The organism is Propioniciclava sp. LT294 (assembly GCF_059516005.1).
On record NZ_JCAKNG010000004.1, the window covers coordinates 170,313 to 226,323 of the forward strand.

Annotated in this window: 52 protein-coding genes and 1 pseudogene (2 of these 53 only partly in view); 28 read left to right on the top strand and 25 right to left on the bottom strand. The window is 70.5% G+C overall.

Features of this window, described 5'->3' with window-relative positions; all coding sequences use genetic code 11:
* Positions 1-827, bottom strand: partial view of a HEAT repeat domain-containing protein gene (locus AC5YDA_RS07205; protein ID WP_496189712.1) — the 5' portion only. It extends 259 nt beyond the left edge of the window; the window shows 827 of its 1,086 coding nt (coding positions 1-827); the start codon lies at positions 825-827; its stop codon lies beyond the left edge, outside the window.
* A gap of 83 nt (positions 828-910) precedes the next feature.
* On the opposite strand from AC5YDA_RS07205, the gene trxA reads away from it, so the two are divergent.
* Positions 911-1,228 carry a thioredoxin gene (trxA, locus tag AC5YDA_RS07210; RefSeq protein ID WP_496189711.1) on the top strand — a complete coding sequence of 106 codons (318 nt, stop codon included), beginning with the start codon at positions 911-913 and terminating at the stop codon, positions 1,226-1,228.
* 12 nt (positions 1,229-1,240) lie between these two features.
* On the opposite strand, the gene AC5YDA_RS07215 is transcribed toward trxA, so the two are convergent.
* Both AC5YDA_RS07215 and AC5YDA_RS07220 read right to left on the bottom strand, forming a co-directional pair.
* Complete coding sequence (locus tag AC5YDA_RS07215; protein WP_496189710.1) at positions 1,241-1,705, bottom strand: hypothetical protein; 465 nt, start codon at positions 1,703-1,705, stop codon at positions 1,241-1,243.
* Positions 1,706-2,008: 303 nt separating this feature from the next.
* On the bottom strand, positions 2,009-3,703 hold the full coding sequence (locus tag AC5YDA_RS07220; protein ID WP_496189709.1) for a fumarate hydratase: 1,695 nt from the start codon (positions 3,701-3,703) through the stop codon (positions 2,009-2,011).
* A 194-nt stretch (positions 3,704-3,897) separates the two neighbouring features.
* On the opposite strand from AC5YDA_RS07220, the gene AC5YDA_RS07225 reads away from it, so the two are divergent.
* Genes AC5YDA_RS07225 through AC5YDA_RS07235 form a run of 3 tightly spaced genes read left to right on the top strand, consistent with a single transcriptional unit; the run spans position 3,898 to position 5,082 of the window.
* Positions 3,898-4,749: a glycerophosphodiester phosphodiesterase family protein gene (locus AC5YDA_RS07225; protein WP_496189708.1), complete on the top strand. Its 852-nt coding sequence runs from the start codon at positions 3,898-3,900 to the stop codon at positions 4,747-4,749.
* Between the two features lie 35 nt (positions 4,750-4,784).
* Complete coding sequence (locus AC5YDA_RS07230) at positions 4,785-4,919, top strand: hypothetical protein (RefSeq protein WP_496189707.1); 135 nt, start codon at positions 4,785-4,787, stop codon at positions 4,917-4,919.
* 1 nt (position 4,920) lies between these two features.
* Positions 4,921-5,082, top strand: coding sequence for a hypothetical protein (locus AC5YDA_RS07235; RefSeq protein WP_496189706.1), 162 nt, complete (start codon positions 4,921-4,923; stop codon positions 5,080-5,082).
* 21 nt (positions 5,083-5,103) lie between these two features.
* Here the strand turns inward: AC5YDA_RS07235 and AC5YDA_RS07240 are convergent, their stop codons facing one another.
* From AC5YDA_RS07240 to AC5YDA_RS07280, 9 genes are read right to left on the bottom strand one after another with little or no spacing between them, the layout of a single operon-like run.
* Positions 5,104-7,872, bottom strand: coding sequence for an AfsR/SARP family transcriptional regulator (locus tag AC5YDA_RS07240; protein ID WP_496189705.1), 2,769 nt, complete (start codon positions 7,870-7,872; stop codon positions 5,104-5,106).
* Complete coding sequence (locus AC5YDA_RS07245; protein WP_496189704.1) at positions 7,872-8,306, bottom strand: TadE/TadG family type IV pilus assembly protein; 435 nt, start codon at positions 8,304-8,306, stop codon at positions 7,872-7,874. Before AC5YDA_RS07245 ends, AC5YDA_RS07240 begins: the two co-directional genes overlap by 1 nt.
* Positions 8,303-8,689, bottom strand: a complete 387-nt coding sequence (locus tag AC5YDA_RS07250; RefSeq protein WP_496189703.1) for a TadE/TadG family type IV pilus assembly protein — start codon at positions 8,687-8,689, stop codon at positions 8,303-8,305. Before AC5YDA_RS07250 ends, AC5YDA_RS07245 begins: the two co-directional genes overlap by 4 nt.
* Positions 8,689-8,913 carry a hypothetical protein gene (locus tag AC5YDA_RS07255; RefSeq protein WP_496189702.1) on the bottom strand — a complete coding sequence of 75 codons (225 nt, stop codon included), beginning with the start codon at positions 8,911-8,913 and terminating at the stop codon, positions 8,689-8,691. The genes AC5YDA_RS07250 and AC5YDA_RS07255 overlap by 1 nt, the downstream gene beginning before the upstream one ends.
* Before the next feature lie 33 nt (positions 8,914-8,946).
* The gene (locus tag AC5YDA_RS07260) at positions 8,947-9,834 is read right to left on the bottom strand and encodes a type II secretion system F family protein (protein ID WP_496189701.1); all 888 of its coding nucleotides are present in this window, start codon (positions 9,832-9,834) and stop codon (positions 8,947-8,949) included.
* The gene (locus AC5YDA_RS07265) at positions 9,831-10,694 is read right to left on the bottom strand and encodes a type II secretion system F family protein (RefSeq protein ID WP_496189700.1); all 864 of its coding nucleotides are present in this window, start codon (positions 10,692-10,694) and stop codon (positions 9,831-9,833) included. The genes AC5YDA_RS07260 and AC5YDA_RS07265 overlap by 4 nt, the downstream gene beginning before the upstream one ends.
* Positions 10,691-12,109, bottom strand: a complete 1,419-nt coding sequence (locus AC5YDA_RS07270; protein ID WP_496189746.1) for a TadA family conjugal transfer-associated ATPase — start codon at positions 12,107-12,109, stop codon at positions 10,691-10,693. The genes AC5YDA_RS07265 and AC5YDA_RS07270 overlap by 4 nt, the downstream gene beginning before the upstream one ends.
* A gap of 8 nt (positions 12,110-12,117) precedes the next feature.
* Entirely contained in the window at positions 12,118-12,900 is a 783-nt protein-coding gene (locus tag AC5YDA_RS07275; protein WP_496189699.1) for a P-loop NTPase family protein, read from the bottom strand.
* Positions 12,897-13,523 carry an SAF domain-containing protein gene (locus AC5YDA_RS07280; RefSeq protein WP_496189698.1) on the bottom strand — a complete coding sequence of 209 codons (627 nt, stop codon included), beginning with the start codon at positions 13,521-13,523 and terminating at the stop codon, positions 12,897-12,899. Before AC5YDA_RS07280 ends, AC5YDA_RS07275 begins: the two co-directional genes overlap by 4 nt.
* Positions 13,524-13,920: 397 nt before the next feature.
* Between AC5YDA_RS07280 and AC5YDA_RS07285 the strand changes: the two genes are divergently transcribed.
* From AC5YDA_RS07285 to AC5YDA_RS07300, 4 genes are all read left to right on the top strand, one after another.
* A complete protein-coding gene (locus AC5YDA_RS07285; protein WP_496189697.1) occupies positions 13,921-14,967 on the top strand; it encodes a TRAP transporter substrate-binding protein in 1,047 nt (348 codons plus the stop codon).
* A 92-nt stretch (positions 14,968-15,059) separates the two neighbouring features.
* Complete coding sequence (locus AC5YDA_RS07290; RefSeq protein ID WP_496189696.1) at positions 15,060-15,689, top strand: TRAP transporter small permease; 630 nt, start codon at positions 15,060-15,062, stop codon at positions 15,687-15,689.
* A 1-nt stretch (position 15,690) separates the two neighbouring features.
* Complete coding sequence (locus tag AC5YDA_RS07295; protein ID WP_496189695.1) at positions 15,691-17,007, top strand: TRAP transporter large permease; 1,317 nt, start codon at positions 15,691-15,693, stop codon at positions 17,005-17,007.
* Between the two features lie 154 nt (positions 17,008-17,161).
* Entirely contained in the window at positions 17,162-17,824 is a 663-nt protein-coding gene (locus AC5YDA_RS07300; protein WP_496189694.1) for an NUDIX hydrolase, read from the top strand.
* A 26-nt stretch (positions 17,825-17,850) separates the two neighbouring features.
* On the opposite strand, the gene AC5YDA_RS07305 is transcribed toward AC5YDA_RS07300, so the two are convergent.
* A complete protein-coding gene (locus AC5YDA_RS07305; RefSeq protein WP_496189693.1) occupies positions 17,851-18,513 on the bottom strand; it encodes a response regulator in 663 nt (220 codons plus the stop codon).
* A gap of 45 nt (positions 18,514-18,558) precedes the next feature.
* Positions 18,559-19,815 carry a sensor histidine kinase gene (locus tag AC5YDA_RS07310; protein ID WP_496189692.1) on the bottom strand — a complete coding sequence of 419 codons (1,257 nt, stop codon included), beginning with the start codon at positions 19,813-19,815 and terminating at the stop codon, positions 18,559-18,561.
* A 186-nt stretch (positions 19,816-20,001) separates the two neighbouring features.
* Between AC5YDA_RS07310 and AC5YDA_RS07315 the strand changes: the two genes are divergently transcribed.
* Positions 20,002-20,811 carry a hypothetical protein gene (locus AC5YDA_RS07315; RefSeq protein ID WP_496189691.1) on the top strand — a complete coding sequence of 270 codons (810 nt, stop codon included), beginning with the start codon at positions 20,002-20,004 and terminating at the stop codon, positions 20,809-20,811.
* Positions 20,812-20,874: 63 nt separating this feature from the next.
* Here the strand turns inward: AC5YDA_RS07315 and AC5YDA_RS07320 are convergent, their stop codons facing one another.
* From AC5YDA_RS07320 to AC5YDA_RS07330, 3 genes are read right to left on the bottom strand one after another with little or no spacing between them, the layout of a single operon-like run.
* Positions 20,875-22,752, bottom strand: coding sequence for a DEAD/DEAH box helicase (locus AC5YDA_RS07320; RefSeq protein WP_496189690.1), 1,878 nt, complete (start codon positions 22,750-22,752; stop codon positions 20,875-20,877).
* A gap of 21 nt (positions 22,753-22,773) precedes the next feature.
* Positions 22,774-23,802, bottom strand: coding sequence for a lactonase family protein (locus AC5YDA_RS07325; RefSeq protein WP_496189689.1), 1,029 nt, complete (start codon positions 23,800-23,802; stop codon positions 22,774-22,776).
* Entirely contained in the window at positions 23,799-25,091 is a 1,293-nt protein-coding gene (locus tag AC5YDA_RS07330) for an MFS transporter (protein ID WP_496189688.1), read from the bottom strand. The genes AC5YDA_RS07325 and AC5YDA_RS07330 overlap by 4 nt, the downstream gene beginning before the upstream one ends.
* A 116-nt stretch (positions 25,092-25,207) precedes the next feature.
* Here AC5YDA_RS07330 and AC5YDA_RS07335 point away from each other — a divergent pair, with 116 nt between their 5' ends.
* From AC5YDA_RS07335 to AC5YDA_RS07350, 4 genes and pseudogenes are all read left to right on the top strand, one after another.
* A complete protein-coding gene (locus tag AC5YDA_RS07335; protein WP_496189687.1) occupies positions 25,208-25,810 on the top strand; it encodes a cytidylate kinase-like family protein in 603 nt (200 codons plus the stop codon).
* Positions 25,811-25,981: 171 nt separating this feature from the next.
* Positions 25,982-26,662 carry a YceI family protein gene (locus tag AC5YDA_RS07340; protein WP_496189686.1) on the top strand — a complete coding sequence of 227 codons (681 nt, stop codon included), beginning with the start codon at positions 25,982-25,984 and terminating at the stop codon, positions 26,660-26,662.
* Between the two features lie 160 nt (positions 26,663-26,822).
* Positions 26,823-28,190, top strand: a complete 1,368-nt coding sequence (locus AC5YDA_RS07345) for an FAD-binding oxidoreductase (RefSeq protein WP_496189685.1) — start codon at positions 26,823-26,825, stop codon at positions 28,188-28,190.
* 39 nt (positions 28,191-28,229) lie between these two features.
* Positions 28,230-29,738 (top strand): annotated as a pseudogene (locus tag AC5YDA_RS07350) (molybdopterin-dependent oxidoreductase).
* A gap of 35 nt (positions 29,739-29,773) precedes the next feature.
* Here the strand turns inward: AC5YDA_RS07350 and AC5YDA_RS07355 are convergent.
* Positions 29,774-30,481: an anti-sigma factor family protein gene (locus AC5YDA_RS07355; protein WP_496189684.1), complete on the bottom strand. Its 708-nt coding sequence runs from the start codon at positions 30,479-30,481 to the stop codon at positions 29,774-29,776.
* A complete protein-coding gene (locus tag AC5YDA_RS07360) occupies positions 30,478-31,092 on the bottom strand; it encodes an RNA polymerase sigma factor (protein WP_496189683.1) in 615 nt (204 codons plus the stop codon). The genes AC5YDA_RS07355 and AC5YDA_RS07360 overlap by 4 nt, the downstream gene beginning before the upstream one ends.
* 90 nt (positions 31,093-31,182) lie before the next feature.
* On the opposite strand from AC5YDA_RS07360, the gene AC5YDA_RS07365 reads away from it, so the two are divergent.
* From AC5YDA_RS07365 to AC5YDA_RS07420, 12 genes are all read left to right on the top strand, one after another.
* Positions 31,183-31,719 carry a COG4315 family predicted lipoprotein gene (locus AC5YDA_RS07365; protein ID WP_496189682.1) on the top strand — a complete coding sequence of 179 codons (537 nt, stop codon included), beginning with the start codon at positions 31,183-31,185 and terminating at the stop codon, positions 31,717-31,719.
* A 2-nt stretch (positions 31,720-31,721) separates the two neighbouring features.
* On the top strand, positions 31,722-32,165 hold the full coding sequence (locus AC5YDA_RS07370; protein ID WP_496189681.1) for a DUF2231 domain-containing protein: 444 nt from the start codon (positions 31,722-31,724) through the stop codon (positions 32,163-32,165).
* A gap of 358 nt (positions 32,166-32,523) precedes the next feature.
* Positions 32,524-33,831, top strand: coding sequence for an ABC transporter substrate-binding protein (locus AC5YDA_RS07375; protein WP_496189745.1), 1,308 nt, complete (start codon positions 32,524-32,526; stop codon positions 33,829-33,831).
* Between the two features lie 56 nt (positions 33,832-33,887).
* Positions 33,888-34,862, top strand: a complete 975-nt coding sequence (locus tag AC5YDA_RS07380) for a carbohydrate ABC transporter permease (RefSeq protein ID WP_496189680.1) — start codon at positions 33,888-33,890, stop codon at positions 34,860-34,862.
* Positions 34,859-35,806 carry a carbohydrate ABC transporter permease gene (locus AC5YDA_RS07385; RefSeq protein ID WP_496189679.1) on the top strand — a complete coding sequence of 316 codons (948 nt, stop codon included), beginning with the start codon at positions 34,859-34,861 and terminating at the stop codon, positions 35,804-35,806. Before AC5YDA_RS07380 ends, AC5YDA_RS07385 begins: the two co-directional genes overlap by 4 nt.
* A complete protein-coding gene (locus tag AC5YDA_RS07390) occupies positions 35,803-37,227 on the top strand; it encodes a glycoside hydrolase family 1 protein (protein ID WP_496189678.1) in 1,425 nt (474 codons plus the stop codon). Before AC5YDA_RS07385 ends, AC5YDA_RS07390 begins: the two co-directional genes overlap by 4 nt.
* Before the next feature lie 9 nt (positions 37,228-37,236).
* Entirely contained in the window at positions 37,237-38,250 is a 1,014-nt protein-coding gene (locus tag AC5YDA_RS07395) for a LacI family DNA-binding transcriptional regulator (RefSeq protein WP_496189677.1), read from the top strand.
* Between the two features lie 113 nt (positions 38,251-38,363).
* A complete protein-coding gene (locus tag AC5YDA_RS07400) occupies positions 38,364-38,930 on the top strand; it encodes a putative ABC transporter permease (protein WP_496189676.1) in 567 nt (188 codons plus the stop codon).
* Positions 38,931-39,042: 112 nt separating this feature from the next.
* Positions 39,043-39,417: a VOC family protein gene (locus tag AC5YDA_RS07405; protein WP_496189675.1), complete on the top strand. Its 375-nt coding sequence runs from the start codon at positions 39,043-39,045 to the stop codon at positions 39,415-39,417.
* Positions 39,418-39,589: 172 nt separating this feature from the next.
* The gene (locus AC5YDA_RS07410) at positions 39,590-39,838 is read left to right on the top strand and encodes an SCO4226 family nickel-binding protein (protein ID WP_496189674.1); all 249 of its coding nucleotides are present in this window, start codon (positions 39,590-39,592) and stop codon (positions 39,836-39,838) included.
* Positions 39,839-39,965: 127 nt separating this feature from the next.
* Positions 39,966-40,346: a hypothetical protein gene (locus tag AC5YDA_RS07415; RefSeq protein WP_496189673.1), complete on the top strand. Its 381-nt coding sequence runs from the start codon at positions 39,966-39,968 to the stop codon at positions 40,344-40,346.
* A 295-nt stretch (positions 40,347-40,641) separates the two neighbouring features.
* Positions 40,642-42,537, top strand: a complete 1,896-nt coding sequence (locus tag AC5YDA_RS07420; protein ID WP_496189672.1) for an alpha-glucosidase — start codon at positions 40,642-40,644, stop codon at positions 42,535-42,537.
* On the opposite strand, the gene AC5YDA_RS07425 is transcribed toward AC5YDA_RS07420, so the two are convergent.
* The gene (locus AC5YDA_RS07425) at positions 42,513-43,304 is read right to left on the bottom strand and encodes a nucleotidyltransferase family protein (RefSeq protein WP_496189671.1); all 792 of its coding nucleotides are present in this window, start codon (positions 43,302-43,304) and stop codon (positions 42,513-42,515) included. The two genes, AC5YDA_RS07420 and AC5YDA_RS07425, sit on opposite strands and share 25 nt — an antisense overlap.
* 67 nt (positions 43,305-43,371) lie before the next feature.
* Here AC5YDA_RS07425 and AC5YDA_RS07430 point away from each other — a divergent pair, with 67 nt between their 5' ends.
* Positions 43,372-44,655, top strand: a complete 1,284-nt coding sequence (locus AC5YDA_RS07430; RefSeq protein WP_496189670.1) for a guanine deaminase — start codon at positions 43,372-43,374, stop codon at positions 44,653-44,655.
* Positions 44,656-44,978: 323 nt separating this feature from the next.
* Complete coding sequence (locus AC5YDA_RS07435; RefSeq protein WP_496189669.1) at positions 44,979-47,312, top strand: 3-hydroxyacyl-CoA dehydrogenase/enoyl-CoA hydratase family protein; 2,334 nt, start codon at positions 44,979-44,981, stop codon at positions 47,310-47,312.
* Positions 47,313-47,367: 55 nt separating this feature from the next.
* Here the strand turns inward: AC5YDA_RS07435 and AC5YDA_RS07440 are convergent, their stop codons facing one another.
* From AC5YDA_RS07440 to AC5YDA_RS07450, 3 genes are all read right to left on the bottom strand, one after another.
* Positions 47,368-48,717, bottom strand: a complete 1,350-nt coding sequence (locus AC5YDA_RS07440) for an MFS transporter (protein WP_496189668.1) — start codon at positions 48,715-48,717, stop codon at positions 47,368-47,370.
* A gap of 142 nt (positions 48,718-48,859) precedes the next feature.
* Complete coding sequence (locus AC5YDA_RS07445; RefSeq protein WP_496189667.1) at positions 48,860-49,597, bottom strand: response regulator transcription factor; 738 nt, start codon at positions 49,595-49,597, stop codon at positions 48,860-48,862.
* A 48-nt stretch (positions 49,598-49,645) separates the two neighbouring features.
* Positions 49,646-52,438, bottom strand: a complete 2,793-nt coding sequence (locus AC5YDA_RS07450) for an ATP-binding protein (RefSeq protein ID WP_496189666.1) — start codon at positions 52,436-52,438, stop codon at positions 49,646-49,648.
* A gap of 175 nt (positions 52,439-52,613) precedes the next feature.
* On the opposite strand from AC5YDA_RS07450, the gene AC5YDA_RS07455 reads away from it, so the two are divergent.
* Positions 52,614-53,924, top strand: coding sequence for a PxKF domain-containing protein (locus AC5YDA_RS07455; protein WP_496189665.1), 1,311 nt, complete (start codon positions 52,614-52,616; stop codon positions 53,922-53,924).
* A gap of 131 nt (positions 53,925-54,055) precedes the next feature.
* Here AC5YDA_RS07455 and AC5YDA_RS07460 read toward each other — a convergent pair whose 3' ends face one another.
* Positions 54,056-55,180, bottom strand: a complete 1,125-nt coding sequence (locus AC5YDA_RS07460) for a mandelate racemase/muconate lactonizing enzyme family protein (RefSeq protein WP_496189664.1) — start codon at positions 55,178-55,180, stop codon at positions 54,056-54,058.
* On the bottom strand, positions 55,177-56,011 hold the 3' portion of the coding sequence (locus AC5YDA_RS07465) for a LysR family transcriptional regulator (protein WP_496192917.1). 107 nt of this gene lie beyond the right edge of the window; the window shows 835 of its 942 coding nt (coding positions 108-942); its start codon lies off the right edge, out of view; it ends in the stop codon at positions 55,177-55,179. The genes AC5YDA_RS07460 and AC5YDA_RS07465 overlap by 4 nt, the downstream gene beginning before the upstream one ends.

Sequence of the window (56,011 nt, forward strand, 5' to 3'; positions counted from 1 at the left end):
ACCGCCTCGGGTCCCGATTCGCCGAGGGCCGCCACGACCGCGGTGCGGACCAGCGTCGCGCCCCGACCCAGCTGTTCCGCGAGGGCCGCGACCGCCGCGCTCCCCCCGATCTGCCCCAAGGCGAAAGCGGCCTTCGCGGCCACATCCGCATCGGGGTCGGCGAGCAGGCGGCCCAGCGCCGGCACCGAGTCGGGGGCACCGATCTTGCTCAGCACGTGCGCCATCTGACGCCGAACCCCGGGAGAGGGGTCGGCCAACTCGGCCACCAGCCGGTGCAGCAACGGCGCCGGGTCATCCGCCGACTGGACCTGGCGGACAGCAGCCCACGTCGCCACCTCACGGACGCTGTCCGCGGGGTCGGCCCGCAGGAGATCCAGCAGGGTGTCGAAGGGAGCGTCGTCCGGGGCGTCCAGTGCGGCCCGGAAGCGAACCCAGGCATCCGGATGCCGCAGCCGCTCGGTGAGTGCGATGACGTCCAGCACCTCCTCCCAGCCGGCGCCCGCGGCGTCCCGCAACCTCTGGAGTCGGGCGAGCAGGTCCCGCTCGGCGGCGATGCGCCCCTCGACGAGTTCGATGTGGCGCTCCAAGGTGTCGGACGCGTCGAAGTCCGGGTCGTCGAGGGCGTGGCCGATCTGTTCCAGGCCCAGGCCCAGCGACTTCAGGTGCTGGATGGCCAGGAGCCGTTCCATGTCCTCGGGCGCATAGAGGCGGTAGTCACCGCCCGAACGGCCCGAAGGGACGAGCAGCCCCAGTTCGTCGTAGTGCCGCAGGGTGCGGTGCGTCAGGCCCGTGCGTCGGGCGACCTCGCCGATCTTCAGCCACTCCACCCCCGCAGGCTACTGGCGGAATGAACCGGCGGGGCGACGGGTTAGCATGGACGTCGTTCCTGATCCCTGCCCGAGGAGTCCCCATGGTCGCCGCCGTCACCGACGCCACGTTCACCGACGAGGTCCTGAAGTCCAGCAAGCCCGTGCTCGTCGACTACTGGGCCGACTGGTGCACCCCGTGCAAGCAGATCGCCCCGATCATCGAGGAGCTCGACCGCGAGTACGGTGACAGGATCACCTTCGTGAAGCTCGACACCAACGACAACCCGAACACGCCGATGAACTACGGGATCATGAGCATCCCGACCCTGCAGCTGTTCGTCAACGGCGAGGTCGTCCAGTCGCTGACCGGCAGCAAGGGCAAGGGCGCCATCTTGAAGGCGCTCGACTCGTACCTCTGACGCACACCCGGATCACCCACGGGGCGCCGGCATCGCTCCAGCGGTGCCGGCCTGTGCTTGCCCGGCGGCGGCGCAGACCGGGACGTGGTGCGCCAGCGCTTCGACGCGCAGGCAGAGCGCCACGTGGAGGACGACGACCACAGCCAGCCCCAACAGCACGAAGGTCGCCGAGCCCAGCAGCGCTGCCGCCACGCTGCCGGCCAGCGCCAGGACCGAGGCCGCGGCGAGAACGATGAAGGCGCCGTCGCGTGCTCGACCCGCCACCAACCGTGCCAGATGCACCGCGAAGAGCAGCCACGCGGCCACCATCATCACGACCGCGAACCACTGGATCGGGTGCAGGGCGACCAGCCAGCGCGCGGAGACCAGGCCGGACAGCGCGAAGGACGTGGCAGGGAACATGGCGAACAGCCCGAGGCCCGCCAGGGTGAGGACGAGCCACCGGGCCATCGCGTCCAGGGCTGTGGGGGTGCGCATGACCCAATCCTAAGAAACTTTCAGGTTTCTGGACAGGCTTCGTGCCCCATTGGCCCCTGCGCACCCAGAAAATCCCCCTTTCGGGGGGTCATTCAGACTTAAGTACCGCTCAGGATCCGCATCCACGCTGCTGCCTCGAAGGCGCTGGAGACCCAGAGGCGCCCATGGTGGACCGGGTGGGCGGTGGGCTGATCCGGACGGGGGCCCCGACACTCAGGCTTGCCACATCTGCACGCGTGGCGAACAAGCCCCGCTCGTGGCAATCCTGAGTGTCGGCGCCGCCTCCCCCAGACCGGGGTGACCTCAAGCGCGCTTCTGCACCTGCAGCAGCACCGGCTTGGTGACCTCGGCGAAGAAGTCGTTGCCCTTGTCGTCCACGACGATGAACGCCGGGAAGTCCTCGACCTCGATCTTCCAGACCGCCTCCATGCCGAGTTCGGGGTACTCCAGCACCTCGACCGACTTGATGCAGTCCTGGGCCAGGCGAGCCGCCGGTCCCCCGATCGAACCCAGGTAGAAGCCGCCGTGCGTGGCGCACGCGTCCGTCACGGCCTTGGAGCGGTTGCCCTTGGCCAGCATGACCTTCGAGCCCCCCGCGGCTTGGAACTGCTCGACGTAGGAGTCCATGCGCCCGGCCGTGGTCGGTCCGAACGACCCGGACGCCATACCCGCGGGCGTCTTGGCGGGACCGGCGTAGTAGACCGGGTGGTCCTTGAGGTATTGCGGCATGTCCTCGCCGGCGTCCAGGCGCTCCTTGATCTTGGCGTGCGCGATGTCGCGGGCCACGACCACGGTGCCGGTCAGCGAGACGCGGGTCTTCACCGGGTGCTTGCTGAGTTCAGCGAGGATCTCGTCCATCGGCCTGCCGAGGTCGATCTTCACCGCAGCACCCTTGCCGGTGCCCGAGACACCGGATGCCTCGGCGTCAAGGTCGGCCGGGACGACGTCCGGCATGTACTTGGCCGGCTCGGTCTCGAGCTGTTCGATGAACGCACCCTCGGGCGTGATCTTGGCCAGGGCCTGACGGTCGGCCGAGCAGGAGACGGCGATCGCGATGGGGAGGGATGCACCGTGGCGCGGCAGGCGGATCACGCGGACGTCGTGGCAGAAGTACTTCCCACCGAACTGGGCGCCGATGCCGAAGTCCTGGGTGAGCTTGAGCACCTTCTGCTCGAACTCCACGTCACGGAACCCGTGCGCGCTGATCGAACCCGAGGTCGGCAGCGTGTCGAGGTACTTCGCGGACGCGTACTTCGCGGTCTTCAACGCGAACTCCGCCGACGTGCCTCCCACGACGATGGCGAGGTGGTACGGCGGGCAGGCCGCGGTACCGAGCGCCCGGAGCTTCTCGTCGAGGAAGCGCATCATCGCGTCCTCGTTCAGGACGGCCTTGGTCTCCTGGTACAGGTAGCTCTTGTTGGCCGAACCGCCACCCTTGGCCATGAACAGGAACTTGTACTGGTTCTCGTGCCCCGGCTCGGTGTCCGCATACAGCTCAATCTGCGCGGGCAGGTTGGAGCCGGTGTTCTTCTCCTCCCACATGGTGATGGGGGCGTTCTGCGAGTAGCGCAGGTTGAGCTTGGTGTAGGCGTCGTAGACGCCCTTGCTGAGCGGCTTCTCGTCCGTGCCCTCGGTCAGGACGTGCTGGCCGCGCTTGCCCATCACGATCGCGGTACCGGTGTCCTGGCACATCGGCAGGACACCGCCCGCGGCGATGTTGGCGTTCTTCAGCAGGTCGAGCGCGACGAACTTGTCGTTGTCGGACGCCTCGGGGTCGTCCATGATCCTCCGCAGCTGGGAGAGGTGCGCCGGACGCAAGTAGTGCGCGATGTCGTGCATCGCCGTCTCGGCCAGCTTCTCGAAGACCTCCGGGGCGATCTTCAGGAATCGTCGGCCATCGGGCCCCTCGACGGTCTCGATGCCTTCCTTCGTCACCAGACGGTACGGCGTCTCGTCGGGACCGATCGGAAGCATGTCTTCGTAGAGGAACTCTGCCATTTCCACTCCTTCGTCGCAGGCAGGGTCATCTTCCCACAGGCGCGCCCACGGGACCGCCCGCCACTGCCCTGCGGGCGCCCCACCCATTCTTCGCACGGGGGCATGCGCGCCGCAGAGGCGGGTACACTCCACGTTGGCCGGTCGCTCAACGCCGAGAGGCCCCGACAAGGAGAAACACGTTGTACGGAGCCTCTGTGCACGAAGACACCAACGCGTTGTTGAATGGGCTCGTCGCCGCCCAGCGACCACTCATCGCGGCCCATGGGGGCGTCGCTGTGGGCAGCATCCCCAGCAACACGGCCCTGGCCGTCCGCGCCGCGCTCCTGTCCGGGGCGGACCTGGTGAAGATCGACGTCTCCAGCAGCGTCGACCACACCTTCTTCGCCTTTCACGACGGGTTCGAGAGCGAGTTCCTGGGCGTGGAGCGCAACATCCAGACGATGACGGCGGCCGAGATCGGAGAGCTGACGTACCGCTGGAAGGACCGGCCCGGGCACCGCGTGGGGGTGGAGCGGCTGGTGGGGCTGTTGACCCAGTTCAAGGGACGTCCGATGATGTTCGCCCTCGACCGGTCGTGGTGGCGCTGGCCGACGCTGCTCCGCGTGCTGGACGGCCTCGGCATGCCCGAGCAGCTCCTGCTCAAGGTGCCGGGGTGGGAGCACGCGGCGATCGACCGACTCCGGCAGCACCGGACGAAGTACCCCGTGCTCGCCATCTGCGCGACACTCGCGGAGGTGCAGGACCTGCCGATCCACGACGCGGACGTCAACATCGTGGGGGTGGAGTTGATCGCCCACGACGAGGACTACCCGTGGTTCCAGAGGGACGTGATCGAGCACCTGCACCGGGACCGCCTGCTCACCTGGGTCAACTCGGAGACGCTGTCGACCGGGATCCCGCTGTTCGGCGGCTACGACGACGAGAAGGCCATCGCCGAGAGCCCGTCCGCCGCTTGGTCACGGATCATGGATCTCGGCATCACCGCGGTCCAGACCGAGCTGCCCTGGTTGCTGCACCACTTGCGGGATCGGCGCGCACACACCTGACCGTGCTGGTGGGGGCGCTCGGTAGGCTGGCGAGCGTGGACGAGCAACCTACCCGGCCGGAACGCGATCGGTTCAAGGTCGTGGCCGTCATCGCGCTCGCGATCGGCGGGCTGGCGATCCTGGGCGGCCTCGTCCTGGTCGTCGCGGCGTTCCTGATCGCGGGGACGTGACATGTTGCCCCCGGAACTGCGGCCGCGACCGGGCGAGGAGCTGGACCCCACGCCTCGCCACCACCCGCTCGTCCGGCTGCTCGCGATCATCGTCGTGCTCGCCCTGGTGCTGACCACCGTCGGCGTGCTCCTGTTCACGTTCTTCCAGCCGTTGCCCATGTGACCCCTGGGGCGGTCGTCCCGCTCAGGCCAGCGCCCTGCGGCGTCCCTCGATGACCTCCTGGAGCATGTCGACGGTCTCGGGCAGCAGATCCGCTCCCAAGCGGCGTGCCGTGCGGACGACGCGGTCGACCAGCCGGGCCACCTCGTCCGACCGTCCGGCGGCGTGCTCGGTGCGAATGCGTTCACCCAGGAGCAGTTCGTCGTCGGGCGCTGCCGCGAGGGCCCGGTTCGCGGCCCAGCGGGAACCCTCGAGGTCGCCCCGCGCCCGCGCCTCACGCGCGGCGACGACCCCGATGTCGCGGATGAGGGCCGCGGCGTCCGACCGGAACTCCTCGGCCCAGCCCCACTGACCCGGCGCTGCGTCCGCCAACGGTGCCCCGCGGACCAGGTCGAGCGCTGCCATGAGCCGCTCCAACGGGGCACGGTTGACACCACCGACCACCAGGAGGGAGAGGTCGTCCCAGTCCGAGGTGACGTCGTCGTGGAGCATGATGCGCCCGGAGTAGGCGTCCGGCAGGTAGAGCGCACCGTCGGGACGCGCACCCAACCAGCTGCGCAGGCGGCTCATGTTGGAGCGGCGGGTCCCCTCCGCCACCAGGAGGGCGTTCGCCATCTGGACGGGTGAACCGCCGGGGTGCAGGTGGAGCCACGCGCAGTACTCGACGCACTGCCGCACCGCGCGCGGCGGTGGGGCACCCGCGCAGCCGACGAGTTCGACCGGCCCCAACAGGTTCAGCCGCGGCCCGCGCGGCGCGGCCGGAAGCGGCCCCGGCAAGGGGCGCAGTGCGATGATGTTCACTTCTTCCTCCCGTGTGGCCCGCCACCACGGCGCCGGCCCGGTGGTGGGGTCGCTGGCGAGTTCATAGAGGTCGGCGAGCGCGGCCCGGGCGTGGGCCGGGAACCTCGGTGGCACGAACTCGAGGTGGGTGTCGGTGCGGCGTCCAGCACCATCCCGACCGGGCTCCCGGTCGACGGATGCCCCGACCGGGGCGGGAACCGGCGCGACGGCCGCCACCCCACACGGGTGCTGGGCGATCGCCGCCTCCAAGCGGGCGAGCTGAGCGGCGTCCGGCGCGACCTCGAAGAGGACGAGCTGGGCCGACCACGCCTCGGCGAGGTCCGGATCCAGGCGGACGTGGTCCCACCCCCGGGTGCCGATGAGGCGCGAGCGTTCGCTGACGAGTCGCTCGACCGTCGCCACTCCCCTGTCGACATCGCGCTCACACGCGATGCGCCCCTCACCCATCGCCGCCGCGAAGTGGGGATCACGCGTGACCACGAGCAGGCCGAGTTCCTCCGACCAAGGGGAACAGGCCAGTTCGACGAGCATCGCCGACAACAACTCCGCGGTGCTGTCGTCTTCGGCGTCGCGGACGCCGAGCACACCCGAGCGCAGCGCGTCCACCATCACGACCTGACCGGGTTCGGACTCCCCCAACGTCACCAGGGCCGGGTAGGCGACGGGATGGTCGGGATCCTCGAGGTCCGCCAGAGCCGCCCAGCTGACGGTCAACCCACGATCGACCGTGTCGAAGTGCTCGGGAGCCGGTGGCGCCTCCGATTCGAACACGAAGGTGAGCCCGTCGGGTCCGACGAGCACTCGGGCCACCGGTGCCGCAGGACGGCCCTGCGCCCACCAGTGCTGGGAGAGGAGCCGCATGGCCCGTCCGAGCAGGCCGCTGCGATCGGGTCCGGGGGCCGCCACGTGGGTGAGGGCGACCTCGTAACGCGCCAGGTCGGAGTCCGGTTGGACGTACCGGCGTCCCAGCGGTCGCTGGTGCTCCTTGAGCCGGCGTCGCAATCCCACTCCGCCGATGACGGCGGCGGCCGACAGCGCGGTCATGCCGCCCAGCAGTCCCACCGCCGGGGCCGCCTCGGCCGCAGGCGCCAGCGCTTCGATCGCAGCGAGGTCCGTTGCCGCGGGTCCCGCGGGGGGAGTCGTCGGTGCGGGCGAGCCGGTCGGTGCGGACGAGCCGGCCGGGGCGGGAACGGTCGGGGCGGGAACGGTCGGGGCGGCAACGGTCGGGGCGGGCTGGAGGACCAAGGGCACCTTGAGGACCCAGCCCGGCCGGATCAGGTCCGGATCGGTGATGCGCCCCGCGTTGAGCGCATGGACCTCCGGCCACCGGTCCGGGTCGCCGAGGTGCTCAGCCGCGATGGCACTCAGGGTGTCGCCCTGGCGCACGGTGACCAGACCGACCGGGTCGGGGATGGACAACACCGTGCCCGGAACCAGGCGCCGCAGGGGGTCGTCGTGCAGCGTCGGATTGGCCTCGACGATGGTGCGCCAGCGGGTTCCCTCCCCGTAGTACCGCTGGGCGAGGCTCCACAGCTCATCGCCCGGCACCACCGTGTGGGTCGGGCCGGTGGTGTCGGGGGCTGGGACGGGATCCCCGGCAGCCTCGGGTCCCGACGCTGCGCCCACCTCCCCGACCGCGAGCACCGAGGCGGGGTGGGCGGGCGTGGGGGGCGCGGCATGGGCGGATGCGGCCCCGGACGCCATGATCGTGGCGACCAGGGCCGAGGCCAGCGCCCGCGGGAGGGAGAGCCCGGGCAGGCGGACGCGGATCCGTCGCCCGGGCAGGGCCGCCCACACCTCGACGACGACGGACATCATCCAGGCGCCCCAAGCCAGCCAGGCGATCGCGGTCAGGACGGCCAACAGGACCCGCACGTCCGTCGCGCTCCACAGGTGGATCGCACCCCAGTCGGTGAATCCCCACGCGGCGAGCACCACGGGCGGGCCCGCACTGAGGGCCAGCAGGGCGATCAGGGCCAGGAAGCGACGCATCAGCTTCTCCCTCGATAGCGGTCGAGTGTCGAGGACGCGTGGCCCTCCACGGTGATGGAGCCGGGCACCCCCGGCAGGAGGAGGTCGGCCAACGGGACGGCGCAGCGCACCGTGACCCGAACCGCCCCGGGTTGACCCACCGGCAGCGCGAAGGCAGAGGTGTCCACCGACAGGTGCCACCCCCCTCGGCACTGCGTGGCCGACCCTGCGGCGTCCGATGCGACGACAGCCCTGGCCCGGGACTGGGCGCTGCCGGCGTCCCGGGCGAGGGTGGCGGTACGCGAGGCCGAGTCGGCCCATTGATGGACGGAGAGCCGCGCCAGCGCGAGGCGACCCGTCCCGACGACCAGCGCGATGATGAGCACCAGGGCCGGCACCAGGATCGCCGTCTCGACCGAGGCCGAGAAACCACGCTCACCCCGGACGCTGCTCATGGTCGGGTCACCTGCTCTCGAGGTCGGGTGGCCTGCTCCCGGACCTGGGTCTGTCCCAGGTCGAGGAAGGTGGGCATGCGCCCGCGCACCGTCGCACGCGCGTCCGCGGCGTCGACCACGACGTGGACCTGCAGGTCGGTCAGGCCTCCCCCGGTGGCGATCTCCGTGCCGAGCGCCCGGGCGTCCGCCGTGGTGGCGCCCAGCAGGGCTCCCTCCTCAGCTGCGGCGATGGCCGCGTGGGAGGCGACCGTCCGTCCGTACAGCCACAGCCCGGTCTGAATGACGCCCAGCACGCACAGCAGGAGGAGGGGCACCAGGAGCGCCCACTGGACCGACCCCGACATTCCGCGCTGGTCACGCCATCGCGCCGGGTCGGCGTTCATCAGCCGCCGACCGTGAGCCCCGCGGCGCCGAGGCGGTCACGGACGAAGAGGAGGACCGCGGCGACGATGATGCCGCCGACGGCGACGGCACCCGCCACGAGGAGGGCCTGTTCGGTCGACTGCGAGAGGCCGCGCTCGTCACGCGCCTCGAGGAGGGAACGCAGGGTGTCGCGCCACGTGAGGACGGTGCCGGCGGCCCGGTGCATGAGGGTGAGGGTGGACATCGGGTTTCTCCTTGTGGGGTGGGTGGGAGTGGATCAACCGCCGGTCACGAGGTTGAGCAGCGGAGGTGTGAGGAAGAACAACCCGAACGCGAGCGTGGGGATCACCATCCACGTCGTCATCCGTTCGGACATCTCGTTGGCGGCCATCTTCATCGCGCTCAGGTGAGCGTCGCGCAGTTCGCGGACGCGGGCGCGCAGCGTGGTGGACAGGGAGGCTCCCGCCTCGTCGAGTCGCATCACGTCGGCCAGGTCCCTCAGGGCGGGAAGGTCGAGGTCCTTCCCCAACTCCTTGAGGTCGCCGTACGGCGCCCGCTGCTGCAGCCGTGCTCGTTCCAGGGCTGCGCGGATGGAGGCGAAGACCGGCACGTCGGAGAGCGCTGCGGCCGCGTGCAGCGCCTGCGTGCCGGATTGGTTGGCGAGACGTTCCAGGGTGACCAGGTCGAAGAAGGTCAGCAGCGCCTCGGTCGCATCCTCCCTGGCCTCTGCGCTCGCGCCACGCAGCAGCATGTCGGGCACGAACCAGCCGGTGACCGCCAGGACGACACCCGCGACCAGTGGCAGCGGCGACACCCCGCCCCACGCGACCCAGCTGATCAGGGCGAGGATGAACGGGGTGCTCAGGCCGACCGCCAGGAGCGAGAGTTTCTGGGTGTAGTGGGTGGTGAGGCGACGCCCGCGGAGCCGCAGGTTTCGTTCGAGCTCAGGTGGGGCCGCCACCTGACGCGCGCGCACCCACCAGGCGCCCATCCGTTCCAGGCCGCTCACCTCTGGCGTCGCCGCCTCCTGAACCTCCGGGACGTCCCGATCCAGCACGCCCAGGGCGTCCACCAGCCGCGCATGTCGCGGGCGGAACGCGGCCGCCACGAGGCCCAGGCCCAAGCCGATCAGGGCCCCCGGGAGGATCATCAGCCAGGCCGTCATGACACGCTCCGCAGGATGCGGCCGCGATCACGCGGCAAGGTCATGCGGCGCAGCATCGCCAGTGATCCCACGTAGGCGAGGATCAGTCCCGCGAGGATGACCTGCCCCAAGGGCGTGCCGTACGGAGCGAAGAATTCCCGCGCGAACATCAGGGAGACGGACAGGAGCAACGAGGTGATCGCCGTCACCTGCTTCACGACCACGCGCGGTTTCGCACGCTCGGCCTCGACCTCGCGCAGCGCCTTCAGGCGTTCCTGGATCGAGTCGGCGAGCGCCTGGAGGGTGGCCGTCGCGCCGCCCCCGCCGCGCTGGCTGGCCAGCACCAGACTGGCCAGGACCGCGTCCGCGTCCGCGGAGTCCAGATCGTCCGCCATCGCCAACAGGGCCTGCGGGGCGGGCCAACGGTCGTCGAGGCGTTTGACGAGCAGGACCAGGTGGTCCGCGAGCAGGGGCGGAGGTGTCCGGGCCGAGAGCCGCAAGGCGTCGGTGATGGACTTGCCGGTGGCCATCGTCGCCGTGATGCCCCGCACCCACCGGTCGAGGGCTTGCAGGAGTTCGATCTGGGTCTGCTTCGGCGCCCTGAGCAGGCTCGGGACGCCGTGGGCTGCCAGCGGGACGACCACGAGCATGATCGGCCACCCCGTCCACAGGGCCACGGCGACACCACCCAGGAGGCCGGTCGCCAGGGTGAGTCGGGAGCGCCCCACGGTCGTCCGCAGGTTGTCCACAGCCCTTGCCCACAGGCGTGTGGATGAGCCGGGTGACGGTGTGGACACCAGGACGCCGGCGGCCGACGCCACCAGGATGACGATGCCCCCGACGAAGAGCATCGCCGACACGACGGCCACGAGCAGCGTCATCGGTCTGCCCGCCAACTGCCGAGGAAGGGCGCCAGCGCGTCCATCATGCGCGGCTCGGGGTGGAATCGTGCGGGCTCGACGTCCGTCCCGGCCTGGAACACGACATGACTGACCGGGCGGTTGCCCTCCATCGCCCCTGTCAGCGCGATGACCTGCGAGACCTGGCGGGTGCGGACGCCGCCGCGCCACGTCTCGTCGCGCAACTGCACGTGGACGATGAGCCCGATGTGCAGGGCGATCTGGCGGTACGCCTCATCCACCGTGAGCACACCGCCCTGTGCCACCCGCGCCGCCAAGCGGTCCATCGTGGAGATCGCCGAGTGGGAGTGCGTGGTCGACAACGTCCCAGCACCGGACTGCATGGCTTCGAACATGGCGCCGGCCTCCACGCCACGCACCTCGCCGACCACCAGTCGCGCCAGGTTCTGCCGCAACGCCTCGGGGATCAACTGGGCGACGGAGAATTCACCGAGATTCCTGCCGTCCGCGACCTCGCCGAGCCCGACGCGGGCCTGCAGCGCCAGCATGTTCCGGCGGCCCGGCTGGAGGTGTGTCAGAAGTTCGTAGTCCGTCTCCAGGGTGCCGAAACGCTCATTCTCGGGAATGGCGGCGATGAGAGCGCGCAGGAGCGTGGTCTTGCCGGCGCCCTGGTCACCGGCGATCACGATCGAGGTGCGGTTGAGAACGGCGGCATGCAGCAGGCGGCCGACCTCGTCCGGCATCATGCCGCGATCGACCAGTTCCGGCAGGTCGACCGCCGTCAGGATGTGTTGCCTGATGGCGATGGAGGGCCGGTACGACAACCCGAAGCCGATGGCGTGCAGGCGGTGCCGGTCACCGAGCGCGAGCGTCATCGTCGGGTGCGCGTCGTCGAAGGGACGCGGTGGGGTGACCGACTCCCCGAGGAACCTGATCGCCTCGACGAGTTCCTCGTCCGAGTCCGCCACGGGCGGCAGTTCCTCTCGCCTGCCGTCCCCGTACTGGACGACCACGGAGTCGTGGCCGTGGATCTCGATGTTCTCGACGTCCGGAAGCTCGAACAGGGGTTGGAGCCGTCCGTGACCGAAGATCGCATCCTCGAGCGCCCTGGCGTAGGTGTGCTCGCGCTCCACGGTCCACAACTCACCCAGGTGCGTCTGCTCCTCCGCGTGGCCCCGCACGACGCGGGTGATGATCGAGCGGGCCAGCAGGCGGCGGTCGGCTTGCGGCATGGGCGTGCCCGTGCGCTCGGCGTACGCCTCGGTCTCGCGCGTCACCTCGTCGGAGACACGACGCCGCAGGACGACGACCACTCTCCACTCGACCGCCTCGATGTCCGGAACGGGCGTGGCCGTCCGGCGCAGGTCGTCCGCGGTGGCGGCGTAGGCCCCCGGTGCGGCGGCCAGGAGGGGGATGTCGGCCAGGCGCCTCATCATTGCGTTGCTCACGATGCCTCCACCAGGGCGCCGGCGTGCAGGGTCCCGGACAGAGCGGCAGCCGCGCGGGCCAGCGAGCGCGCCAACGGCGTCCGCGCCCAGCGGCGTCCGACCGGCGCACCCTCGGCCAGTTCTGTCGCCGCCGCAGGATCCCAGGCCACCTCCGCCAGGACCGGGACGCCGAACTGCTCGGCGACCTCGCGGGCACCGTACGGACGCCCGGGCCCGACGAGGACCAGGCCGACACGACCCGGCGCACCCTCGTCGACCAGGGGTGCCAGGTGCAGACGGAGGGCGGCCAGCGACACCAGGGACGAACGGCACACCAGGGCCACCAGGCCCGCGCCGCCGACGAGCGCGGGGGGAAGGCCGCGGTGTCCGGTGCGCCCGGCGTCCACCACCAGGTCGAAGGATGCCTCCCTCGCCGCACCCGTGAGTCCCGGCCAGACGCCCTCGAAGAGGTCGACCGACCCGAGGTGGGTGAACCCCGGCACGAAGCGGCGTTCGGGCAGGGCCGCCACCTCCGGCCGGCGCGGCAGGTCCGGGAGCGGCCGCCATTCCTCCCGGAGCGCCACGTCGAGCGGACGCCGTTCGCGGTGGGCCTGCAGCAGCCCCTGCATTCCGGAGCCGTGCGTGGACTGCCCGCTGAGGTAACCGGCCAGGATCGCCTGGGAGGCCGATCGGTCCGCGTCCACCAGGACGGCGTCACGCGGCCACGCCAGCACGAGCCCGAGCGCCGTGGTGGTGACGCCGGGCGCCCCGGACGCGCTGGCCAACACCACAGTGCTCATCGGCCGTTGCCCGTCTGCACCAGTGCCACGCGGTCGGCTGCCGCCAACCTCGCCACCTCTTCGGCGACGCCCTGCTGCACCGTGAGGGAGAAGAGGGACGAGCCGTCCGGTTGGTCGCTCGGCTCGGCCACGAGCGAGGCGGCGATGCTGCCGGGCAAGTCCTCCTCCGCCGCCCCCTGGGGCTGGAGCGCCACGATCAGGACCTCCGTGCCGGGCCTCAGATCCGCGGTGGGGAACCGTCCTGCCGTGAGGCGGAGCCCCACCCGAGCGCTCCCGTAGGGGACCCCGTCGGTCCCCCACGAGCCGTCGACGAGGAGGCTGCCACCGGGCAGGTCGGTCATGGCGGCTTGCCCGATGACCTCCCCGACGCGGCCATCGGCGACGGTCGGGACGTCGACACCGGTGCCGATCGACACGACGGACAGGTCCGCAGCCCGGATCACCTCGCCACGATGGATGGTCCGGTTGACCCGCAGGACGGGTTCGGCCGCCGTGAGGTGGAGGAGGACGAAGCCGGAACCGAGGCCGCCGAGACACACGGCAAGGATTCCGGCCAACAGCCACAGGGGGCTGCGACGGGTGCGAATACGCGGACGCGGCACGTCCGGAACGGGGATGTCCATGGGGGTCTGGTCCTCGTGTCCTGGGGGGGTACGTCACGCCGAGCCTATGCAGAGCACTCCCCGCGGTGCACGCGATCCCAGCATGCGGGTGTGGACAACGGGAAAGCCGCGGTGCACCCGCCCGAATCGCGCCGGGCTCCGGCACCTCCACCACCGCGGCGAGAGGTCACGAGACGGTCACAACTATGCACGGCATGGCGGCAACAGGTGGAAACTTGCCTCCGCGTGCCGTGCCCCTGTCAAGAATGAGCCATCCCGGGAGCAGGCCCCCCGCCAGCTCCCAGCCCAACACAACCGTGTAGGCAACGAAGCCAGCTCACCGATGAGCACGTCGAATTCGGTTCACGTCCGGGCCCGACGACGTGCGGAACCACCGGTACCTTGTTAGGAGAAGAACATGCGGAGCAAGTCCCGTATCGCACTCATCGCAGCCACCGCTGTCGCCGCCCTGGGCCTCAGCGCATGTGGCGGCGGCGCCGCGGCACCCGCCGGCAGCAACGCCGGTAGCAACGCCGGTAGCAGCAGCGCGGCCCCCGTCACCATGAAGCTCGCCCACAACCAGACCGAGGCCCACCCGACCCACATCGCGCTCACCGAGTTCGGCGAGAAGCTGAAGAGCGAGACGAACGGCCGTTGGAACATCCAGGTCTTCCCCAACTCGACCCTCGGCGACCAGGGCGAGTACCTCTCGTCCGTCAGCACCGGCGTCATCGACATGGCCGTCGTGTCGGCGCCCCAGCTGGAGAACCTGAACAAGGACTTCGTCATCTTCTCGCTGCCCAAGGTCTTCGAGGACATCGACAACCAGATGAAGGTCCTCTCCGACGACGCCATCGTGGGTGACGTCTACAAGTCGCTCGAGAGCAGCAACAACATCACCGTCCTCGGTGGACTGACCCAGGGCGCCCGCAGCGTCTACACCAAGGACGCCCCGGCCCAGACCCCGGCCTCCCTCGTCGGCAAGAAGATCCGCGTCCAGGAGAGCCCCGTCTTCCTGAGCATGGTCGAGGCCCTCGGCGGCTCCCCGACGCCCATGGCGTACGCGGAGGTCTACACCGGCCTGCAGTCCGGCGTCATCGACGGTGCCGAGAACAACGAGATCTCGTACTTCACCCAGAAGCACTTCGAGGTCGCCCCGTACTACTCCTACTCCCGTCACCTCGTCGGTGCCGACTTCGTGATCATCAACGCGAACACCCTCAAGAAGATGTCGGCGGACGACCGGAAGGCCTTCGATGCGGGCTGGGATGCTGCGTGGAAGCAGCACACCGACCTGTGGAAGACCAACACCACCAAGGCCGTCGAGGGTGCCACCGCCGGCGGCGCCAAGTTCGTGGAGGTGGACGAGGCCTCCTACGCCTCCGCCCTGGCCCCGCTGAAGGACAAGTTCCTGACCACGGACGCGCAGAAGGCGATGTACGACAAGATCAAGGCCAGCAAGTAAGGCCCACTCCGGACGCCGGGGGCCGCCGGTCACACCGACCGGCGGCCTCCGGCGTCCGGGACCACTCCCATCAGCCCCAGCGGAGGATTCACGTGAACACCGAACCGGACAAGGGTCCAGAGGACCTGCCCATCGAAACCGGCGAAGCTCTCGGTGGCTCGACCGCCGCGCACGCCGCGACTCCCCGGGAGCGCAGGGGCCGCGTCAAGGCCCTCGACCGCATCGACTTCCTCGTCACCAAGGTGCTGGCCGGCATCTGCCTCGTGCTCTTCATCGCCTTGGTCACCATCGTCACCTGGCAGGTCTTCACCCGCCAGGTGCTGCACAACTCGGCTCCCTGGACCGAGGAGGCCGCCCGGTACACCTTCGTCGTGCTGGCCATCTTCGCCGCCGCTTACGTCTTCTCCGAGCGCGGTCACATCGCCGTCGAGATGCTCGTCGAGAAGTTCGCCCCGCGCGGTCAGAAGGCCATGGTCGTCCTCATCGAGGCCACCGTCATCTTCTTCATGGGCTCAGTGTTCGTGCTCGGCGGCTGGCTCGTCTCCCGGAACGCTTGGAACCAGGACATCGCGACCCTTCCGTTGAGCGTCGGCCAGGTCTACGTGGTCATGCCGATCGCGGGCAGCATCATCATCTTCTACGGGCTGGCGCGCGTCTTCCGCGTCCTGGTCGATGCCGAGCAGCCCTTCCCCATCGGCGACGAGTTCGAGGAGGCGATCTGACATGGATCCCGTGATTCTCGCCAGCCTCGTGCTGGTCGGCGGCATGACCATCGGCATCGCCTTCGGCGTCCCCGTGGCCATCTCGATGGGCCTGCCGTCCATGGCCGCCATCTTCATCCTGCTCGGCAGCTTCGACGGCGCCGCCCTCACCTCCGCCCAGAAGGTCGTCGCCGGCAGCAACTCGTTCGCCCTCCTCGCCATCCCCTTCTTCGTGCTCGCGGGTGGGTTGATGAACACGGGCGGCATCGCGCAGAGGCTCATCGACCTCGCGCTCGTGATCGCCGGCCGGGCGCCGGCATCCCTGGCGCAGACCACCGTGGTCGCCAACGCCATGTTCGGCACCGTCTCCGGCGCCTCCGTCGCGTCCGCCGCAGCCGTCGGCACCGTGCTCACCCCGGCCATGCGCAAGGAGGGCTACGACCCGTCCTGGGCCGCCATGGTCAACGGCATGTCCTCACCCTCGGGCATGCTGCTCCCGCCGTCCAACACGTTCATCGTGTACTCGCTGGTGTCCGGCACCTCGATCGGTGCGCTGTTCATGGCGGGCGTGGGTCCCGGCCTCGTCTGGGTGGTCGTCTGTCTGGTCATGGTCGCCCTGTACGCACGGAAGCACCCCGAGCTCAAGTCGACGCGTCAGCCTCCGACCGTCGCTCAGGCTCTGTTGGTCTTCCTCAAGGCCGTCCCGGCCCTGATGATGATCTTCATCGTCATCGGCGGCATCCTGATCGGCTGGTTCACGGCCACCGAGTCCGCCGTCATCGCGGTGCTCTACTCGTTGCTCCTCGGCCTCGTCCAGCGGACCCTGCCGCTGAAGTCCCTCCCGGGCATCATCCTCGAGGCCGCCAAGGTGACCGGCATCATCATGCTGCTCATCGGCATGTCCGGCATCCTCGGCTGGGTGCTCGCCTTCGCGCGCGTCCCCCAACTCGTGACCGACGGACTGCTGGGCATCAGTGACAACGCGATGGTCATCCTGCTCATCATCATGGTCATCATGCTGCTCGCGGGCACGGTCATGGACCCGACCCCGGCCATCCTGATCTTCACGCCGATCTTCCTGCCGGTGGTCACCGCCCTCGGCGTCAACCCGATCCACTTCGGCACGATGATGGTCTACAACATGTGCCTCGGCAACGTCTCGCCACCCATCGGCAACAACCTGTTCGTGGCGGCACGAGTCGCGAACGTCCGCATCGAGGCGCTCATCGGAAAGCTGTGGCCCCTCTTCTGGGCGCTGTGCTTCGGGCTCCTGTTCGTGGCGTTCATCCCGGCCCTGTCCACCTGGCTCCCCACGGCGCTGGGGCTCATGAGGGGCTGATCGCACCATCCCACCGATCAGAACGGGGGCGTCCCTTGACGGACGCCCCCGTTCCGTTGGTCCGGGGGCGTCCCGGCGGAGTTGGTCCCCCACACCAAAATCTGGGTAGGGTGAGGAGCACTCAGGACAAAGACGTCTGACAAGGAAGCATCACATGGACCGGCAACCCACCTCGAACGTCTCGGTCGACGCGCTCACATTGCGCTACAACCACGACACCCGGCACGTCGAGCTCGCCGTCTCGAAGCGCATCATCGAGCCATACATCAACCAACTCGCCCTGCCGGGTGTGACCTTGTGGGAGGGCGAGCGCCTCGCCGACGCGGCCGAGCGCGCCGTCCGCACCAAGCTGGACCTCGGCGTCCGCGCCCTGGGCCAGCTGACCGTCTTCGACGAGCCGCACCGCGACCCGCGCGGCCAGACGCTGTCGGTCGCCATGTGGGCGGTCGCGGATGACCCCGAGGCGTCACCCGACTATGTGCAGTGGTTCCCCGTGGACGACGTGCCGCCCCTGGCCTTCGACCACAACGCCATGGTCGAGGACTGCCGCCCGCTGCTCGTCGACCGCCTGTGGCGCGACCTGACGTTCACCCGGGCGCTGACCGGACCGACGTTTCCGGTTGCGGCCGCCGTGGCGATCACACGATCCCTCACCGGGACCGCGCCGGACCGTGGCAACCTGAACCGTCGCCTCGCGTCCGTGCGGGGGCTCGGCATCAGCCACAAGCGGCTGGTCACCGGACGCGGACGCCCCGGAACGCTCTGGGAATGGCAGGCCACTCACGCCGAACTCGACGGGATCGGCGCGTTCCAGTGAGTCGCCCCCGGCGAGGAGACGGTGGGTCAGCCCCGGAGCAGGCCGGCTCGCTCGGCCAGCACGGCCACCTCGACCCGGTTGCGGGCGCCCATCTTGACCTGGGCCGCTGACAGGTGGGCCTTGACCGTCGCCTCGGCGATGTAGAGCCGCGCACCCACCTCGGTGTTGGTCAGGCCCTCCGCCACGGCGACCACCACGTCGCGCTCTCGCTCGGTGAGCGACGCGGACGCCACCTCAGCGGCCCGGCGCTTGACGAGATCGGTGTTGCGGCGGAGGTGGTCCAGCAGTTGGCGGGTGCTCCGCGGGGACAGAATCGCATCACCGTCCACAGCAGCCCGGACGGCCGCCACGATCTCAGTGGGCGCAGCCGTCTTCAGCAGAAAGCCGGACGCCCCGGCGTCCAGCGTCCGGATGACGGCGTCGTCCACGTCCCACGTCGTGAGGGCGACCACGTGCGGCGGGTGTGCCAGGGCCCTGACCGCGCGGGTGGCGTCCACGCCGTTCATGCGCTCCATGCGGAGATCCATCAGGACGACGTCGGGGCTGTGCTCCCGGACGGCCGCCACGACCTCGTCGCCATCCCCGACCTCGGCCACCACGGCGAGGTCACCCGCGCTCTCCAAGAGGAACCGCAGGCCCGCACGGACGAGCGGGTCGTCGTCGACGAGCAGGACGCGGATGGTGGACACGAGCGGCATCCTACGGCGCACCTCTGACACTCAGCGCGAAAGCCGTCAGCGCGGCCCGGACGCCTCCCGCCACGGCAACGCCACCCGGACACGGAACGTGGCGCCCCCCTCGTCCAGCCCGTACTCGAGGAGGCCGCCCAGCAACTCGGCCCGCTCGGCGATGCCCTTGAGGCCGCGTGCCGAGCCGGGGTCGCCCGGCGCAGGACGCCCCACGTTGGGGTTGCGTGCCTCGATGACCACGCCGGTGGTGGGGCCACCCTCGACGCTGAGCAGCACCGGCTGGCCCGGGGCATGCTTGCGTGCATTGGTCAGCAACTCCTGGACGATCCGGTACACCGCGCGCGCCAGCGTCGGATCGGCCCGCTCGACCTCGCTGATGAAGATCGACGAGTTGACGACCTGCCCGGCGCCGAAGGAGTCGCGCACCACCTCCGGCAGTCTGGTCAGGGGCAGGATGACCTGATCGTCACCCAGCGGCTCGCGCAGCACCTGCAACAGGCTCCGCAGGTCGTCCATGGCCTCGCCCGCGCTCTGCCGGACGAGGCTGGCCGACTTCTTCAGCCGCGGATCGTCACCGGCGTTGAGCTCCAGGGCCCCGGCATGCAGGTTGAGCAGCGAGAGCCGGTGCCCCATCGCGTCGTGGACCTCGCGCGCGATGCGCTCACGCTCCTGGCGGCGCGCCACCTCGTCACCGAGGCGCCCGGACGCCGCACGCTCGGTCGCCGCGGCGTCCACGGCCGACTGGGCCAGGCGCCGCCAGCGGACCAGGTAGCCCGCGCCGATCGTGAGGGCGAAGATCACGAGCGAGGAGACCACGACCGTGCTGACCGCCAAGTCCATCGGCTGATCGTCGGGAAAGCCCGTCGGCCCCAGGATCACCTTGGCGAACGACGCCGCACGGGGCTGCGCCAGGGCGTCCGCCACGACGACCCACGTCGAGGACAGCGCGACGCCCACCCCGGTGGCCCGGACGGCCGGCCCGCGCCGACGCCCGATGAGGCAGGCCAGCAGCGCGAACGCCAAGCTGTTCCCGATCGGCAGCACGATCGGGACGAGCGCGGCGGCCATGGTCAGGACGAAGGGGTGGCGGTGCCGCCAGAACAGGGCGACCGGCAGGGAGATCGAGGCGAGGAGCCCCACCATGGCGACCAGCAGGACGAAACCGTCGGGCGCGTGCTGTGTGGCCCACCCCACGGGCGAGAAGACGACGCTGGGAACGCTGAGGAACGCCACCAGAACCACGAGCAGCAGCGTGCGCCACACCGGCGGACGCCGGTCGTCACCGATCTGCTCGAACCTCATCACAGCAGCATCGTAGGGAACGGGACCGACAGTCCTCCTCCGCCGATCGGCCGGAGTTCGCCCTCCGGAGCCAGCCGATCGGAGGGGGTGGTCCGGGCCGATCCGCCGATGCGGCCGGCCTCCCCCGCGCGGCACGGTTCTCCTGTGCCCCAATCGGGGCTAGAACCGCCAGTGAGGAGCACTTCCATGTCCCAGAACCAGCCCGGCCAGGTCCCTCCGTTCCCGGGGGCCCAGCAGCCCCAGCCGCCCGTCAAGCCCAGGAAGGCCCTCAGCGGCATCGCCATCGTGGCCCTCGTCATGGCTGTCGCCGGCTCCCTCTTCGCCGTTCTCGAGGGCGCCTACCTGCTCGGCTGGATCCTCCTGCCGCTCGCCTTCATCGTGGCGCTGGCCGCCTTGTTCAAGAGCGGCGGCAAGATGGCCGTCGCCGCCCTCGTCATCACCATTGCCGGGACCGTCGCCGGCGCGATCGCGTTCACCAGCTCCTTGGCCCGGATCGCTGAAGATGCCTTCGGCGGCGGCACGCCCAGCGTCGTCCCCGCGGTCGGCGCGCAGGCGGGGAGCACCCAGACCTCGACGACCACTGCGGGCAGCCGTGAGAACCCGCACCCTTTGGGCACGACCGTGAGCACGAGTGACTGGGCCGTCACGGTGAACAGCTGGACGCCCGCCGCCACCAAGCAGGTCCTGGCCGAGAACCAGTTCAACGAGAAGCCCGCCGAGGGCCAGGAGTACGCGCTGGTGAACTACACCGTCACGCGCTTGGCCGAGGACGAGGGTTCGCCCACCTTCGAGGTCCGGATCGACTACGTGAGCGCCTCCGGGAACGTGTTCGACGACACCGGTGTGGCGCCTGACGGGCTGGGCATGGAGGAACTGTTCAAGGGGGCCAGCGCCACCGGCAACCAGGCGCTGCTCGTCCCGGGCGGGGACGACGGACTCATCCGCGTCCAGATCGGGGTGTTCGGCGGCGAGGACGTGTTCTTCGCCCTCAGCTGAGCCCAGGTCCGTGCCCCGTGCGACCAAGGCGCACGGGGCACGAACCTTGCCGTGTCGCCTCGATCAGCCCTTGTGGCGCGGCTTCTTGAACTTCTTGTCCGCCTTGAAATCGGCCTTGTAGTCGTCACGTCCGGCTCGATCGCTGCGGCGGGCCGGACGTTCGCGCTGGAAGCGCGGGCCGTCGTCGGGCTGCAACTCGATGAGTTGACCGGAGATCCTGGTGCGTGCCAGCCGGTCGAGGACCTCGCGGGGCAGGTCCGCGGGCAGCTCGATGATCGAGTGGTCCGGCCGGATGTTGATGCGCCCCATCTCGTCGCTGCTCAGACCGCCCTCGTTGGCCAGCGCACCCACGATCTGGCGCGGCGTGATGCGCTGGCGCCGTCCGACGGAGACGCGCCACGGCACGAGGTTGCCGCTGGGACGAGGACGCCGCTCGCGGGCGGCACCGTCGCGGGGGCCCTCGTCGTCACGCCGCCGCGAGGGACGCTCCTCGCGGAACCTCTCCCCCTGCGGCTCCTTCTCCGGCTCCAGGAGCATCGGCTCGTCGCCCTGCAGCACCGCGGCGAGCGCGGCCGCGACGTCGACCTCCGGGACGTCGTACTCCTTGACGTAGTGCGCCACCACGTCGCGGAAGAAGTCGATCTTCTCGGGCACCGCCAGGGCGGCGGTGATCCCCTCGTCGAAGCGCGACAGGCGAGTGGCGTTGATGTCGTCGGCGGTCGGGAGCGGCATGTGCGCGAGCTCTTGGCCCGTGGCGCGCTCGATGGAACGCAGCAGGTGGCGCTCGCGCGGGGTGATGAAGGAGATGGCGTCGCCCGAGCGTCCGGCACGGCCGGTGCGGCCGATGCGGTGGACGTAGCTCTCGGTGTCGGTCGGGATGTCGTAGTTGACCACGTGCGAGATCCGCTCGACGTCGAGGCCCCGGGCGGCGACGTCGGTGGCCACGAGCACGTCGAGCTTGCCGCTCTTGAGCTGGTTGATCGTGCGCTCACGGGCGGCCTGCGGCAGGTCGCCGTTGATGGCGGCGGCGCTGAACCCGCGGGCGCGGAGCTTCTCGGCGACGGTCTCGGTCTCGTTCTTCGTCCGGACGAAGACGATCATGCCGTCGAAGTTCTCCACCTCGAGCACGCGCGTCAGGGCGTCCAGCTTCTGCTGGTACGACGCGATCATGTAGCGGTGCTTGACGTTGGCCGCGGTCGACGTCCGGCCCTTCACCTGCACCTCGACGGGATTCTTGAGGTAGGTCTGCGCCAACTTCCGGATCGAGTGCGGCATGGTCGCCGAGAACAGGGCGACCTGCTTGTCGTCGGGGGTGTCGGCGAGGATCTTCTCGACATCCTCGGCGAAGCCCATGTTGAGCATCTCGTCGGCCTCGTCGAGCACGAGGTAGCTCAGCTCGGAGAGGTCGAGGGTGCCGCGGTCCAGGTGGTCCATGATGCGGCCGGGCGTGCCGACGACGACATCCACGCCGCGCGCCAACGCCGACAGCTGGACGCCGTAGCCCTGACCGCCGTACACCGGCAGCAGGCGGACGCGCAGGTGGGCGGCGTACGTCTCGAACGCTTCGGCGACCTGGAGTGCCAGCTCCCGGGTCGGGGCGAGGACGAGCGCCTGGACGTGCTTGGCGCGCGGCTCGAGGCGCTCCAGGATCGGCAGCGCGAACGCCGCCGTCTTGCCGGTTCCGGTCTGGGCCAGGCCGACCACGTCGTGGCCCGCGAGCAGCGCCGGGATCGTCTCCGCCTGGATGGGGCTGGGGCGCTCGTAGCCCAGCTCGCGCAGGGCCTTCAGGATGCGGTCGTCCAGGCCCAGGTCGGCGAACGTGGGGCCCGCCGGCGTCTCGGGTTCGGCGACCCGCTCCGGGGCCGTCACCTCGTCGCTACCTCCCTCGTCGGTCATTCCGGCGTCGTCAAGGTCGGGGGCGCCCAGTTCTTCTTCGCTCACGCCCCCACGGTAGTGCCCCAGTCAGGCGAAACGCACCCAGTTGGCGCCGGCGCCTGTCTCATGGTGGTCACGTTCGGTCAGGTCACCGTCCTCCGACAGGCCGTACAGCACCACCGCACCGGACCCCTCGCCGGCGACGACGACGTGGCGTCCGTCCGGGGAGACGGCGAAACCACGCGGTTGCGCCTCGGTCGCGACCATCCCGACCACGCCGCCCAGGAGGCCCTCGGGTTCCAGCTTCACGACGGCGACGGTGCTCGCCGTCCGCTCAGTGGCGAGCAGGTGAGAGCCGAAGCCCCCCACGTGGACGTCCGCTCCCCAGATGAGGTGCTCCGCCAAGGGCTCAGCGCCGAAACGGCTGTGGGCGAGCCCCGCATCGGGGTCGACGATCGACACGGACTCGGCCGGGCTCAACAGGCCGCTCGCCGGATCGCGTTCGAGGCGGATGACCTCGCCGCTGAACTCGGTGATCAGGTAGGCGGAATCCTCGCTGGCGGCCAGGACGAGGTGGCGGGGGCCGGACCCCTCGGGCGCGGCGACGGTCGGCGGGTCGAGCGGGGTGAGGACGCCGTCCGCGTCGAGAGCGGTCTGCGCGACGAGGTCCTCGCCGAGGGAGACCCAGTAGGCGTGCCGGCCGGCCCGGTCGGGCACGACGCAGTGGAGGTTGGCGTGTGTGACGCGGGAGGACTCCTCCCCCACCACACCGGCCGCCACGGGCCAGACGGCACCCCAGCCCCCGTGGTAGGAGGCGCCCAACAGGAACGACCCGTCACGGGTCAGGGCGAGGTAGGCCAGCGGGTCGTCGACGGCCCGGCGTCCGACCTCGGTGAGCGTGCCGGACGCGTGGTCGAGGGCGAGGGTGACCACGGCCGGCGCAGGCTCCTTGGTCGCGCAGTGGACCAGCGAGCGCGCGGCATCCACGGCGAACGTTCCGGTGCCGGCCCCGATGGTGTTGTCAGCCAGCGGCTCGAGCGCGCCACCGGCCAGGCGCAGGACGGACACCGTGCCCGCCTTGGCGTTGCCGACAAGGACCAACGTCGTCTCAGTCATGCCGTCATCGTAGGGGCACCGGTCTCGCCGAGTTCGGCCTCCACCCGTGAGCGCATGGCGGGGGCACTCGTCAGGGCCCAGGTGACGAGCGCCGCGGACACCACCGAGAGCACGATGGCCGCGACGAGCGCGGCGGTGTACCCGCCCGTCACGTCCACCACGACGCCCCACAGGGGCGTGCCGATGGCGACACCACCGCTCATCATGGCCATCGTCGGGCCGAGGAGCGTCGCGTAGTCGCGCATGCCGAACACCAGCGACACGAGGATCGGGACCAGCACACCGCCGAAGGCGACCGAGAAGGCGAAAACCACGGTGGCGCCGGCGAGCTGCGCGAAACCGTGGGCGGCGGTGTACCCGGCCATGGCCAGGGCCTGGCAGGAGAACGTGAACAGCACCGCGGCCAGGGTGCCCCGGCGGTCGTTCAGGGTGCCGACGGCGATGTTGCTGATCACGGTGGCCGCGGCCATCAGGGACAGCAGCGCGCCGCCGACGGTGAGGTCGACGCCGCGCTCCATCATGACCGGGGCGAAGTGTGCCTGCACGGCCTGGACGACACCCACCAGCACGATGGCGGACGCCAGCGCCAGGAACTGGGGCGTCCGGAACGCGAGCGAGGCCGGGACGCCGGGCAGGACCACCACTCCGCCGCCCGGCGGCCGCACCCCTGCCCCCAGCGGGCGCAGCCCCACCCGGTCGGGGTGCGACCGGATGAGCACGAGGCCCGGGATGACCACCAGCGCCACCAGCACCACGGCCAGGAGCAGGAAGCCGGCCTGCCAGCCGGACGTCGCGACCAGCGCCGGGAGGACGAGCCCGGCCCCGATCCCGCCGAGGCCACCGCTGGCGAAGACCGCGCCCATCATCGTCCCGCGGCGAGCCTCGAACCACGTGTTGATGAGCATCGAGGCACCCATGGTGGTGCACATGCCGAAGACGAGGCCCGACAGGAAGCCGAGGCCGGCGAGCACAGCCGTGTTGGGCACGAGGACCACGGCCGCGACACTCAGCGCCATCGCGATGCCGCCCCCGACGATCGCGGCCCGGACACCGATCGCCCGGTAGAGCCACGGGGCCAGGATCGCCATCGCCAGTACGCCGGCGATGCCCATCATCGAGTTGTAGACCATCACCTCGGACAGGCCGACGCCCAGGTGGCGCGCCAGCGGCGGGTTGAGGATGGAGGCGCTCAGGAACACGAACGCGCCGGCCGTCATCATGCACGCACCCCCCGCGACGATCATGCCGTGCCGCGTGCTGACCCGTTCGGGCGGTGTCGGTTGCTCCATGTTCTTGTTGTAGGGCATGCGGACGCACCACGCCCGACCAAGGATTTGTTGCCATGCCTGTTGCCTCGCGCCGGGGAGGGCTTAGCCTGACGACAGGTCCGGTGGGGGAGGTACTCATGTCCAGCAAGCCCGTGGTGACGATTTTCGAGACGTACGGCTCGGGAGCCGGTGTGGTCGGCCCGGCGGTCGCGGCCGAATTGGGCGTCCCGTGGATCTCGCAGGCCTACTCGTCGGAGGATCTCGAGGCAGCCGAGGGGCGCGGCCCCCAGGAGGACTCCTTCCTCTCCCGCATCCTCGCGACGCTGGGCCGCACCGCGGCGTCCTCCGACGTGGGCGTGTTCTCCGGGCAACTCGACATGCTGGACGCCGAGGACGCGGTCCGCGAACTGCGGGCCCAGGTGGCGGACGGCGGTGTGGTGCTGGGGCGCAACGCCACGGTGATCCTCGCCGACGACCCCCTGGCGTTGCACGTGAAGTTGGACGGCCCGCTCGAGCAGCGCATCGCCCGGGGCGCCGAAGAGGCCGGCATCGACATCGCGCAGGCGCGCGCCCGGCAGGCCCGCGAGGACTCGGCACGCTCCGCCATGAGCCAGCGCCTGTTCAACTGGGACCCGCGGCACGACGACCACTTCGACCTGGTGGTGAACACCGGCCGCCTGCCCCTGGACATGACCGTCCAGGTGATCCTGGACGCCTACCGCCGCAAGACCGCCCGCTGAGGGCCGAGGACCGGACGCGTCCCAGCCGCTCCCCCGGCCGGACGCGGCTGACGGCAACATGCCACCCGCCTCCCCCTCGTGATTGACAGTTCAAGCATCGTGGTCTAGTTTTGTTGACAGATCAACCAAACGGTGGGCCCCAGGGTTCGCCGAGCGAACAAGGAGACCCCCATGAGCACGCTCAACGAGCTGAACGGCACCTACACCCTCGACCCGTCGCACACCGAGATCGGCTTCACCGCCCGCCACGCGATGGTGACCAAGGTCCGCGGCGCCTTCAACGAGTTCGAGGGCACCGCCACCACCGGCGCGAACCTCACCGATGCCCGCATCGACGTGACCATCCAGGCCGCTTCGGTCGACACCAAGAGCGCTGACCGCGACGGCCACCTGCGCTCCGGCGACTTCTTCGACGTCGAGACCTACCCGACGATCCGCTTCACCTCCACCGAGATCACCTCCCCCGACGCCGAGACCCTGCGCGTCGCCGGCGACCTGACCATCAAGGACGTCACCAAGCCCGTCGTCATCGACTTCGAGTACGACGGCGCCGCCCTCGACCCGTTCGGCAACCAGCGCGTCGGCCTCACCGGCAAGGTGGAGGTCAACCGCAAGGACTTCGGCCTGGTCTGGAACGCCGCCCTGGAGACCGGTGGCGTGCTCGTCTCCGAGAACGTGACCCTCACCTTCGAGGTGTCCGCCATCAAGCAGGTGGACGCCGACGCCCCGGCCGAGCCGGTCGCCGAGGCCGCCCCGGTCGCCGAGCCCGTCGTGGAGGCCGCTCCCGCGGCGTCCGAGCCGAAGGGCATCGTCGGCTGGCTCAAGGGCCTCTTCACCTCCAGCAACCGCTGATCAGGCGCCGGCTCCCGGCCGGCTTCCCCTGAACACCCGACCGGACGGATTCCGCAGTCACGACTGCGGCATCCGTCCGGTTCCGCGTCCTGCCCCGAGCGCCGCCGTCGGCGAGCCTGCCACCCCTGTCGGAGTCCGCCCGAGCGTGGGACCATGGGACATGAGCGGAGCGAGCCTGCTGCAGCTTGCCGCCACCCTCCGGGGCACCGTGACGGACCCGGACGATGACGCCTACGAGGCTGCGAGACACGTCTGGAACGGCACCATCGACAAGCGACCGGCCGTCATCGTGCACTGCGAGGGCACCGACGACGTGATCGCCGCCCTCGCCCACGCCCGGCAGCACGACCTCGGCGTCTCGGTGCGCAGCGCCGGGCACCACGTGGCCGGTTCCTCGGTGCTCGACGGCGGGATGGTCATCGACGTGTCCCGCATGAACGACGTCCAGGTGGACGCCGACGCCCGCCGCGTCCGGGTGGCCGGCGGGGCCACCCTCGCCGACGTGGACGCCGCGACCCAGGCCCACGAACTCGCCGTGCCGCTGGGCGTGGTCTCGCGGACGGGCGTGGCCGGCCTCACGCTCGGGGGCGGCTACGGCTGGATGCGTCGCAAGCACGGACTGAGCTGCGACAACGTCGTCAGCGCCGACATCGTCCTGGCCGACGGAAACCTGCTGCGTGTGCACGCCGGCGATCACCCCGCCCTCTTCTGGGCGCTCCGCGGCGGCGGGTGGGATCTGGGGGTGGTCACCGCACTGGAGTTCGCCGCCCATCCGGTGGGGCCCGAGGTCCACCTGCCCTTCCTGGCCTTCCCGCTGGAGGAGGGGGTCGACGTCCTGCTCAACCTGCGCGACTTCGCGCGGGGCGCGCCCCACGAGTTCGGCAGCATCGCGACCTGCGGAACGTTCCCGCACTCCGAGCCCTTCGACCAGGACCTGTGGGGTCGGCCCTTCATCGCCATCGCCGGACCCTGGGTCGGCGCCCCGGCCGACGGGGAACGCGCGTGTGCACCGCTGCGCGACCTCGGGACCGTCCTGGTCGACCTGGGCCGGACCGTCCCGTGGGTCGACGCCCAGCGGTTCTTCGACGATGACTACCCCCGCGGACGCCGGTACCACTGGAAGTCCGTCCACCTCACGGACCTCGACGAGGACTCGGCCGCGGTGCTCGTGGACCGGGCCGCCGCCCGCCCGTCGCCGCTGACCTCGCTGGACATCTGGATCAACGGCGGCGCCATCGCGCACATCGCCGAGGACGCCACGCCCATCGCCAACAGGTCGGCCCACTTCATGATCGGCATGGAGTCGAACTGGGACGACCCGGACGCCGACGACGCCAATCGATCCTGGACCCGGGAGACGGCGGACGCCCTCGCCCCGTTCGCGCGGGCGGGGACCTACCTCAACTTCGACGACCTCACGGATCCGCACGCCGTCCGCCACGCCCACGGCGCCAACTTCGAGCGACTCGCCGCGATCAAGCGACGGTACGACCCTGACAACCGCTTCCGCTCGCGGGCGGCCCGGTAGCCCCCGAGGGCAGGCGGACGCATGCGCAGAGCCGGGGTGATGGCCCTCGGGGTGCTCGCGGCGCTCGTCGGAGCGGCCGCGGGGCACGCGGCCGCACGCTGGGTGAACCCGACCTCATCGCCGGTCGTCGCCGTGGGCTCGGTCGCCGTCGACCTGACCCCGACACCCCTCAAGGAGTGGGCGGCCACCACGTTCGGCACGGCCGACAAGGTCGTCCTCATCATCGGGGTGGTCGTGTTCGTCGCCCTGTTCGGGGCGGTTGCCGGGCTGCTGGTCGAACGCCGGCGTCCGGTCGCGCTGGGCCTGGTGGCGGCCCTCGGCGCGGTGTCGGCGGCCGCCGCACTCTCGCGTCCGGACGCCGCCCTCCCCGACGCCCTGCCGGCGGTGGTCGCCGTCCTGGTGGGCGGCTGGGTGCTGACGGCGCTCCCGCGCTGGATCTGGTCGGGCGAACCGAGCGGGCCGGACGCCGCGGACCTGGCCCGTTCGTCCCACCCGCAAGCCCGGCGGCGGCTCCTCCTCGGGAGCGCGGGCCTCCTCGGCGCCGGAGGCGCCCTCGCGCTGCTGGGCGGCCGGGCACTACCGGGTGACTCCCCCGCGCCGACAACACCGACGCTCCCCCCGCCCGAGGTGCCGCTCGATCCGCTCCCCCCGGGCCTGGACGGCCTCTCCCCCGACCTCGCGCCCTTGCGGACGCCCACGCCCAGCTTCTACCGGATCGACATCGCCCTGGCGGTCCCCCGGATCGACCACCGCACCTGGTCGCTCACCATCCAGGGCCTCGTCGACCACCCCTACTCGATCTCCTGGGACGACCTCGTCGCCCTGCCCATGATCGAGCGGGACATCACCCTGACGTGCGTCTCCAACCCCATCGGTGGTGACCTGTGCGGCTCGACGCGCTGGCTGGGCGTCCCCGTCGCCGAACTCCTGCGGCGCGCGGGCCCACAGGCCGGCGCCGACATGGTGCTGAGCTCGGCGCAGGACGGCTTCAGTGCCGGCACCCCGCTCGCCGTGCTCCTCGACTGACGCGACGCCATGATCGCCGTGGCGATGGACGGTGAACCGCTGACCCCCGCCCACGGGGCTCCGGCCCGGCTGCTCACGCCGGGGTTGTACGGGTACGTGGGTGCCACGAAGTGGCTGCGCACGCTCGAGGTGACGACGTTCGCCGCCACCGCCGCCTACTGGACCAAGCGGGGTTGGTCACCCCTCGGGCCGGTGAAGACCGCCTGCCGGATCGACACCCCGCGCGGACCCTCCCGTGCCGGCGACGTCCCGATCGCCGGCGTCGCGTGGGCCACCCACCGCGGGGTGGGCAGGGTCGAGGTGCAGGTCGATGACGGCCCCTGGGTCGAGGCCCGACTGGGCCCCGAGGTCGGCGTCGACTACTGGCGCCAATGGGTGCTCACCTGGCGGGCCACCCCCGGACGACACCGGGTCTCGGCCCGCGCGACGGACGCCACGGGCGTCACCCAGTCAGCCCACGCACGCGACGTGCTGCCCGACGGCGTCGAGGGCTACCACGTGATCGACGTCGAGGTCCTCTAGCTGGGACGACCGGGGACGTGGGGCGTTCCCGGGGCTCAGAACGCGGCGGACGCCCACACGGTGCCGTTGGGAGTGACCAGCTCCACGCGGGTCGGGTCGACGTCCACCGGCACGATCCATGTGGCGGACGCCTCGGTCGTCCCGTGGGAATCGTCCAGCGTCCACGTACCCCCGCTGGTGCGACCGCCCTCCGCGCCGACGAGCTGGCAGTCGTACGTCATGCCCGGCTTTCCCCGCGTCACGGCGATGACGAGCACGCGGCGTCCATCGAGCATGGCCAGCCCGGCACTGCCCACCGTCTCACCCGTGCGTGTCACCAGGCCGGACGCGGCGGGCGCGAGGCGACTCGGGGCGACTGTGGGGCTCGGCGCCGGCGTCGCTGCCGGGAGGCCCAGGATGCCCAGCGTGGCTGCGGATCCGATCCCGGCGCCGACGAGCACGGACGCTGCGGCCGCGAGCCACGGCGTCCGGCGTGGCCGCGGGGCGGCAAGCGTCCGGGTCTCCGGCCGGCCCTGACCGGACGCCAGGCCCATGGCCTCCACCACCCGGCCGGAGAACCCCGCGGGCGGTGCGATGGCGGGGGCAGCGGCGAGCGTGTGGCGCACGGCGTCCTCGACGGCGTGGTACTCCGCGCGGCAGGCGGCGCAGCCGGCGAGGTGCGCGCTCAACTCCTCCCGCTGGGGGGAACCGACCTCCTCCAGGGCGAGGGCGACGAGCAGGTCGTCGGTGAGGTGAGGGCTCATGATTCGACCTCCAGGGCCTGCCGCATGCGGCGCAGGCCGGTTCGGATACGGGTCTTGGCGGTTCCCAACGGGATCCCTTCGTGGTCGGCGACCTCCTGGGCGGTGTTGCCGCCGACCACCGCGAGCACCACGGCACGCGCCTGCTCGGGGGGAAGGTCGCGGAGGTGCTCGGCGGCCCTGGCGGCCTCGAGTTGGTTGTCGACGTCCTCGGCGGGGTCACGCAGCGTCGTGGTCACGAGGTGGTCCAGCACCGCGGCGTCCGTCGGGGTCGAGCGCCTGGCACGCACGGCGTCGATCGCGAGGTTGCGCGTGATCGTCAGCACCCACGTGAGCACCGAACCGCGCCGCACGTCGTAGGTGCCCGCGGCCTTCCAGGCACGCAGGAACGTCTCCTGGCTGACGTCCTCGGCGAGACCACGGTCGCGGGTGACCGACAACGCCAGCCCGAAGACGCGGCGCTCGAACCGGCGCACGAACGCGACGGCGGCCGCCTCGTCCCCGATCGCGAGCCCGGCGACGAGGGCGGCGTCCGGGGCCCGGTCGGCCAGCGAGAACAACGTCACGCCCTTGAATACGGACGCGACACCGTCCGGGATTGCGCCGCGACGCAATCCCTTCCGACTCCCGGGTCGTATCACGGTCGTCCCCGCGTCGGGGACTGACGCCGCAGACCGCGGCACCTGGGACCATCAGGAGGACCCATGCCCATCTCCACAGCTTCTCGCATCACCCTCGCCATCGGAACCCTGCTGACGCTGGGCCTGCTCGCCGGATGTTCCGGGGGCACCGCGCAGTCCCGTTCCTCGCAGGCACCCATGCCCGGCTACGGTCCGGCGTCCGCGTCGGCGCCGGCCACATCGGCTTCCCCCGGCGCCCCGGCCGCGGACGCCGCCACGCTCGCCCTGAAACTGGGTGACTCGTCACTCGGCAGGATCCTCGTGGACGGCAAGGGCATGACGCTGTACATGTTCACCAAGGACAGCCCCAACATGAGCGCCTGCGAGGGGAAGTGCCTCGTGGCCTGGCCGCCGCTGCTGGGCAAGCCGACCCTGGGCAAGGACGTGGACGACTCCAAGCTCGGGTCGTTCCAGCGCACCGACGGCCGGACGCAGGCCACCTACAACGGCTGGCCGCTCTACCACTGGCAGGGCGACAGCAAGCCGGGCGACACCACGGGTCAGAACGTGCAGACCGTCTGGTACGTCCTGGACCGCGACGGCAACCCGATCAAGAGCTGACCATGCCCATCTTCGGCCTCCCCTGGCACCCGCTGATCGTGCACGCCGCGGTGATCTTCGTGCCCTTGGCCGCGCTGGGGGCCCTGCTGGTCGTGTTCCTCCCCCGTCTCCGGACGCACTACGGCAGCCTCGTCGTCATCCTCGGGGTCGTCGCCACCCTGTCGGCCTTCGCGGCCATGCTCACCGGCCCGATCCTCGCCCAGGACCTCGGCATCGCCGGTTCACCGAGGATCGCCCGCCATCAGGCCCTCGGCACCTGGACGCCCTGGCCCGTCCTGGTCATGGCCGTCGCCCTCCCGGGGTTCCTCCGGATCCGGCGATGCTCGACCGAGAGGCTGGGGACGATCGGATGGCTGTCCGGCGCGCTGACGGTCGCCGGGGCGCTGGTGGCGCTGGTCCTGGTCGGCCTCACCGGCCATACCGGGGCCACGGCTGTCTGGGGCTAGAGGTTGCGGGTCGGTCGTCTCCCTCGCTTGGGGCGAGCCGCGCCGGTTCGGAACACCTGCACCGGCAAGGAACACGTGGGCCCCGTCTCGCGCCGGCTGAGGTCACGTGCCGCGGATGCAACCGGCGCAGGTCTGCGCTCCCGGAGGGCGATGGGAGACGCCCGCGTAGGGCCTGCTCCCCGTCGAGACCAACCCCCGTTATGGAACCGTGACACCCACGCCATTGACACAGACACCCGAGAAATATTGGATTGAAGACATCCACTGAGAGCGCTCCCACCACGCCTCCACCCGGCACTGAGAGCGCTCCCAGGGAGCCGGGCGGACCCCGCCCCCTGACAAAGGAGTCTCCGTGCGCATGTCACGCATCTCGGCCATCGCCGCCATCAGTGCGCTGGCCATCACCCTGACCGCCTGCGGCGGCCCCACCGGCACAGGGACCGGCGCCACCGGGACGACCGCGCCCGGGACCGCCGCCCCTCAGGAGAAGATCACGCTCACCGTCGCGACCTTCAACGAGTTCGGCTACGAGGACCTCGTGAAGGAGTACACGAAGCTCAACCCGAACATCACCGTCGAGCACAAGAAGGCCGCCACCGCCGACGAGGCCCGGGACAACCTCAACACCCGTCTGGCCGCCGGTTCCGGCCTGGCCGACATCGAGGCCATCGAGGTCGACTGGGTGCCGGAAATGATGCAGTACGCGGACAAGTTCGTCGACCTGAAGGATCCGAGCGTCGAGGGTCGCTGGCTCGACTGGAAGGTCAAGGCCGCCACCACGCCCGACGGCAAGCTGATGGGCTACGGCACCGACATCGGACCGGAGGGCATCTGCTACCGCTCCGACCTGTTCGCCAAGGCCGGCCTTCCGACCGACCGCACCGAGGTCGCCGCCCTGCTGAAGGGCGACTGGACCAAGTACTTCTCGGTCGGCAAGGACTTCGTCGCCAAGACCGGGACGCCGTGGTTCGACGCCTCCGACGGCGTGTTCCAGGGCATGATCAACCAGATCCAGAACCCCTTCGAGACCTCGGACGGCAAGCCCATCCCGCTGGGCGACAACGCCCAGATCAAGAAGGTCTACGACCAGCTGATGGCCGCAGCCCAGGACGACGACCTCTCGGCCAACCTCTCCCAGTGGAGCCCCGACTGGGTGAACGCCTTCCAGTCCGACGGCTTCGCCACCATGCTGTGCCCGGGCTGGATGCTCGGCGTCATCGAGGGCAACGCCAAGGGCGTCACGGGCTGGGACATCGCCGACGTGTTCCCCGGCGGCGGCGGCAACTGGGGCGGTTCGTACCTGACCGTCCCCACCCAGGGCAAGCACCAAGCCGAGGCGAAGAAGCTCGCCGCGTGGCTGACCGCCCCTGAGCAGCAGCTCAAGGCCTTCGCGGCCAAGGGCACGTTCCCGAGCCAGGTCGAGGCACTCAAGAGCCCCGAGCTGAAGGCGGCGAAGAACGAGTTCTTCAACAACGCCCCCACCGGTGAGATCCTGAGCAGCCGCGCCGCGGCCGTCTCGGTGACCCCGTACAAGGGCCCGAACTACTTCGCCATCCGCGCCCTGACCTCCGACGCGATCAACCGGACCGACGTCGACAAGACCGACGACCGACAGGCCTCGTGGGACAAGGCCGTGGCCGCCTACAAGGACCTCGGCCTGAGCTGAGCCGTTCCCGGTGCCGGCGCCTCCCGTGGCGCCGGCACCCGGCCGAGAGGAGCACCATGGCGTCCACCGCCCCACCCACCGCGCAGCCGAGCCGTCCGGCCCTGCGCCACCGACTGTCCCGCCTGGACGTCCGGCTCTCCCCCTACCTCTACATCAGCCCGTTCTTCATCCTGTTCGCCATCGTGGGGCTCTACCCCCTGCTGTACACGGCCTGGGTCTCGCTGCACCAGTGGCACCTCATCGGCGGCCAGGGCGCGTTCGTCGGCCTCCAGAACTACGTCGACGTGTTGGGCATGGAGCGGTTCTCCCGCGCGCTGGGCAACACCTTCTCGATCTTCCTGCTCTCCTCGGTCCCCCAGGTGCTCGCGGCCATCGCGATCGCGGCGATCCTGGACGCCAACCTGCGGGCGAAGACCTTCTGGCGCATGGGCGTCCTGCTGCCGTACGTCGTGGCGCCCGTCGCGGTGTCGCTCATCTTCTCCAAGCTGTTCGCCGACCAGTCCGGCATGATCAACGCCCTGCTGGGGATGGTCGGGCTGGACCCCATCGGCTTCCACTCCGACCGGTTGTCCTCGCACCTGGCCATCGCCACGATGGTGAACTTCCGCTGGACGGGCTACAACGCCCTGATCTTCCTCGCCGCCATGCAGGCCGTGCCCCGCGACCTCTACGAGGCCGCCATCGTCGACGGCGCCGGCCGTTGGCGCCAGTTCTTCAGCATCACCGTGCCCATGCTGCGCGCGACGATCATCTTCGTCGTCATCACCTCGACCATCGGCGGCCTGCAGATCTTCGACGAGCCCCGCATGTATGACACCCTCGGCCTCGGCGGGGCCGACCGGCAGTGGATGACCATGACGATGTTCCTCTACGAGCTGGGCTGGGGCGCCCAGAAGAGCTTCGGGCGCGCGGCCGCCGTGGCCTGGATCCTGTTCGGCATCATCATCGTGATCGGCATGATCAACTTCGCCCTGACCAGGCGCATCGCCTCGGGTGAAGCGCCGCGACGCCGGAAGGTGGCCCGCCGATGAACTCGATCGCAGCGATCGAACAGACCGCCGGGAAGGGCGCCGCCCGGGCCGCCCGTCGCCGTCTCGAGCGACGCGACCCCGGCGCTCGCCGCAACGGCCGCGGCAGCCGTGGCCACGGTGCCGAACGGCGTCCGCACTGGATCTCCTACCTGCTGCTCACCGCCGTCCTGCTCATCTCGGCCTACCCGCTCTACTTCGCCTTCCTGCTGGCCAGCTCGGACGCCGCGACCATCGCGCGCAACCCGATCCCGTCGCTGATCCCGGAACCGAACCTGCTGCTCAACCTCAGCCGGGTGGTCAACTCCGACATCAACTTCTGGCCCGCCGTGCTCAACTCGACGATCGTCGCGGTCATCACGGCCCTGTCGGTGGTGGTGTTCTCGACGCTGGCGGGCTACTCCTTCTCGAAGCTCAACTTCCGCGGACGCGGCCCCCTGCTGGTGTTCGTGATCGCCACCATGGCCGTGCCGACCCAGTTGGGCATCGTGCCGCTGTTCATCGTGATGTCGCGCCTGGGCTGGATCGGCCAACTCCAGGCCGTCATCGTGCCGGGCATGGTCACCGCCTTCGGCGTGTTCTGGATGACGCAGTACCTGCAGGACGCCCTGCCCTATGAGCTCATCGAGGCCGCCCGCGTGGACGGCTGCTCGATGATCCGGACGTTCTGGCACGTCGCGATGCCCGCAGCCCGCCCCGCCGCGGCGATGCTGGCGCTCTTCACGTTCGTCGGCTCGTGGACGAACTTCTTCTGGCCGTTCATCGTGCTGGGCCCGTCCAACCCGACCCTGCCCGTGGCGCTGCAACTGCTGCAGGCGTCCTACTTCAAGGACTACTCGCTGATCATGGCGGGCGTGGTCATCGCGACCGTCCCGCTGCTGCTGGTCTTCATCGTCGCCGGACGGCACCTCGTCTCCGGCATCATGCAAGGAGCTGTGAAGGGATGACCCAACTCACCTTCCCCGCCGGGTTCTCGTGGGGCACGGCCACGGCCGCCTACCAGATCGAAGGGGCCGTCCACGAGGACGGACGCCGCGACTCGATCTGGGACGCGTTCTGCCGCGTCCCGGGTGCCATCGCGAACGGCGACTCCGGCGACGTGGTGTGCGACCACTACCACCGGATGCCCGAGGACGTCGCCCTCATCGAGAGCCTGGGGCTGGACACGTACCGGTTCTCGGTGTCGTGGGCCCGCGCGTGCCCCGATGGCGGGCCCGCCAATCCCGAGGGCCTCGACTTCTACTCGCGGCTCGTCGACGAACTGCTGGCACACGGCGTCCGGCCCTGGCTGACGCTCTACCACTGGGACCTCCCGCAGGCGCTCCAGGACAAGGGAGGCTGGACCAACCGCGACACGGCCCACCGGTTCGCCGACTACACGGACGCCGTGCTGGGCCGGTTGGGTGACCGCGTCCCCGTCTGGACGACCCTCAACGAGCCGTGGTGCTCGTCGTTCCTGTCGTACGCCGCGGGCGAGCACGCACCCGGACACACCTCTCCCACCGAGGCAGTGGACGCCGTGCACCACCTGCTTCTCGGGCACGGCCTCGCCGTGGAGCGCCTGCGGGCGTCCGGGCGCGACCTCCAGGTGGGCATCACCACGAACCACACCGTCGCCGACCCGGCCGATCCTGCGAACCCGGGGGATGTGGATGCCGCCCGCCGCATCGACGGCGCGTTCAACCGCGTGTTCCTCGACCCGATCTTCAAGGGCCGTTACCCCGAAGACGTGCTCGAGGACATGGCGGAGGCCGGTCTGGGACGGGTGGCCCGCGACGGCGACCTGGAGCTCATCTCCGCTCCCCTCGACGTGCTCGGCGTGAACTACTACAACGGCGGCGCGTTCGCCGCGCCGGATCCGGCCGACGATGCACCGCTGGAGTTCCGCGGCCCCGGCGGCCTCCCGCGCCGCAGCCCGTACGTCGGTTCGGAGCGGGTCCGGGGCGTCCCCCGCGACCTGCCGCGGACGGACATGGGCTGGGAGATCCAGCCAGACGGCCTCCGCCGGCTGCTCCTGCGGCTCCACGAGGACTACACCGGCCCTGCCGGCATCCCGCTGTACGTCACGGAGAACGGCGCCGCCTTCGCCGAGCATCCGGACGCCGTGGGATTCGTCGACGACACCGCGGACCGGGTCGCCTACATCCGCGACCACCTCGCCGCTGTGCACGCCGCGGTCGAGCAGGGCGCGGACGTCCGTGGCTACATGGTGTGGTCGCTGCTGGACAACTTCGAGTGGGCATGGGGGCTCGGCAAGCGGTTCGGCATCGTCCGGGTGGAGCCCGACACCTTGACCCGGACGCCCAAGGCGTCCGCCCAGTGGTACGCGGAGGTGGCCCGGACGGGACGTGTCACCCTCCTCGACTAGGAGGAACCGGTGAACGAGGCACGGCCGAGGGCCACCCTGGAGGACGTCGCGCGCGTGGCGGGGGTGTCGCGCGCAACGGCGTCCCGCGCCATCCGAGGTGGTGAGCTCGTCAGCAGCGCGAACCTCGAGGCGGTGCGCAGCGCGGTCGAACAGCTGGGCTACGTACCCAACCCGGCCGCGCGCAGCCTGGTCACCCGTCAGACGGACACCATCGCGGTGGTGGTCCCGGAGACCGACTCGCGCGTGTTCTCCGACCCGTTCATCGCCCTGTCCATCGCGGGCGTCGCCGAGGCGCTCGCGGAGACACCCAAGCAGCTGGTGCTGCTCATGCGGTCGCGAACGGGAACCAGTGACCGGCTGCTGCGCTACCTGCGTGGCGGACACGTGGACGGCGTGGTCGTCCTCTCGCACCACCGAGACGACCACCTCGCCCACGAGATCGCCCGGATCGGCCTGCCCGCCGCCTTCATCGGACGTCCACTGGAATCGGACGCCGACCTGCCCTACGCCGACGTCGACAACGTGGCCGGGGGTCGCCTCGCGGCGGAGCGGCTGGTCGCAGCCGGATCGCGCCGGGTCGCGGTCGTCACGGGTCCGCTGGACATGGTGGCGGCGGTGGACCGCCTCGCAGGCTGGGCGGACGCGCTGGGGACGGCCGGCCTGGATTCGTCGATCCGCTACGAAGGGGACTTCACGCTCGCCACCGGACAGGCGATCGGCGAGCGACTGTTCGCCGAACATCCCGACGTCGACGGCGTGTTCGCGGCGAACGACCTCACCGCGGCGGGGGTCATCCACGCCGCGCGAGCAGCGGGGCGCCGCGTCCCCGAGGACGTCCGTGTCGTGGGTTACGACGCCACCGAGCTCAGCCGGTCGACGCATCCGCAGCTGACAACCGTGACCAACCCGGCCGGCGACCTGGCCCGTCTCGCCACCGGCATGGTGCTCGACCAGTTGGCCGGCCGCCCCGTCACCACGCCCGCCCTCATTGCGCCAGAACTGGTGGTCCGCGAGTCGGCCTGACCGCCGAGGCGTCCGGATGGCACGCTGGGGGCGTCACCGGACCTCGTCGCCGGTGGGCAGGAGACGGATCCATGCGCGGCGCGCGGAATCGTGGGGCGGCCCCGCCGGGGCCCGTGCACAAGTTTCGGAGCCTGCGCTTCTGGGAAGAGCTGTGGGTCTACATGTGGACGGCGGCGCTCGTCGGCACGTGGTGGGAGCTGGTCCTGAGCATCGTGATGGTCCAGTTGACGAGCGACCCCGAGTGGTGGCGGCCCGTCGGTCCGGGCGCGATCCTGCACTTCGCCGAGCCCTACGGCCTCGGGGCAGCCGTCATGATCCTCGTGGTGATCCCGCTGCAGCGCCGCTACCACCTCACCCCGCTCGTGGTCTTCCTGATCGCGGCGGCCCTGTCAGGCGCCGTCGAGGCCCTCAGCGGCCTGGCGCTCATCGCCGTCCTCGGCAGCAACCCGTTCTGGGACTTCTCCCGTTACCCCTTGGACCTGCACGGCTTGACGTCGCTGGCCTCCGTGGTCGTCTTCGGGCTCTTCGCCACGCCGTTCGTGTTCTCGATCCACCCCGCGACCCATCCCCTGCTGCACCGGATGCCCCAGCGACACATGACGTGGCTGTGCATCATGATGCTGGCGTTCTACCTGGTCGCGCTGCTCGTCAAGCTCCGTTCCCTCGGCGTCGGCACCTGAGCGGGCTCCGGGGCGCGCACCCCGTCAACGACGCGCCGCCCTCGCCCTGCGTGCCCCCGCGTCCGACCATGAAGCCCTTGTAACCGGCGGTGCCGGACGCCACGATCGACGCATGCAGATCAACCATCAGGTCGTGGTGTTCGACGCCGCCGACATCGCCACGGAGAGCACGTTCTGGGCGGGGGTGCTCGGCGGCACCGTCCGCACCGACGACGACTGGCACATGGTGTACGTGGACGGGAAGCCACGCGCGGCCGTCCAGTTGGCGCCCGACCACGTGCCGCCGGACTGGCCCGACGGGACGCCGGGGCAGCAGGTCCACCTCGACCTCTGGGTGGACGACTTCGGAACCGCCCACGACGAGGTGATGAGCCTGGGTGCGCGCGTGCTCAAGCCGGCGTCCGACCCAGCGGGAGAGCCCGACAACTACCAGGTGTACGCCAGCCCCGCCGGGCACCCGTTCTGCCTGTGCTGGATGGTGACGTAGGGCGGTGACGCAGCCGACCGTCGCCGTGCGCGCGCTGGGGCCATGGCGTCGCTGAACGCCGGTCACGCCAAGTTAGGATTGCCTTACCTTACCCCTTGTCGACCGGTGCCGGCGGTCGTAGCGTTGCGGCATGCCCGGGCCTTCCGGGCACCAGCAAGGAGGGTGACGGATCATGGCGAAGTTCATGGACGTCCACGACGGATTCGTGGGGGTCACCGCTGAGCAGTTCCTCGAGGCACACAACGCCGACCTCGCGATCGAGAACGACGAGGGGGTGCACTTCGAACAGGCGTGGCTGGATCCCAGCAGCGGCAAGGCGTTCTGCCTGAGCACCGGCCCCGACAAGGAGGCCATCCTGCGCGTCCATGAGCGTGCGGGCCACCCCACCGCGGAGATCTACGAGATCGCCCACATCGTCTGACGCAGCGGCGGGACCCGATTGTCTCGACAAACACCGGATGCATCCGGTGTTTGTGGGGGCAGCCGGAGTTCGGCACCTGAGCAGCGTCCCCCTGTTGGATCCGGCGCCGGCCACGTACTGTCTCAGGATGAGTGCCACCAACCATGAGATTCGTGAGCGGACCGCGCGTAAGGCCTTCGACGCACTGGGCCCGAGTCCCAGCGACAAGGCGAAGGTGAACGTGCACTGCAGCAAGGGCCACCACCTGGGCTCGGTGTACGACACCGACGCCGGCCGGGTCTTCCACTCCGTCCTGAACTCCAGGAGCCATGGGCACAAGGACCTCCCCGACGCTCGGCACACGGGCTCCGAGGAGGGCCGGGACTGGTTCGACCTGCTGGACACCAGCGACGACCCGCTGGTTTCGGACGAGTTGCAGTCCGGGTGTGCCTGCGGGCGTTACCAGATCTCGCGCGCGCTCCTCACCAACCAGATCAAGCTCGGTGAGAAGCGCGTCATCGTCGAGTAGGAGTTGACCGCGGGTCTGCCGGTGGCCGTGCGGGCGCTTGCCGAACCTCGATTCGTCCGGTATCACGGGTGCATGGGGAGTCGGATCGGGCCGCTGTCGGCACGCGTGGCGGTCATCACGGGGGCCACGCGGATCCCGCTCGACCGCACCGTCCTCGAACCGGAGCTCTGAGATGCGGCCCGATGTGCGCGCCAGGGCCTCCCGAGCGGGGGCGGCCCTCAGCAGGTCCGCGTCGGCGATCCGGAGGATGCGGCGTCCCCGGCCGGTGAACCCGCCGCTGGACGAGAACGCTCGCATGCGTGACTTCTACGCCCACCCCGTCGGTCGGGACGTGATCGACAAGTTCTTCCACCTCCAGGGACGGTCCAACCGGTGGATCGACAACCCGGTCATCGGTCGGCTCAGGTTGAAGAGCGTGGACGCCGTGTTGCGCCTGCTCACCGGGCACGCCTTGATCCCCCTGCTCATCAACCTGGCGAACGCCGAGCCCCATGCCCCCGATCCGGGGGAGGGCGAGCCGGAGCCGACCTGGTGGAAGGAGGCCGTCTTCTACCAGGTGTATCCGCGCAGCTTCGCCGACTCCGACGGCGACGGGATCGGCGACCTGGGCGGCATCCTGCAACACCTCGACCACGTGGCCGACCTCGGGGTGGACTGCCTGTGGTTGAGCCCGATCTTCGACTCCCCCAACGAGGACGGCGGGTACGACGTCCGGGACTACCGGGCCGTCATGGAGGAGATGGGCACGCTCGACCAGGTGGACGCCCTGATCGCCGCGTGCCACGCGCGCGGCATGCGGATCATCCTCGACCTGGTCGTGAACCACACGTCCGACCAGCACGAGTGGTTCCAGAAGGCGCTGGCCGACCCCGACGGCCCGTACGGCGCCTACTACTTCCTGCTGCCGCCCGATCCGCAGGATCCGGGGCGTCCGCCGAACAACTGGCAGTCGACGTTCACCGGCCCGGCGTGGCGATGGCTGCCGGAGATCCAACGGTGGGTGCTCCACGTGTTCGCGCCGGGGCAGCCCGACCTCAACTGGGAGAACCCGGCGGTCCGGGACGAGGTCGTCGACATCTGCCGGTGGTGGTTCGACCGCGGGATCGACGGCTTCCGCATGGACGTCATCAACTTCATCTCCAAGGCCCCGGACCTGCCCGATGGCCACGAGTTGATCGGTGACCTGCTCCAGGTGGCCGGCGTCGAGCACTACTTCTACGGGCCGCGGCTGCACGAGCACCTGCGCGAACTGCGGTCACGGGCGTTCGAGGTCCCGGGCGAGGTGCCCCGGGTGATGGTCGGGGAGACGCCCGGCATCGGGGTCGAGACCGGACGCCTCCTCACCGGCGCGGACCGCGGCGAACTGGACCTGGTCTTCAGCTTCGACCACTTGGAGTCGGGCGGCCATTCCCGGTTCGACGACTACCGCTACGACCTCGAGTGGTACAAGCGCTACCTCATCGACTACCAGGCGCGGATCGGCAGCAACGACTGGTTGACCCTCTTCTACGAGAACCACGACAACCCGCGGATGATCAGCAAGGTCAACCCCGATCCCGAGCACCGGGTCGCCCTCGGCAAGCTGCTGGGGACGCTCCAGCTGACCATGCGGGGCACGCCCTTCCTGTTCCAGGGCCAGGAGTTGGCGGCGGTGAACCAGCCGTTCACGAGCATCGACGACCTGCGGGATGTCGAGGCGCTGCGCCGGTTCCGCACGCTGGTCGACGACGGCGCCACCGAGGACGAGGCCTGGGCCAAGGTCCTCACCAGCACGCGCGACCACGGACGCGTCCCCCTGCGCTGGGACGCCACCCCCAGCGCAGGGTTCACGACGGGGACGCCGTGGCTGGGAGGTCGTCCCGATCCCGGCTTCAGCGTGGCCGAGCAGGCGGGGGACCCCGATTCGGTGCTCAACCACTACCGGAGGCTGACGACGCTGCGGCGCCGGCACCGGGCCCTGCGCCTGGGTACGGTCGACTTCAGTGAGCCAGAACGCGCGGGGTACTTCGCCTGGTTCCGGGCGGACGAGGCCAAGCGGTTCCTGGTCCAGCTCAACCTCACCGAACGTCGGCTCCCCATCCCCGATCCCGTCCCGGGAGCGGTGCTGCTTCTGGGCAGCCACGGCACCGACGGGGCAGGGACCCTCGAACCGTACGAGTCCCGCGTCTACCGCTGCTTGCCGTCCGCCTGAGTCGCGGAGCTGCAGTCGACGGTGAGGCCGCCGTCCGCGCGGACCGATTCGCGCACCACCTCGCCGGCTGCGACGGTGCAGCCGGGCCAGACGACGCTGTCGATCAGTTCACCCTCCACGACGGCGCCCTCCCCCACGACACTCCGCCCACCGTTGGCCAGCAGGTTCGCCCGCAGGTAGTCCGCCGGGGTCCCGCAGTCGACCACGTCGCCCCGCACCGGCACGAACTCGAGTTCGCCCCGCTCGAACGCGGGCTTCCAGACCAGCGGGTACAGGCCGGCGAAGTGGTTCGGCAGGCGGGTCACGTGGTGGTGCGGCAGCAGGCTGACGCCGACGAACCGCCACGGACCGAAGTCCGCCGGGCCGTCGCCCGCCTCGGTGACCAACAGGCGCGGGAACTCGCCCGTCCACCCGTCGACGAGGTCGGTGAGGTCGTCCGTCAGCCAGGCATCGGAGTTGTGCAGCAGGACGTCCGCGTCGCCGATCCAGGGTGCGAGGCGACCGAGCGCGCCGGCGCTGCCGAGCAACTGCTCCTCGTGCGACACGTGGATCCCGGTGCCGGCGACGTGGGCGTCCAGCTGGCCGGCAAGGTGGAACGCGTTGATGGCCGTGCGGGAGACGTGGGGACGGAGCCGGTCGAGAGCCCAATCCAGCAGCGGACGGTTCGCCACGGGGCACAGGGGCTTGGGTCGCAGGTCGGTGAGGGGCCGCAGTCGCCGTCCCTCGCCCGCGGCCAGCACGACGCCCACCCGTTCCGTGTTCCCCACGGGGACATCCTGCCCGACCGGCGCCCAGGTGCGCCCAATCGTGCAACGCTGGTGGAGGGGTGCCGCCATGACCATCTATCGCGCGACGGTCCTGGACACCCCGGATGATCCGTTCCGGGGCGGACGCCTTCGTGCGACCTCGGACGCCGGGTTGCTCGTCCTGGACGGCGTGATCGTCGAACGGGGCGACTTCGCGGAGGTTCGCGCCCGTCACCCGGGCGACGCGGTCGTCCACCTCGCCGACGGCTTGCTGCTGCCGGGGTTCGTCGACACGCACGTCCACTTCCCGCAGGTCCTCGTGATCGGCGAACTCGGACTCCCGCTGCTGGACTGGCTCGACCAGTGCGCGCTCCCCGAGGAGCAACGGCTCGCCGAGGTCGCGTATGCGTCCGGGGTCGCCGCGGACTTCGTGGCCGGACTCGCCAGTGCGGGCACGACGACCGCGCTGGTGTTCGGTTCCCACTTCGCCCCGGCGGTCGGGAGCCTGCTCGCGGAGGCCGCCCGGGTCGGCCTCCGGGTCACCGCCGGTCTCGTGGTCGGTGACCGTCGGCTCCCGGAGTCCCTGCTGACCACGCCCGGGCGTGCTCTGGCAGAAGGACGGGCCCTCGCCGAGGCCTGGCACGGGGTCGGCCGTTTGCGCTACGCGGTCACCCCCCGCTTCACCCTCTCGTGCGGGCCGGCGCTGCTGGATTCGTGCGCCGCGCTGCTGGACGAGGTGCCCGGCGCCCTGTTCACCTCACACCTCAACGAGAACCGGACGGAGATCGCCGCGGTCATGTCACTCGCCGGGGCCCCCGACTACCTCACGACCTACGAACGGCACCGCCTCGTGGGGGCCCGCTCGGTCCTGGCGCACAACGTGCACCCCACGGCGTCCGAAGTGGAACGCCTGGCCGCGCACGGGGCGTCCGTCGCCCACTGCCCGGCCAGCAACCTCGCGCTCGGCAGCGGGCTGTTCCCCTTCGCGCGGCACCTGGCCCACGGCGTCCGGGTCGCGCTCGGCACGGACGTCGGCGCCGGCATCGGGTTCTCGCTGTTCAAGGAGGGATTGCTGGCCAGCCTCGTCCAGCAGGTGCTGGGATCGCACGGCGTCCGCCTCGGACCGACGCGCCTGCTGTGGCTGGCCACCCGGGCGGGAGCGGACGCGCTGGGCCTCGGCCATCTCATCGGCGACCTGGGGATCGGACGCCGATTCGATGCCCAGTGGGTGCGCCCGGATCCCGGCTCGACGCTGGCGACGACCCTGCGCCATGCGGCGTCCGCGGAGGACGCGCTGGCCAAGCTGTTCGCCCAGGCCGGTCCGGCCGACGTCCGGCGGGTGTGGGTCGACGGCAATGAGATCGCGCGTTGAGGTGCCGAGGCTGGGCTGGGGGCTGGGGCTGGGCTGGGGCTGGGGCTGGGCATGCGCTGGGGGCGCCGACACTCAGGTTTGTCACATCCGGGGCGGGTTCGCCACGCACTCAGGAGTGACAAACCTGAGTGTCGGCGTTACCCACCGGCCCAGGAGTGGCAAGCCTGAGTGTCACCAAGCCCCCCGCGCCCGACGAGCCGCAACAGGCGCACGCAGAAGATGCGCAGCACCCACCTGAGGTGCCGAAGTGGCACCGCGGGGGGTTGACCCGGGTGTCACGATGGTGAGAGCAGCTCAGCGACGAGCCGACCCGGGAGGACGCCATGACCATCGCCGACCGCCGACCCCGCATCCCGATGATCGACGGGTTCGAACCCGTCCGTCGCGCCGTGGTCATCGGCGCCGGAACCATGGGCGCCGGCATCGCCGCCCACCTGGCCAACTGCGGCATCGAGGTGACGCTGCTCGACCGGGTCGCCGAGGGCTCCAACGCCCACGCAGAGGACAGGTCCGCCCTCGCCCGAGCCGGCATCGCGCGCCAGCTGCAGGTCGGCGGCTTCATGGTCCCGGAGTTCGCCGACCGTGTGACCCCCGGCAACATCGAGGACGACCTCGCCGCGGTCTCCGACGCCGATTGGGTGATCGAGGCGGTCTTCGAGGATCCCGCCGTGAAACACGAGCTGTACGCCCGCCTCGAACCGCTGCGCCGCCCGGGCTCGATGGTCTCGTCGAACACGTCCGGCATCCCGGCGTCCGAATTGGTGCGTGGCCAGTCCGAGGCGTTCGCCCGGGACTTCACCATCACCCACTTCTTCAACCCGCCCCGCACGATGGAACTGCTCGAGATCGTGGCCGGTACGGCCACCGCGCCGGAGATCACGGCGCGCGTGGGGCACGTCGCCGACCGCCAGCTCGGCAAGTCCGTGCTCGAGTGCCGCGACACCCCGGGCTTCATCGCGAACCGCCTCGGCAGCCACTGGATGGCCGTCGCCGCGCTCGAGGCCTTCCGCACCGGGCTCGACGTCGAGACGACGGACGCGATCATGTCCAAGCCGTTCGGCATCCCCCGCACGGGCGTGTTCGGGTTGTTCGACCTCGTGGGCGTCAACCTGGTCCCGTTGCTGTGGCCCGTCCTGATGAACGCGCTGCCCGACACCGATGCCGCGCAGCGCTACAGCCTCATGGACGACCGCGTCTTCCGCCACCTGCTGGACAACGGCCTGATCGGACGGCGTGGGCCCGGCGGCTTCACCCGCCGCAGGAACGAGGCCGGCGAGAAGGTCGACGAGGTGCTCGACTTCGAGACGCTCCAGTACCGGGCCCGCCGCGAACCCACGGACCCCGCGGCGTCCGCCCCCGACCTCCCCACGCTGCTGGCCGGCGACTCCCCCGGTGCGCGCTTCGCGTGGACCGTCTTCGCCCAGGTCCTCGACTACGCCTGCCACATCGCGCCCGAGGTCGCCGACGACGTGGACGCCGTCGACGAGGGCATGCGCCTGGGCTTCGCCTGGGGCCGGGGCCCGTTCGAACTGGCGGACGCCGTGGGTACTCCTGCGATCGTGGCCCGCTACGAGGCCGAAGGCCGGCCCGTGCCCGCCCTGCTGCGCGCCGCAGCGGACGCCGGCGGCTTCCACCCCGACCACGCCACCGTGCTGGGCTCGGACGGCACCGTCCGCGAACGGCAGCGCGTCGAGGGCGTCCTCACGGTGGCGGACGCGGTGCGCACCGGCGGCGTCCTGGCCGAGAACGAGTCGGCGCGGGTCGTCGACCTGGGCGACGGTGTCGCCTGCCTGGCACTGCGGACCAAGATGAACACGTGCGACTCCGGCGTGATCGAGATGGTCGAACGGGCACGGGCGTTGGGCGAGGACGGAGCGTTGCGTGCGCTGGTCATCGGATCCGACCACCCGCGAGCGTTCTCCGCCGGGGCGAACCTGGCGACGTTCACCCACTTCATCGACGAGTCCGATCCGGAGGGGCTGCGTGCTCTGGTGCGCCGGGGGCAGGTGGCGTTCCACGACCTGCGCAACGCGTCATTCCCGGTGGTGGCGGCGGCGAAGGGCTTCGCCCTGGGCGGCGGGTGCGAGCTGATGTTGGCGGCCAACCGGGTCGTCGCCCACGCGGAGTTGTACGCCGGCTTCCCCGAGCGGACCGTCGGGCTGCTCCCCGCCTGGGGCGGGGTCGTCCAGAGCCTGGTCCGGGCGGTGGAGGCCGGTGAGGCCGACCCCGCGGCGTCCGCGTTCGCGGTGACGGCGGGCAGCGAGGTCAGCACGTCGGCGTGGCAGGCCGCGTCGTGGCACCTGCTGCGCGGGTCCGACGAGGTGGTCGCCTCGGCACGCCGGGTGCTCGCGGAGGCCAAGGCGGTCGCGCTCGACCTGCTCGAGGCGGGGTGGACGCCGTCGCCCGCGGTGACGCTGCCGCTCCACGACCCCACGGCCGAGCCACTGGACAAGGGCTGGGCCGAGGCGTCCGAGACCGATCGGGTGATCGTCGCCCACATCGCGGGGGTCCTGACCGGTGACCACGCCGGCGCCACGGCCACCGAGGACGACCTGCTCCCCCGTGAGGTGGATGCCGCGGTCGACTTGCTGGGGATGCCGAACAACCAGGCGCGCGTGCGTCATCTCCTGGCGACCAACAAGCCCTTGCGCAACTGAATTTGAATCCTTCACGCCCCCGGCGCCGGGGGCGTCCCTGGCGATCCCGGGCGCCTCAGACCCGGCCGAGCTCCCTGATGATCTCGGCGTGGCGCGCGTCGTCGAGCCGGTAGAAGAGGAAGATCACGGCGCCCGCCACGGCCAGCACCGCGGGGACCAGGCCCACCATCGCGCGGATCGCGGTGAGCGCGGACTCGGGCTGGGTTGCCCCTCCGACGGCGAAGTTGCCGAGGGCCAGCCCCCACCCGGCCAGGCCGCCGGCCATGGCCTGCGCCACACGCCGGAAGAAGAAGAACACCGACATCGTCCCACCGTCGTTGCGGTGGCCGGACCGCCATTCGCCGTAGTCCGCGACGTCTGCGACGAAGGGCCACATCAACGCGTTGATCACGTTCTGGGCGAGCCCCAGGACGAAGAAGCTCACCGTGACCACCGGGAGAACCGAGGGCATGCAGCTCAACCAGACCGCGACGCCGGCAACGGCGAAGGTGCTCGCGAGAAACGTCCGCTTCTTGCCCAGCCTGGCCGTCAACCGCGGCAGGAACGGCATGGCGGCCAGGTTGGACACCGAGATCGCGCCGATGATCCACACCAGGCTGGCCGAGTCGTCCAGGACGTAGGTCGCGTAGTGGGCCTGGACGGCGCTCAGGGTGAACAGGCCGGTCTGAAGGCACAGCTGCGAGACGCACAGCACCGCCAGTTCGCGGTTGACGGCGAGCGCCCGGAACGACTCCCGGAGCGTCGGCGGCCGGGTCTCCTGGCGGTAGCGCTCGGGGGAGGTGCGTACGCACACGACGTACAGGCCGTAGGCGATGACCGCCCCGATGACCGCGACGGCGAGGATGAAGCGGACGATCTCGCCGGGGCGTCCGGCCAACGAGGAGAACAGCGGCGCGACCAGCGCGGTGACGACCATCATCACGACGACCGGAGCGATGTTGCGCCACACGCCAAGGGTGGCCCGCTCGCGCGGGTCCACGGTCATCGCGTTGGCCAGCGAGCTGTACGGGATCACCACCAGCGAGAAGAACGTGCCGTGCAGTGCGTAGACCACCGTGACGTAGAGGTACTGCAGCGCGGGCTCCACGTCGGGGACCGCGAACAGGGCCACCCCTGACGCGAGCATGGGGATCGATGCCACCACCAACCATGGGTGGAACCGGCCCCAGCGCGTCCGGGTCAGGTCGACGAGGCGTCCGGCCACCAGGTCGGTCACCGCCGTCCACAACCGGACGCCGAACAACACCGCCGCCACCGGGGCCGGGTCAAGGCCGATCACGTCGGTGTAGAAGATCAGCAGGAACATGGCCTGGAGCATGAACATGAACGAGCCCGCCGCGTCCCCGCTGGCGTAGCCGATGTAGTTGCGCAGTGTGAGTGGCGCCAGGCGCCCGTCCCGATCCATGTCATGGGTACGGTAACCCACCCCGGCTGCGCCCCGGCCCCGGCCACCTGACCGGCGTGGCGCCAGACGAGTCCCCGACCCGGCATGGCTGACGACTGGGCCTACCGTTGAGGTCCGCACCGCCCCGGGCGGGACCACTCGCTCAGTAGCGGAACCCGACGCCCCGAACCACCCGGGCGATGCGGGGCCCCCCGGAGGCCGTGATCCGGCTGCGCAACCGTGACAGGTGGACGTCCAGGCGGTGCTCGGCGTCCTCGTCGTCCCCCCAGACGCGTTGGATGAGCTCCTCGCGGGTGATGACCCTGTCCGGCTGCTCGGCCAGCGCGGCCAGCAGGTCGAACTGGATGCGGGTGAGGTCCACGGGAGCGCCGTGGACGTGGACCGTGCGCGCAACCCGGTCGAGCCGCACCCCGTCCTCGCTAACCTCCCCGGTCGGGGACCCCGGCCTGCTGGTCCGTCGCAGCACCGCCTCGACCCGTGCGATCAGCAACCGTGGCGAGATGGGCTTCACGAGGTAGTCGTCCGCGCCCAAGTGGAGGCCCAGCAACTGGTCGGCCTCGTCCGCGCGTCCGGTCAGCATGATGACGGGCGTCCCCCCCGCCGTCCGGACGCGGCGGCAGACCTCCATCCCGTCGATGCTGTCGGGGCCCAACCCGAGGTCGAGCAGGATCAGCGAGGGCGCGTGGGTCTCGAACGATTCCAGACCTCTCTGGCCGTCCGGGGCGGTGAACACCCGGAAGCCGGCCTGCGACAGGGTGAGGTCGTACAGCTCGCGCAGTTCGGGGTCGTCCTCGACGACGAGCACGGTCTCGCGGTCGGCGTTCGCGAGCGGCGCGCGGCCGGACGCGGCGGGTGCATCCTGGCCGGGCGTCATCTGCATGGAACCGTCCCCTTCGAACGACGCGATCCTAGCGGGACGAGACCTGCGTCAATCGGAGCGGCCACTGGTCCCCTCCTCCTCTGCCAGAGGTTCCGCGCGCACCCTCGCGTCCGCGACCGCCTCGAGCAGCGCCGAGGCGGTGAACGGCTGCACGACCACGGCATCCACAGCCGGGCAGGCCTCCCAGCGCGGCCGGCCCGCCTCGTTGGACATCGCGATCATCCACGGTCGATCACCCGGGGCGTGCGAGGCCGGGCCGATCACCGTCTCGACGCGCCCAAGGTCCGGTACGCGCCCATCGTCGACGAGGACAAGGTCGTACTCGTCCGAAGGTGACCCCTGAGTCAGGGGCTGTGCGTCCGCCCACGTGGTGACGACGGCGTCCCAGCCGAGGCCTCGACAGAGCCGCGCGGCGACATCACGTCCGGTCGGGCTGTCGCTGACGACGAGGACGCGGTACGCCGGGTCATGGGTCTGGGGTTGGGGTCGAAGCGGCGCCAACGGCAGGGACAGTCGGAAGGAGAAGGTGCTGCCCTCGCCGGGCGAGGACGCCACCGTCAGCCTCCCGCCCATCAACTCGACCAGGGCGCGGCTGACCGACAGGCCAAGGCCGGTGCCACCGTAGCGGCGGGCCGTGGCGGCGTCGGCCTGCGCATAGCCGGCGAAGACCCGCTCGGCCTCCTCGTCGGTCATGCCGATGCCGGTGTCCCTCACGGTGAAGTCGACCGTCGCGCGTCCTTCGTCGGTCCCGGCGAGCCGCGCCGCCACGAGGACCTCACCGGTGCGGGTGAACTTGATCGCGTTCCCCGCAAGATTGACCAGCACCTGACGGAGCCGCAGCCCGTCCGCCACCACGAGGGGCGGCAGGTCCGGGTCGAGGTCGAGGAAGAGGTCGAGGGGCTTGTCACCCAGCAGTCCGGCCATGACCACGCCGACGTCGGCGAAGAGGTCCTCGAGCACCACGGGGCCCACATCGAGCTGGAGCGAGTTCGCCTCGAGCTTGGAGTAGTCGAGGACGTCGTTGAGGATCGTCAGCACCCCGTGTCCCGCGCGCTCGGCTCGTGCCACGTAGGCCCGCTGGGCGGGCGAGAGATCCGAGCCGGCGAGCAGTTCGGTGAAGCCGAGGACGGCGGAGAGGGGCGTCCGGATCTCGTGGGTCATGTTCGCGAGGAAGGCCGCCTTGGCGACGGCGGCACGCTCGGCGGTGGCCCGCGCGTCCAGCAGCTTGGCCTCGTCCTCCTTGGCGCGCGAGATGTCTTGGATGATGCCCTCGAACACAGAGGACCGCCCCTCGGTGGCGGTGATCGTGCCCTCGATACGGAGCCAGCTGGCCGGACCCCGACCCTTCGTCCGCCCCTCCCAGGAGAAGTCCTCTCCGGCTGCGGCCGCCGCGAGGAAGCGCTCGCGACAATCGGCCCGCTCCTCGGGCGCGAATGCCCTGGCGACGTGCCACGGTTCGGCGATGGCCTCGGCCACGGTGGTGCCCAGCAGCTCGGCGGCTCGCTCACTGAGGAACACCACTCGCTGCACGCCGGCGTCCAGGTGGCCGGTGGTCTTGATCACCCCCACGGGGAGCCGAGCGATCAGGCGCGCCCGGTCCGCGGCGATGCGCTGGGCCTCGTCCTCCGCGGCCACCTTCGCGTCGATGTCGCGCCAGCTCCCGGCGTGGCCGACCGGACGACCACTCCCGTCCAGGATGGGGCCCAGGGAGGTGGCGACCCAGAGGTGGCCCCCATTGGGTAGGCGCAGCCTGGCCTCGAACTGGACGCCCTCGCCGCCACTCCCGGACGCCGCCCCCTCGAGGGCGGCCACGTCATCGGGGTGGACGAACTCGCGCAGAGGGCGTCCGACGAGCGCCCTGGGGTGCCACCCGGTCAACTTCCGCGTGCTGGGCGACACCCATTCGAACAACCCGTCACTCGACGTGATGAAGGACGCATCGGCGGCGTAGTCGGTGAGGAAGTGCTGCTGCCAGGTCCGGGCACCCACCAGCATGGTGACCAGCGACAGGATGACGGTCGTCGGTGCGATGGCGAGCGCCAGCGCGTCCCGCTCGTCCATCTGGAACCCCCGGACGAGCAGGGCCCGCATGACCAGCAGGGTCGGCAGCATGGCCGTGATCAGGACGGCCGCGCGCAGGAGCGACCAGCGGTAGGGGCCGGCGATGAACCAGGCCAGCGAAGGGCTGCTGAGCCGGATGGCCACGACCGCGAACACCAGCGCGAGGAGGCACACCCCGGACTGCATCGCGATGTCCGCGGGACCGGTACGGCTGAAGGCGAACGGGACGCCGAGGACGTAGCTCGCGACCGAAACCTGCGGCGCCATGGACGCCAGCAGCAGGGCGACCGGCCAGACGCGACGCAACCAGGGCCAGCGCCGATCCGGGAGCATCGCGATGCCCGCCAGCACCACCACGGCGATGGAGAGCGTGATTCCCGGACGCCCCGGGTAGCGGCTGCGGTGGATCTCCGTCACCGCTTCGGGGAACCACACCGTGTCGAGGTCCATGGGCAGGGCCCCAGCCACCCGGGTGCCGATGAACACCATGGCGAGAACCGAGACACCCACCGCGAGGATGGCAGCCACGAAGCGGGTTTGCTCGTGGACGGCGACCCGGGGTTGGAGCATGACCAGTATCGCGACGATTCCGAGCATCAACGACGTCCAGGGCGGCATCGCGGCCCACGCGCCGTTCCAGCTGGTGAGGACGACGTCACCCGTGCCCCAGCCCACCCAGTTGAGGACGACCAGGACCAGCACGGATGCCGCCAGCAACTGCCCGGCTGCCTGCAGGCGTTTCAGCGGGCGGCTCAGCGACTCAGGCGTCCGATCGATCATGTCCCCATCCTCGCGAGTCGTGGTGGCCGAGAGAGCTTGCGGCGCACGAAGGAGTGGGTATTGAGATGGATTGGAGAATTTCAACCATATCCTCACGTTTTGTGAGACGATTCCCGCGTGCCCGTCGTGGCGGCCACGAGTGTGGTCGCCAGGGCCTCAGAGAAGGGGGATCCCTGTGAGGAGTTCACCTACCATCTTCCGGCGCGGGCTCGTGGCCGTGGCGACCGCCCTCGTCCTCATCACGGGTGCCGCGGTTGCGCACGCCAGTGACGTCGACGTCGCTGTTGTCGACGTCACGGCTCCCATCAACTCGGTCAGCTTGGCCCCCGGGGCCAGTGGTGACATCACCATCACCATGGACGTCACCGGCAAGCAAGACGGCACGGCCACGTTCACGGTGAACAGGAACTGGACCCTGACGGCTGGGACGTTCGAGGGGAGCAACCCCCAGACGTTCACTGTCGATCCTCAGCAGGGACCCGGGGCAAGGACCACCTTCAGCACGACCGGCAAGGTGATGGTGGCGAGCGGCCAGGCTGCGGGCACCTTCACCCTCTCCGTGGGTGCGTTCGACATCACGAACGACAACGACAAGGGCGCCAAGCTGGGCGTCGGCGATTCCGCCACTTACTCGGTGACGGTTGAGACTTCGGCCACTCCCTCGGACACGACTGCTCCCGCGATCTCCTACACCCTGGACCCCGCCTCCCCTGACGGCAAGAACGAATGGTACAAGAGCAACGTCACCCTGACCTGGAGCGTCACCGACCTCGAGAGCGCGATCACTTCGACCACTGGCTGCGACACCGTGACGGTCAGCGCCGATCAGTTGGCCACCGCCTACACCTGCTCCGCCACCAGCGCCGGTGGAACGTCCAGCGAGACCGTCACCATCAAGCGGGACGCCACGGATCCCACCGTCTCCCTCAAGGGTGGCCCCGCTGACGGTGGCGAGTACTACTTCGGCCAGGTCCCCGGCTCGCCCACCTGCCAAGCCAGTGACGCAACGTCCGGACTGGACGGGTCGTGCGCGGTGAACGGCTACGGAGCAACGGTCGGCCCCCACACCGTGACCGCATCCGCCCAGGATGTCGCGGGCAACACCGGTTCCGATACGGCCACCTACACGGTGAAGGCTTGGGAGTTGAGCGGCTTCTTCCAGCCCGTCGACATGGGCGACACCTGGAACATCGTCAAGAGCGGGGCCACCGTGCCCCTGAAGTTCACGGTGTCCGCCGGAGCCACTCAGTTGACCGACGTAGCGGTCGTCGACACCTTCACCGTCACGGGCATCTCCTGCTCGCCCAGCTCCCCGACTGACGACATCGAACTCACCACCACCGGTGGCACCAGCCTTCGTTACGACACCACCGGCGGCCAGTTCATCCAGAACTGGCAGACCCCGAAGAAGCCGGGCGCCTGTTACCAGGTGACCATGAAGACCGACGATGGCTCGACCGTCTCGGCCAATTTCAAGCTGAAGTAGCACACGAGGAAGAGGACCCGGGGGTACGCCCCCGGGTCCTCTTCCTCGTCGACACTCCGCAGGAGCCAGGCCGCACCCCGGGGCTCCCACCAGGCCGAGGCCGGCGCCGGCCAGGAGGCCCGGCGGACACGCTAGACGAGCACCGCCACGCGCCGGCGATCGGTGCGGTAGTGGTCGAGCTTGTCCTCATCGATCACGACGCCCGTGCCCGGCACGTTGCGGACGTACATCTTGCCGTCGACGATCTGCAGGGGTTCGGCGAGGATGTCGTCGGCCATGTCCAGCCAGTTCGAGAGCTCGCCCGCGCGGGCGGATGTACCGCGGAACGCTGACCCGAACACGATGGAGCACAGCGAGCCCACCTGGCCGTCGATCTGGTTGCCCATGACGTTCTCGATGCCCATCGCCTCGCACAGGAAGTGGATGCGCTGCGAGTAGGTGAAGCCCGTGCGTGCCGTCTTGATGGAGATCGCGGTGGCGTAGCCGCCGAGCAGCGAGCGCACGACGTCCGCCTGGTTGGGGACGGACTCGTCGGCGACGAAGGGCATCGGCGTCCGGTCGACCAGCCACTTGCGGCCCAGCACGTCGTCGGCCGGGTTCAACTCCTCGGCCAGGGTGAGGCCCAGATCCTTCATGGCGTCCAGGGCCTGCGCCGACTCCGAGGCGCTCCAACCCCGGTTGCCGTCGATGTAGAGCTCGATCTCGTCGCCGAACTCCGCCCGCAGCGCGCGACACACGTCCACGTCGAGGCTGTAGGGGCGACGACCGACCTTCACCTTGTAGGTGGTGATGCCGTAGCGGGTCTTGTGGTCGTGGACGACGTCGACCATCTTCCGGGGGTCGTCGAAGCCGACCATGTGGGCCACCCGCATGTGGTCGGTGTAGCCACCCAGCAGCTTGGTGACCGGCTGGCCGAGCACCTGCCCGATGACGTCCCAGAGCGCCATGTCGACCGCACCCTTGGCGCACGGGTTGTCCACGGTGCGGTTCATCCGGGCGATGACCTTCTCACGGTCGAGCACGTCGAGGCCCACCAGGTCGGGCGCGAAGACGTTCTCGACGGCGTCCTTGATCGAGGCCTGCGTCTCGCCGTACGTGTAGGGACGCGGCGGCGCCTCCGCGGTGCCGACCACGCCGTCCTCGCCGTGCACACGGACGAGGATGTGGTTGGCCGTGTGCTGCTCGCCCGAGGCGAAGCGGAGCGGGTGCAGGTAGGGGATGGAGAACGGGATGGCCTCGATCTTCGTGATCTTCATGACGTTTCCTTGTGTGTGGGTGGATCGGAGGGCGCGGGCGGGTCGGCGAACAACCCTGCGCGGTTGAGGGCGGCCAGGAAGGCCCGGACGAGGGGGGAGGTGTCGTCGCTGCGCCAAGCGACGGCGATGTCGACGTACTCGGGGTTCTCGACCTCGACGAAGCGCACGTCGGACACGGCCAGGCGGCGCGCCGAACTGGGGACGAGGGCCATGCCGATGCCGGCGGAGACCAGGCCGAGCATGGTCGAGGTGTCCGACACCTCCACCGCCACCCGGGGCTCGAATCCGCCGCTGGAGCACATCCTGCGCACGGACTCGCCCACCACGGAGCCGGACGCACGGGGGTAGACCACCATCGGCTCGTTGCGCAGGACGCTGATCGGGACGGGGCCATCGGTGATCGCCAGCCGGTGCCCCGCGGGGACCGCGGCGACCAGGGGATCCCGATCCAGCAGCCGCCAGGCCAGTCCCGGAGCGCGGACCGGAAGCCGGAGGATGCCGACGTCCAACTCCCGCCGGTGGAGCAGGCGCTCCTGGTCCGGCGTGAGGAGTTCGGCCTCGAGCGTCACGCTGACGTCCGGCAGTTCCCTCCGCAGCACCCGCATGATCTGCGGCAGCAGCGTGTAGGTGATCGACCCGATGACGCCGAGGACCAGCGTCCCCCTCTCCCCCCGCGTGTGGCTGCGGACCCGGGCCTCCATGGCGTCCAGGTGCCCGAGCACCTGGCGCGCCTCGGCGAGGATCTCGATCCCGACCTCCGTCGGCTCGACACTGCGCGTCGTCCGGTGGAACAGGATCGCTCCCAGATCCGATTCCAGATCCCTGATGCGC

Coding starts and splice junctions, on each gene's coding strand:
- trxA (WP_496189711.1), top strand. CDS start 911: ATGGTCGCCGCCGTCACCGACGCCACGTTCACCGACGAGGTCCTGAAG.
- AC5YDA_RS07215 (WP_496189710.1), bottom strand. CDS start 1,705: ATGCGCACCCCCACAGCCCTGGACGCGATGGCCCGGTGGCTCGTCCTC.
- AC5YDA_RS07220 (WP_496189709.1), bottom strand. CDS start 3,703: ATGGCAGAGTTCCTCTACGAAGACATGCTTCCGATCGGTCCCGACGAG.
- AC5YDA_RS07235 (WP_496189706.1), top strand. CDS start 4,921: ATGTTGCCCCCGGAACTGCGGCCGCGACCGGGCGAGGAGCTGGACCCC.
- AC5YDA_RS07240 (WP_496189705.1), bottom strand. CDS start 7,872: ATGCGTCGCTTCCTGGCCCTGATCGCCCTGCTGGCCCTCAGTGCGGGC.
- AC5YDA_RS07245 (WP_496189704.1), bottom strand. CDS start 8,306: ATGAGCAGCGTCCGGGGTGAGCGTGGTTTCTCGGCCTCGGTCGAGACG.
- AC5YDA_RS07250 (WP_496189703.1), bottom strand. CDS start 8,689: ATGAACGCCGACCCGGCGCGATGGCGTGACCAGCGCGGAATGTCGGGG.
- AC5YDA_RS07255 (WP_496189702.1), bottom strand. CDS start 8,913: ATGTCCACCCTCACCCTCATGCACCGGGCCGCCGGCACCGTCCTCACG.
- AC5YDA_RS07260 (WP_496189701.1), bottom strand. CDS start 9,834: ATGACGGCCTGGCTGATGATCCTCCCGGGGGCCCTGATCGGCTTGGGC.
- AC5YDA_RS07265 (WP_496189700.1), bottom strand. CDS start 10,694: ATGACGCTGCTCGTGGCCGTCGTGTCGGCGATGCTCTTCGTCGGGGGC.
- AC5YDA_RS07270 (WP_496189746.1), bottom strand. CDS start 12,109: ATGATGAGGCGCCTGGCCGACATCCCCCTCCTGGCCGCCGCACCGGGG.
- AC5YDA_RS07275 (WP_496189699.1), bottom strand. CDS start 12,900: ATGAGCACTGTGGTGTTGGCCAGCGCGTCCGGGGCGCCCGGCGTCACC.
- AC5YDA_RS07280 (WP_496189698.1), bottom strand. CDS start 13,523: ATGGACATCCCCGTTCCGGACGTGCCGCGTCCGCGTATTCGCACCCGT.
- AC5YDA_RS07285 (WP_496189697.1), top strand. CDS start 13,921: ATGCGGAGCAAGTCCCGTATCGCACTCATCGCAGCCACCGCTGTCGCC.
- AC5YDA_RS07295 (WP_496189695.1), top strand. CDS start 15,691: ATGGATCCCGTGATTCTCGCCAGCCTCGTGCTGGTCGGCGGCATGACC.
- AC5YDA_RS07300 (WP_496189694.1), top strand. CDS start 17,162: ATGGACCGGCAACCCACCTCGAACGTCTCGGTCGACGCGCTCACATTG.
- AC5YDA_RS07310 (WP_496189692.1), bottom strand. CDS start 19,815: ATGAGGTTCGAGCAGATCGGTGACGACCGGCGTCCGCCGGTGTGGCGC.
- AC5YDA_RS07315 (WP_496189691.1), top strand. CDS start 20,002: ATGTCCCAGAACCAGCCCGGCCAGGTCCCTCCGTTCCCGGGGGCCCAG.
- AC5YDA_RS07325 (WP_496189689.1), bottom strand. CDS start 23,802: ATGACTGAGACGACGTTGGTCCTTGTCGGCAACGCCAAGGCGGGCACG.
- AC5YDA_RS07330 (WP_496189688.1), bottom strand. CDS start 25,091: ATGGAGCAACCGACACCGCCCGAACGGGTCAGCACGCGGCACGGCATG.
- AC5YDA_RS07335 (WP_496189687.1), top strand. CDS start 25,208: ATGTCCAGCAAGCCCGTGGTGACGATTTTCGAGACGTACGGCTCGGGA.
- AC5YDA_RS07340 (WP_496189686.1), top strand. CDS start 25,982: ATGAGCACGCTCAACGAGCTGAACGGCACCTACACCCTCGACCCGTCG.
- AC5YDA_RS07345 (WP_496189685.1), top strand. CDS start 26,823: ATGAGCGGAGCGAGCCTGCTGCAGCTTGCCGCCACCCTCCGGGGCACC.
- AC5YDA_RS07355 (WP_496189684.1), bottom strand. CDS start 30,481: ATGAGCCCTCACCTCACCGACGACCTGCTCGTCGCCCTCGCCCTGGAG.
- AC5YDA_RS07365 (WP_496189682.1), top strand. CDS start 31,183: ATGCCCATCTCCACAGCTTCTCGCATCACCCTCGCCATCGGAACCCTG.
- AC5YDA_RS07370 (WP_496189681.1), top strand. CDS start 31,722: ATGCCCATCTTCGGCCTCCCCTGGCACCCGCTGATCGTGCACGCCGCG.
- AC5YDA_RS07375 (WP_496189745.1), top strand. CDS start 32,524: ATGTCACGCATCTCGGCCATCGCCGCCATCAGTGCGCTGGCCATCACC.
- AC5YDA_RS07380 (WP_496189680.1), top strand. CDS start 33,888: ATGGCGTCCACCGCCCCACCCACCGCGCAGCCGAGCCGTCCGGCCCTG.
- AC5YDA_RS07385 (WP_496189679.1), top strand. CDS start 34,859: ATGAACTCGATCGCAGCGATCGAACAGACCGCCGGGAAGGGCGCCGCC.
- AC5YDA_RS07390 (WP_496189678.1), top strand. CDS start 35,803: ATGACCCAACTCACCTTCCCCGCCGGGTTCTCGTGGGGCACGGCCACG.
- AC5YDA_RS07405 (WP_496189675.1), top strand. CDS start 39,043: ATGCAGATCAACCATCAGGTCGTGGTGTTCGACGCCGCCGACATCGCC.
- AC5YDA_RS07410 (WP_496189674.1), top strand. CDS start 39,590: ATGGCGAAGTTCATGGACGTCCACGACGGATTCGTGGGGGTCACCGCT.
- AC5YDA_RS07415 (WP_496189673.1), top strand. CDS start 39,966: ATGAGTGCCACCAACCATGAGATTCGTGAGCGGACCGCGCGTAAGGCC.
- AC5YDA_RS07420 (WP_496189672.1), top strand. CDS start 40,642: ATGCGTGACTTCTACGCCCACCCCGTCGGTCGGGACGTGATCGACAAG.
- AC5YDA_RS07430 (WP_496189670.1), top strand. CDS start 43,372: ATGACCATCTATCGCGCGACGGTCCTGGACACCCCGGATGATCCGTTC.
- AC5YDA_RS07435 (WP_496189669.1), top strand. CDS start 44,979: ATGACCATCGCCGACCGCCGACCCCGCATCCCGATGATCGACGGGTTC.
- AC5YDA_RS07440 (WP_496189668.1), bottom strand. CDS start 48,717: ATGGATCGGGACGGGCGCCTGGCGCCACTCACACTGCGCAACTACATC.
- AC5YDA_RS07445 (WP_496189667.1), bottom strand. CDS start 49,597: ATGCAGATGACGCCCGGCCAGGATGCACCCGCCGCGTCCGGCCGCGCG.
- AC5YDA_RS07450 (WP_496189666.1), bottom strand. CDS start 52,438: ATGATCGATCGGACGCCTGAGTCGCTGAGCCGCCCGCTGAAACGCCTG.
- AC5YDA_RS07460 (WP_496189664.1), bottom strand. CDS start 55,180: ATGAAGATCACGAAGATCGAGGCCATCCCGTTCTCCATCCCCTACCTG.